This window comes from Micromonospora sp. WMMD710 (assembly GCF_029626045.1).
Lineage (GTDB): Bacteria > Actinomycetota > Actinomycetes > Mycobacteriales > Micromonosporaceae > Micromonospora.
Genome location: NZ_JARUBD010000001.1, coordinates 3,306,361 through 3,363,775 on the forward strand (window position 1 = coordinate 3,306,361; position 57,415 = coordinate 3,363,775).

Here is a 57,415-nt window from a genome sequence, read left to right on the forward strand (position 1 = left end):
AGCCCACCGCCGCCAGCCCCCGCGCCGACGCGGTACGGGTGCTCGCGCCGGCGCTGCTGCTCACCGCGGGCGCCGCCCTGGCGCTGCGGGTGGTACTGCCCGCCCTGCGCGGCGCCGACCGGCTGGCGTACCGCGCCCGCGGGCTGGCGCTCCCGCTGGCGGTCGCCGAGGCCGCCCGCCGACCCCAGGCGGTCGCCGCCGGACTGCTCGTCGGGCTGGCCTGCGCGACCGCGACCTTCGGCCTCGCCTTCGACACCACGTGGCACCAGTCGCAGCGCGACCAGGCTGCGCTCGCCGTCGGCACCGACCTGGCCCTCACCCTCAGCACGGCGCCGGTGGCCGGAGACGGCGCGCTCGTCAGCGCGGCCACCGACGGGGCGGTGAGTCCGGCCCTCGACCGTGGCACCACCGTCGGTCAGTGGCTCGGCACCGCCGGCGACGCGCCACGCCTGGTCGCCGTCGACACCACCCGCGCCGACGCGCTGCTGCGCGGACACATCGACAACGACCGCGGATGGGCGGGCGTGGCCGCCACGCTGGCGCCACGCACCCGGGTCACCGGCCTCGCCGTCCCGGCCGGCGCCCCGCTTGTCCTGAGCGGGACCGCGGCCGGCGACACCCCGCTCGCCGTGACGCCCCGGCTGCTGGTGCAGGACGCCACCGGCCTCCGCACGGCCTGCGCCGGTCCCGCCGTACCGCTCGACGGCCGGGAGGTCCGACTGCCTGCCTGCGCGACGGCTGACGGGCTGCGCCTCGTCGCGGTCGCCCTGCCGGTCACCGCCGACGCGGGCGACGAACCGGTAGCCGCCGCCGGACCTGTGGCCGTAGCCGTCACGCTCACCGTGCCGCCCGCCGGGTCGGCGGGAGGGACCACCGGCGCATCGGACTGGACCGCCACGTCCGCGCCGCCGGTCCCGAGCAAGGTGAGCGACCCGGCGGTCACGCTGTCCAGCACGCCGACGGGTACCGCGCTGCGGATGGCCGCGACCGTCGAGCTCGGCGGCGCCGACGACGCCGCCCGGACCCTCGTCGCCAGCGCCTTCCCGGACCCCGGCCCGGTGCCCGTCGCCGTCTCCGCCCGGTTTGCCAACGAGGTCGGTGCCGACAGCGGCAGCCAGCTCAGCGTCACGGTCGGCATCACGCCCGTCCCGATCGTGGTCACCGAGGTCGTGCCGACCGTGCCGTCCGCGCCCGGCGCCGTCGCCGTCCTGGCCGACGTGGACACGCTGTCCCGCGCTCGCGCCGTCACCGGCGACCTGACGTTCCCGGTCGACGCCTGGTGGGTCGGGCACCCCGCCGGTCCCGGTGCCGCCGAGCGGGCCACCGCCCTGCACCTGGGCACCGTCACGACCCGCGAGGCGGAGACCACCCGTCTCACCGGCGGCCCGCTGCGCGCCGGGCTGCCCGGCGCGCTCCGGCTCATCGTCCCGGCCGCGGCACTGCTGCTGCTCGCCGGCGTCGTCCTGCACGTCACCTGCGATCTCCAGGACCGCGCCGTGGAGGTGGCGCGGCTGCGCGGCCTGGGGATGTCCCGGCGCGGCATCCGGGGCGTGCTGCTCGGACAGCACGCCGGCGTTCTGCTGCCCCTGATCGCGGCGGGCGCGACCGTCGGCGCGCTCGCCACCCGCGTCGTCGCTCCCCTGCTCGTCCGCTCCGACACCGGTGCCGCGCCCGTCCCGGCCGCCCAGCCACACTGGCCGTGGCCGGCCGAGGCCGTCCTGCTCACCGTGCTGCTGACCGGATGCCTGCTGGCGGTCGCCGTCGTGGTCACCGTCCAGGTCCGCCGGGCCGACGCCGCGCACCTGCGGGTGGCGCCGTGAACCGGTGGCTGACCCGCCGCTGGCCGGCGCCGCACTGGCCCAGCATCCGCGGCCGTGCCCGGACCGATGCCGGAGCACTGCTGCTCACCGCCGCCGTCATCGCGGCCGTCGCGCTGCTCGCCGGGACCGTGCCGGTGCTGCTCCGCGCCGCCGCCGACAGCGCGGTGCGGGACACGGTCCGCCGTGCCGGCTCCGACTCGACCGTCCTCGTACACGCCGACTGGGAACGCGACGACGGCCCGACCGGCGGGCGGGTCCGGACCGCCCGCCTCGCCGAGGACGTCGACGACCTCCGCGCCCGGGCGACAGACGCGCTCGGACCCGACCTGGACGCCGCGCTGCTCCCACCCATCGCCGTCGTCAACGGCCCGATCCTCAGCATCACCGACGGTCGGGTGCCGCGTACCTTCCAGTTCCTCTACCTGGCCGGTGACGACGGCGGCCCGGACGTGACCTGGATCGCCGGAGGCGCACCCGGACCCGCCGTCGGAGACGAATTCGTCGAGAGCCCCTACCAGGGACCGCCCTGGCCGGTGCAGGTCGGCGTCTCCGAGGCGGATGCCGCCGCACTCCACCTCGGCCCCGGCGCCCGAATCCCGGTCAAGGACGGCCAGGGTCGCGACAGGGACGTGCGGGTCAGCGGAATCTACCGACCCACGGACAGCGCCGACCCGGCCTGGCGACTCGCCCCGGCACTCCTGCGCCCCGTGCCCGGCGCCGACGGCGTGGGCATCACCCGGTTCGCCGGACTGCTGTCGCGCGAGTCGCTGCCGGACGCCCGGCTCGCCGTCGACGAGGACCAGCTGCGGCGCACCGTCCACTTCGCCCCCGACCCCGAGGCGCTCACCTGGGACACCACCGCGACGCTCGCCAGCCAGGTGGTCACGCTCAAGGCAGCCTCCGGCTCGTCCGGCGCCCGCGACGAGTCCCTGAAGTGGGAGTCGCAGCTCGACACCACCCTGCGCGACGCCCGCACACGGATCAGCGCCGTCTTCGCACAGTCCGCCGTCCTGCTCACCGGAGTGCTGACCGCCACGGTCCTGGTCCTGCTGCTCGCCGCGGACCTGCTGGTGCGCCGCCGTACCCCGGCGCTGAGCGCCGCCCGGCAGCGTGGGGCGGCGCTGCCCGACCTCGGTGCGGAACTGGCCATCGAGTCCGCCGTGGTGTCCCTGTCGGCCGCCGCCATCGGCCTCGCGCTCGCCCGCGCGGCGGCTCCGGGCATCTCCTGGACCTGGGCCGTTCCCGTGGTCGTGGCCGGTGCCGTCGCCGGGCCGGCGTTCGGCACCCTCGCCGCCGCCCGTGCCAGCCGCGACCGGCGCCAACCCGCCAACCCGGCCGCCCGGCGCTGGATCCGGGCCACCGGCCAGCTGCGCCGCGCCGCCGTGGAGGCCGCTGTCCTGATCGCCGCGGTCGCCGCCGTCGTCACCCTGCACCAGCGCGGACTCCTGCCGGTCGCCCCGGACGGCGGCACCGGTGAGGTGACCGGCGACCTGATCCTGCCGATCAGCGCCCTCGCCCTGGGCACGCTCGTCGGCGCGCTCGTCCTGCTCCGGCTGCTGCCCCTCGGGGCACGGTTCGCGCTCCGCCAGGCTCTGCGCTCGCGCCGCCCGCTGGCCGTGTTCGGTGCCGCTCAGGCGGCCACAACGGCCGGACGCGCGCTGCCGCTGCTGGTCCTGGTGAGCACCACCGCGCTCGCGTCGTTCGCGCTCATCCTCGGCGCCACCGTCACGCGGGGCCTGGCCGACGGCGCGTGGAGCACCGTCGGCGCCGACGCCCGCCTCGACGTCGGCGCAGAGGCCGCCACGCCGGCGGTCGCCGAGCGCATCGCCGCCGCGCCCGGGGTAGGGCAGGTCGTCGTCGCGCAGGTGACCGACTCGGCACGCGTCTTCACCGAATCGACGCCGCTCACCCCACGCCTGGTCATCGTGGACGCCGCCGCGTTCCAACGCCTGCTGGCCACCACTGGGCTGCCCGACGCGCCGGCGTTGGCCCGGCTCACGGCACCCGGTCCGGGGGGCGTCCCCGCGCTGGTCCGGTCCAGCGGCGGCGATCTGCGGACCGGCGCGCGGCTGCAGCTGTCCCGCGACGGCGGCCCGGCGATCCGTCTCGCCGCGGTCGGTACGGCCCCCTCCGTCGGCGGCGCCGACGACGTCGTCATCGTGGACGCCGCGGCCCTCGCCGACGCCGGGCTGCCCGCCGTTCCGAACACCGTCTGGGTGACCGGCCCCGGCGCGGCGCGGGCCGTGTCGAACACCGGCGTCGCCGCCGACGTCGTGCTGCGCGCGGACGTCCTGCGGGCGCAGCGAGTGGCTCCGCTGACCGCGGGGCTGCTACGGCTGGCGTGGACGGCCGCCGCGGTGCTGCTGGCGCTGGGGTTGCTCGGTCTCACGCTCGCCGCCGCCGCCGGTGCGTCGCAGCGGTGGCAGACCCTGACCCGGCTGCGGACCCTCGGCCTGCGGCCACGCGACGCCCGCTGGGTCGCCGCCGGAGAGCTGCTGCCGCCGATCGTGGTCGCCGTGGTGTACGGCCCGCTGCTCGGAGCCCTGCTCGCACGCCTGACGCTCGGCCCGCTCGACCTACGGCTGCTCACCGGCCAGGCTGCCGACCCTGCGACGGTCCTGCCGTGGTGGCTGTTGGGTCTGGTGAGCGTGGCACTGCTGGCGGCGGCCGTCACGGCCGTCACGGTCGTTCCGGTCGAGTCGGCGCTGCGGCGACGCGACCGGCTGAGCGAGGTGCTCCGCGCCGGCGGGTAGCCCGCTATCGGGCGCGCCGACCCGTTACCGGAGTCCGGTAACGGGTCAGCTGATCTGCTCGTACAGATGGTGGGCGATACTGGGTTTGAACCAGTGACCTCTTCCGTGTCAAGGAAGCGCGCTCCCACTGCGCCAATCGCCCGTGGTGGGCCCCGTGGGGCACATCGCGAGCGGACGACGGGATTCGAACCCGCGACCCTCACCTTGGCAAGGTGATGCGCTACCAGCTGCGCTACGTCCGCACGTCCCCGGCAAGCGCCGGCAACGGGGGAAACTCTACCCGATGCCAAGATCGGCGGGCGCGGCACCCTGGGGGGTGTCCCTATGGGTTTCGTCAAGCTGCGATCGGTGCGGTGGGGCGGGGTTGGTAGGGGATCTTGTCGCGGAGCATGGCGAACAGGACGTCGCAGCGGCGTCGGGCGAGGCAGATGAGGGCGGCGTTGTGGCGTTTGCCTTCGGCGCGTTTGCGGTCGTAGTAGGCCCTGTTGACGGGGTCAGCGAGGGCGGCGAACGCGGCGAGGAAGAACGCGCGTTTGAGGTTCTTGTTGCCGCCGCGGGGTGGGTGTTCGCCGCGGATGCTGCTGCCGGATCGTCGGGTGACGGGGGCAAGCCCGGCGTAGGCGGCGAGGTGCCCGGGGGTGGCGAAGGCGGTTCCGTCGCCGACTTCGAGCAGGATCCGGGCTGCGGTCCTGACGCCGATGCCGGGCATCGAGGTCAGGACCGGGGCAAGAGGGTGCGCATCAAGCATCCTCTCGACCTCGACGGCGACCTGGTCGCGTTGTCGTAGGACGTCGCGGAGGCTGTCGGCAAGGCGAGGCAGGATCGTCTCCGCCGCTGCAGTGCCGGGGACGGTGACGGTTTGCTCGTCCAGGGCGGTCATGATCTGCTCGACGAGCCGCTCTCCCATGCGGGGCGCGTGCACTGCGGCGATCGAGAGCAGCCTGCGGCGGCCGGACTTGCGCAGCCCGATCGGACCGCCGCAACGCGACAGCAGCTCCAACACGGCCTTGTGCTGGACTTTCGGGCCGAGGACCCGTTCCAGGGCGGGGTGGATCTGGGTGAGCAGTCCCCGGATGCGGTTGGACACCCGAGTGGCTTCGCCGGCGAGGTCGTCGTCGAAGCCGACCAGGACTTCCAGCTCAGCCAGAGCCTCGTCGCCGACGTCGACCCGCCGCAGCGTATGCGGCAGGGTGCGCGCCGCGTCGGCGATGACGTAAGCGTCACGCGCGTCGGTCTTCGCCGAACCGGGGTGCAGATCAGCGATCCGACGCATCGCTAGGCCGGGCAGGTAGGCAACCTGATGCCCACACGCCCGCGCCACCGCGACCGGCAAGGCGCCGATCGAGGCCGGCTGGTCGACCACCACCAGAACCGCACCGTGACGGGCGAGTTTGTCGAACAGTTGCCGCAGCCGGGCCTCGGTGTTCGGCAACGGCGCATCGTGCAGCCGCTTGCCGTCCGGGGCCAACCCGACCGCGTGGTGATCACCTTTACCGACGTCCAAACCCAGGAAGACGCCGTATCCGTCGTGCACCACACCCGCCTCCACGCATCGATCCGTGGCCCCGGCCGCTGGTCAGCGTCGGACTGCCGGCAGCCACGTTACGAAGAGACCTACCCCAACACGGGTGGCCGTGTCCCTATCAGCGGTCCGCCGACGCCACCCGACCCGGCGACAACACCCCCCGGATCATCCGAACGACAGGGGCAGGAAGTCATACCGGGCCGGGCGACCGAGGGTCCCCGGCTGGGGACGATCAAAAAGGTAACGGGGGGGGTGTCCCTATGGGTTTCGTCAAGCGGGGACGGGGCTGGTGGGGCGGGGCTGGTAGGGGATCTTGTCGCGGAGCATGGCGAACAGGACGTCGCAGCGGCGTCGGGCGAGGCAGATGAGGGCCGCGTTGTGGCGTTTGCCTTCGGCTCTCTTGCGCTCGTAGTAGGCCCGGCTGACCGGGTCGGCTAGGGACGCGAACGCGGCGAGGAAGAACGCGCGTTTGAGGTTCTTGTTGCCGCCTCGGGGTGGGTGTTCGCCGCGGATGCTGCTGCCGGATCGTCGGGTGACCGGGGCGAGGCCGGCGTAGGCGGCGAGGTGCCCGGGGGTGGGGAAGGCGGTTCCGTCGCCGACTTCGAGCAGGATCCGGGCGGCGGTCCTGACGCCGATGCCGGGCATCGAGGTCAGGACCGAGGCAAGAGGGTGCGCATCAAGCATCCCCTCGACCTCGCCGGCGACCTGGTCACGTTGCCGCAGGACATCCCGGAGGCTGTCAGCCAGGCGAGGCAGGATCGTCTCCGCGGCCTGGGTGCCCGGGACGGTCACGGTCTGCTCATCGAGCGCGTTCATGATCTGCTCGACCAGGCGTTCACCCATGCGGGGTGCGTGAGGTCCGACGATCGACAGCAGTTTGCGGCGGCCGGCCTTGCGCAGCCCGACCGGCCCGCCGCAGCGCGACAGCAGCTCCAGGACCGCCTTGTGGTGAATCTTGGGGCCGAGGACCCGTTCCAGGGCCGGATGGATCTGCGTGAGCAGGCCACGGACCCGGTTGGACACGCGCGTGGCTTCGCCCGCGAGATCGTCGTCGAAGCCGACCAGCACCTCCAGCTCCGCGAGGGCTTCGTCGCCGACGTCGACGCGCCGCAGTGTGTGCTGCAGAGTGCGGGCCGCGTCAGCGATAACGTAAGCGTCCCGAGCGTCGGTCTTCGCCGTGCCCGGGTGCAGGTCAGCGATGCGGCGCATGGCCAGGCCGGGCAGATAGGCCACCTGATGACCACACGCCCGCGCCACTGCGACCGGCAGGGCGCCGATCGAGGCCGGCTGGTCAACCACCACCAAGACCGTGCCGTGACGAGCCAGCTTGTCGAACAACTGCCGCAGCCGGACCTCAGTATTCGGCAACGCCGCGTCATGCAGCCGCTTGCCGTCCGGCGTCAACCCGACCGCGTGGTGATCACCCTTGCCGACGTCCAAGCCTAGGTAGACGCCGTATCCGTCGTGCACCGCACCCGCCTCCACGCATCGCATCGTGGCCCCGGCCGCTGGTCAGCGTCGGACTGCCGGCAGCCACGTTACGAAGAGACCTACCCCAACACGGGTGGCCGTGTCCCTATCAGCGGTCCGCCGACGCCACCCGACCCGGCGACAACACCCCCCGGATCATCCGAACGACAGGGGCAGGAAGTCATACCGGGCCGGGCGACCGAGGGTCCCCGGCTGGGGACGATCAAAAAGGTAACGGGCGGCGATTGCGCTGGTCGACGCCGGGGTACTGATGACCCTCGACAGCGCACCACACCCCCTAAGGAGGCTGTCGTGGGTATCGGCACCAGCATCTTCCTGATCGCGCTCGGCGCGATCCTCACCTTCGCGCTCGACGCCAGCGTCGGCGGCATCAATCTCGACGTGGTCGGTTGGATCCTGATGGGCGCCGGCGTGCTCGGCCTGATCATGACCACGCTGATCTGGGGTCGCCGCCGCCAGGTGGTCACCACCGAGGAGCAGCCGGTCGAGTACCGACGCGTCGAGGAACGGCGGGACATCGCCCCGCCGCTGTGACGGCACCATCCTCCGACGCCGGCCGAGCCGGCGGTTCCGACCTCGGGCCGACCGCCTCGATCGAGGTTGTCGGCCCGAGGCATCGGACGGCGTCCGCTCACCGGAGCGGTTCGGCCAGCCCGACGATGATGCCCTCGGGGCCGCGGACGTAGCAGAGCCGGAAGATGTCCTCGTAGCGCTCCACGTGGCCGACGAGTTCGGCGCCGTGGGTACGCAGGCGGGCGACGACGTCGTCGATGTCGTCGACGGCGAACATGATGCGGCGGATGCCCAGCGTGTTCGCCGGCGCGTTCCTCGGCTCGGCGCTGATCGCCGCCGGCGTGTGGAACGTCGCCAGCTCGACCTTGCCGTGGCCGTCCGGGGTCCGGAGCATCGCGACGTCCTGCCGGACGTCGTCGATCCCGATGACCCGCTCCACCCACCGGCCCTCGACCGGCCCCTTGCCCTCCACCTCCATGCCGAGTTCGACGAAGAAAGCGATGACCGCGTCGAGGTCATCGACCACGATGAGAACGTTGTCCATCCGCTGGATCGCCATGCCGGGCCCCCTGGTGTCGTACGGCCACGGTGGCCGCATCCGCTCCTGGGACGGAGCCGCCGGCTCATTGTCGACCTGGACGGCACCCCACAACGGCAACGGCTCGTCACCGGAGTCCGGTAACGAGCCGTTTGACCTTTTCATCTAGCTGGTGGGCGATACTGGGTTTGAACCAGTGACCTCTTCCGTGTCAAGGAAGCGCGCTCCCACTGCGCCAATCGCCCGTGCATAATGCCGAGGTGGGGACGGGATTTGAACCCGCGTAGACGGCTTTGCAGGCCGTTGCCTCGCCTCTCGGCCACCCCACCGAGGTTGCCCCCGTCATGCGTGGCGGCAGCTCCGAGCGGACGACGGGATTCGAACCCGCGACCCTCACCTTGGCAAGGTGATGCGCTACCAGCTGCGCTACGTCCGCACGCCCCCGGTGTTCCCGGGTGACGGATGAGAACTTTAGCCGAGCCCGGGAACGACTGCCAACTCGGGGGGCGTCTCGGCGCGTCCCGGGGCATCGTCACCGAGATCGGGACCAACACCCGTGAGCTTCCTAGGGAGCTGGTCTGGTGGCGCGAACGACTCCCGACCGTCACACTCCGACACGGTTCGACCGGCCGCGCCGCGGACCGGCCGGCGGACGGTCCGGCTCTCCGGCGGCGAGCGCCAGACCTCGACGAACACTCTGGAGAGAACGACCGACCGCACCTCCGGGAAGTGTCCGGCTTCCGACTGTCGCATCGCGGATCAAGCGGTGGCGGTAACTGTTCGTGTTCGTTCGGATGGGCTACGGTAACGGTCGTGACGAGACGTGCGGCCGAGATCCGCCTGGATGCCCTGCTGCGCACCGCCTGCGACGTGATCGTGGAGCGTGGTCTGGCCAACACCCGGACGGCCGACGTGGCACAGGCCGCCGGTGTCAGTCAGGCCCTGGTCTTCTACCACTTCGCCACCAAGGAGCGGCTGCTCGCGCAGGCGTTCGCGTACGCCGTCGAGCAGGACCTGGCCCGACTGGACGCGGTTACCCGGTCCCCGGCTCCGCCGCTGACCAAGCTCCGCCGGATCCTCAAGCTCTACACCCCGGCCGGCCGGGCCACCTCCTGGTCGATGTGGATCGACGGCTGGTCCGAGTCGTTGCGTACGCCCGAGTTGGAGAAGGTCTCCCGCCGGCTCGACCTGCGGTGGCGGCAGGACCTGGCCGCGGTGATCTCCGCCGGGGTGGCCGAGGGCACCTTCCAGTGCGCCGACCCGGACGGGGCGGCGTGGCGGATCAGCGCGGTGATGGACGGGCTGGCCGTGCAGCTCGCCGTGCACGACCGGGTGATCTCCCGCCGGCAGTTCGGCGAGTGGGTCCGGCTGGTCACCGCCCGGGAGTTGGGCCTCGACCCGGCCGAGCTGGACTGAGTCGGGGCGGGCGGCACCGACCGTCCCGCGCAAAACGGCTCCGCCCCACCCGCCGGCCGGAACAATCGACGGTATGGACCTGCTGGAGGCGTACCGCCGGAGCCTGGCCGAATTCGTCGACCGGGTGGACCAGGTCTCGCCCGGCCAGTGGGCCGACCCGACACCATGCCCGGACTGGGACGTCCGCGCGCTGATCAACCACGTGGTCGGTGAGGACCGGTGGAGCGTCCCGCTGCTCGCCGGCCGGACCATCGACGAGGTCGGCGGCCGGTTCGACGGCGACCTGCTCGGCACCGACCCCGCGACCACGGCGCGGGAGGCCGCCGCGCAGGCCGAGATCGCCGCCACCCATCCCGGCACGATCGACCGCACCGTGCACCTCTCCGCCGGCGAGACCCCCGCCGCCGAGTACCTCCAGCAGCTCCTCGCCGAACACCTGGTGCACGGCTGGGACGTCGCGGTGGCGATCGGGGCCGACCCGCGGATGGACCCGGAGGCGGTACGCGCGTGCGCCCGGTGGTTCGCCACCCGCGTCGACGACTACCGCGTCGACAACCTGGTCCGGACCGGGGTGCGGGTGCCCGACGACGCCGACGAGCAGGATCACCTGCTGGCCGCGTTCGGCCGTGACCCCGACTGGGCGCCGGGCGACTGATCGCGGCGCGTTATCAGCGCCGGGCCTGGACGTTGGCCCGCGTACGGTCGCCGCCATAGTGGGCCAGCACCCGGTGGTCCATCAGACGCCGCCACAGCGGCGGGACCAGTGCGACCACCACCATGGTGGCGTAGCCCGCCGGCAACTGCGGTGACGTGTCGAAACTGCGCAACGTCTGGTAGCGGCGCAACGGGTTGGCGTGGTGGTCGCTGTGCCGCTGGAGCTGGAAGAGGAAGACGTTGGTGACCGCGCGGTCGCTGTTCCAGCTGTGCCGCGCGTCGATCTTCTCGTAGCGGCCGGCGGCGGTGCGCTGCCGGGCCAGCCCGTAGTGCTCCAGGTAGTTGACCACCTCCAGCAGGGAGAAGCCGACCACGGCCTGGAGCAGCAGGAACGGCAGCACCGCCGGGCCGAAGGTCAGGGTCAGCGCCGCGTACCCGACCAGGGTCAGCGCCCAGGCGTTGAGCACGTCGTTGCGGTGCGTCCAGGGTGACCGGCCGCGGACGCGGGAGCGGTTGGTCTCCAACCGCCACGCCGAGCGCAGGCTACCGAGGACGGTACGCGGCCAGAACGCCCAGAAGCTCTCCCCCAGCCGGGAACTGGCCGGATCCTCCCGGGTGGCGACCCGGACGTGGTGGCCCCGGTTGTGCTCGACGTAGAAGTGCCCGTAGCCGGTGGGTGCCAGGGCCACCTTGGACAGCCAGCGTTCCACGCGCTCCCGCTTGTGACCCAGCTCGTGGGCGGTGTTGATGGCGATGCCGTTGACCACCCCGACGGTGGCGACCAGGCCGGCGGCACCGGCCACGGAGAGCGGGCCGCGGGTCCACACCGCGCAGCAGAGCACCAGGGCCGCGTACTGGGCCGGCAGGTACAGGTAGGTGAGCCAGCGGTAGTAGCCGTCGGCGGCGAGCCGGGGCACCGCCTCCTCCGGCGGGTTCTGCCGGTCGTCGCCGAGCAGCAGGTCGATCACCGGGATCAGGCCGAAGACGACGGCCGGGGTGAGCCACCAGGCCCAGGCGCCGCCGCCGGCCCGCCACACCGCGAAGCCGACGAAGGGCAGCGCCGGCACCAGCAGCGCCAGCGGCCAGAGCGGCTTGCGCCGGTCCCGCCAGTCGGCGGGCCCAACGGTTAGATCGGCATCGACGGCCATGGCCAACCTCCCGGTCTCGCGTCCTGCGTCGACAGTGACAGTCGTCACGCCAATTTACAAGAGGCCGCTTTTTGTAAAGTCGACCTATCTCGATCTTTTGGCGCATCGAGGGCTCCGGGCCTTGCCGCGACCCCGGTCGGCTGATATCCACAGATGCGCATGTGTCACCGCGCTGCGTCGGCCGGCGACCGCCGGCCATCCCGCTCCCACGAGGAGGTCCCGTGCCACAACCGGAGTGGTCACCCCCGATGAGCCGGCGTCGACGCCGGCTCATCGCCATCCTGGCGACGACGGCGACCGCCGCCGCGCTGCTTCCCACCGGCGTGAGCACCGCGGCCCCCAGCGCACAACCGGCGTCCGCCGAACGCCGGTCCGGACCGTTCGCCGAGGGGCACCAGCCCGCCGACGTCGACAACCGCAGAGGTACGGCGGCACCCGACGCCCGCCAGCGCGGCCTGGCCCGCGCCGCCGACCCCGACGTGCGGTGGAACCGGTTGGGCACCCCGCACGCGCTCGGCCCCGGCCGCACGCCGCTCGCCACCGGGCTGCCCACCGACCCGGAGGCCGCCGCCCGCGCCTACCTCACCGCCAACCGTGACCTGTTCGCCATGGACGCCGCCACCGTCGCCGCCATGGAACGGGTGCTGGTGCGCCCCATCGGCAGCGGCGCCGTGGTCACCCTCCGGCAACGCTTCGGCGACCTGCCGGCCGGACCGGACGGCCTCGTCACCGTCGCGGTCGCCGGCGGCACGGTGCTCTCGGTCAGCTCCTCGCTGGCCCGCGACACCGGCGCACCCGCGCCGGCCACCCGCAGCGCCGAGCAGGGGTACGCCGCCGCGCTCGCCGACGCCGGGCTGGACGCCGGCGCGGTGAGCAGCCACACCGTGCGGACCGTGGCGGTGCCCACCCCGCTGGACGGCCCCCGCGCCGCGTACGAGGTGACCCTCATCAGCGCGGACAGCGACCACCCGGCCGCGTTCACCAGCTACGTGGACGGCATCACCGGCCAGGTGCTGGTCCGCGAGGACCTCGTGGACTTCGACTCCGACAACCCGAGCTGGGCGGTCTTCCCGGCCACCCCGCCCCGCGACCTCGGCCCGGGGCAGGACCCCCGGGTGCGCTGGTGCGGCGACCCCGCGCCCGGCTGCCAGGCCGCCTTCCGCGACCCGGCCACCGGCCAACCGTGGGACGTCGACGCGGCCACCGGCACGCCCACCTTCACCTCGCGCGGCAACTCGGCCAACACGGTGCTCTCCTGGGGCGCCGGCACCGGCACGCCGACCTACACCAGCCCGGAACGCCGCTACGAGTACCCGTTCGCCGACCAGTGGCACCAGGCGAAGTGCAACCCGGAGGTGTTCACCTCCGCGCAGCGCAACGACGCGGACGCCTCGATCGCCAACCTCTTCGCCATGCACAACCGGATGCACGACTGGTCGTACCAGCTGGGCTTCACCGAGTCGGCGTGGAACCTCCAGGCGGTCAACCTCACCCCGGCCGGGCTGGGCGGCGACGCCGAGCAGGGCCGAGCCCAGCAGGGCGCGCTGACCGGCAACCGGAACAACGCCAACCAGGGCACCGGTCGCGACGGGCTGCCGCCGACCACGAACATGTACCTGTGGCAGCCGCAGGCCGGTGGGCCGTACCCGCCGTGCGTGGACGGCGACTACGACATGACGGTGATCGGCCACGAGTACACGCACGCCATCACCAACCGGATGATCGCCGGCCCGGACAGCGGGATCGGCGGCCACCAGGGCGGGGCGATGGGTGAGTCGTGGGGCGACCTGCTGGCCGCCGAGTACCTGTACCAGAACGGGCTACGCGCGCCCGGTGAGACGCCCTTCGTCACCGGCGGCTACGTCACCGGCAACCTGGTCAGCGGCATCCGCAACTACGACCTCAGCCGCAGCCCGCTGAACTACTCCGACATCGGCTACAACACCGCCGGCCCCGCCGTGCACGCCGACGGGGAGATCTGGGGCGCCACCAACTTCCGGGTCCGCTCGGCGCTGGTCAAGCGGTACGGTCTCGGCACCCCGCAGCGGCAGCTCGACTGCGCGCAGGGCAAGGTCGCGGCGGACCAGTGCCCCGGCAACCGGCGCTGGTCGCAGCTGGTCTTCGACTCGTTCCTGCTCCAGGCGGCCAGCCAGGTCAGCATGCTCGACATGCGGGACAACATGCTCACCGCCGACCTGCTGCGCTTCGGCGGCGCGAACCAGGACCTGATCTGGGCCGAGTTCGCCCGCTCCGGCATGGGCCGTGACGCCGCCACCTTCGGTGCCGGCGACACCGACCCGACGCCGAGCTTCGCCTCGCCGCGCGGCGGCAACGCGACGCTCACCCTGCGCCCGCGCGGCGACAGCGTGGACGCGCCGATCCGGGTGTACGTCGGGGCGTACGAGGCTCGGGCGACGCCGATCGCGGACACCGACCCGGCGACGCCGATCCCGGACACGCTGGAGCTGATGGCCGGCACGTACGACCTCCTCGCGGTGGCGCCCGGCTTCGGGCACCAGCGGCTCAGCGTGGTCGCCGAGGCCGGCCGGAGCGGATACGTGGACCTGCGGATGAGCCGCAACCTCGCGTCCACGACGTCCGGGGCGACGATCACCGGCGACGGGGTCAACCTGGACCGGATCGCCGACGACACCGAGGCCACGAACTGGGCCTCGCTGGACGGGGTGGCCGGCCGGCAGGTCACCGTGGCGCTGCCGGGAGACGCGCCGCAGACGGTGAAGCGGCTCAACGTCAGCGCGATGCTGCGTCCCGCGATCACCGGGGACGCCGACACCGGCAGTCAGAACGCGCTCAGCGCGTTGCGCTCGTTCGCGGTGTCGGCCTGCAACGCGACGACCACCGACTGCGCGGATCCGTCGCGCTGGCAGCGGATCTACACCAGCGCGACCGACGCGTTCCCCGGCGGGGCGTACCGGGCGTACAGCCGCGACATCAACCTGCGGTCGTTCGCGGTACCCACCACCGTCGCCACCCACCTGCGGCTGGAGGTGCTCGCCAGCCAGTGCACCGGCGGCCCGCAGTACGCGGGTGAGCAGGACGCCGACCCGGCCACGACGACGGACTGCGCGACCGCCAGCCCGGCCCGGAACCAGGTCAGGATCGCCGAGTTCCAGGCGTTCTCCCGGTGACACCGTGGGGCCGGCGGACCCCCGCCGGCCCCACGGCCCCCGATGTCGGCGGCGCGCCGGCCGCCAGCTCGGCGACGGGCGGGCCGCCGGTCACCGTCGCGCCGGCCGCCAGCGGCCGGGCGGCGCCGGCCTCTCCCAGCGCCGGTCCACCGGCGGGTCCTCGGCCTCGTTCGTCGCGGCCCGGGTCAGGTGGCGCAGCCGCAGCAGCAACCCCACCCCGAGCGAGAGCAGCAGCCCGCCGAGCAGGAATGCGGCCTGCACCACGCCGAACCCGCCGGTCTGCGCGACCGGACGCCCGTCCGCCGGCGGCGCGGCGTCGACCGGCTGGTCGGCCACCGGCTCCTCGGACGGTGTGTCCTCGGCCTCGGCCGGCTCACTCGCCGGGTCGCTGGGCGGTGCCGGCGTCGCGCTCGGTTGCGCCGCGCCGGTCGGTGTGGCACCCGCACCCACCACCGAGCGGGTGGCGGTCTGTCGGGCCAGCAGACGCAGGTTCGCGTCGTACGCCTCGGCGGCGAGGGTGACCCGCCCCTGGGTGACGTCCTCGTCGAACGCCACCCGGTAGCGGGCCGTGACGGTACGGCCCGGGCAGAGGGTGCCCGGGTCGAGCTGCCGGTCGGTCAGCCGGGCCACATCGCCCTCGGTCCGGACCTCGAGGGGGAAGTCGCCGGACTCCTCCACCCGGTCCATCTTCACCTGGTCGAGGCGGATGCCCTGCACGCTGAGCACCATCGACCAGCGCACCTTCGCGCATCCGCCGCGCCGATCCGTCTGCGACACCACCGCCGAGATCGTCCGCACCTGACCGCCGGCGGTGAACCGGGCCGGCAGGCCACTCATCTCGGTGGCGAAGGCCGCCTGTGCCGGTGCGGCCAGGATCGGCACCACCCCGGTCAGGCCGGCCAGCACCACCCCGACCCGCAGCGCATTCCGCCACACCGTCGCCACCGCCGCCTCCGTTCGGTCGTCCCCACCTCGCAACGCTAGGAGCGGCGCACCGCCGCGACCAGACGGGTGTGTTCGCACCGGGCGGCAAGCGGGGGCCGGGTTTTCACCGACGGTGGTGAACCGGTCACCGGTCCCCCGCGACACGCCGGGCGGCCGGTCGCTGGAACAATCGGGCAGGTGTCCGAGCTCTCCAGCACGTTCGTCCGGCTGCACGCCCGACTGGCCCCGGTCCCGTTCGTTCCCGAGGTGCGCCTGCACCAGGCGGACGAGCCGATCGGGCTCTGGGAGCTGACCGAGGGCGAGTTCTCCTCCGATCGGCCGCCGCCGTTCTGGGCGTTCGCCTGGGCCGGCGGTCAGGCCCTCGCCCGTTACGTGACCGACCACCCGCAGGTGGTCGCCGGGCGCCGGGTGCTCGACCTCGCCTCCGGCTCCGGCCTGGTGGCCATCGCCGCCGCCCGGGCCGGCGCGGCGTCCGTGCGGGCCGTCGAGGTGGACGAGCTGGCGGTCGCGGCGGTCGCGCTCAACGCCGAGGCCAACGGGGTACGCGTCGACGCCCAGTTCGGCGACATCCTCGACGGCGACGCCGGGGACGCCGAGGTGGTGCTCGCCGGAGACGTGTTCTACAGCGACGCGATGGCCCGTCGGGTGCTGCGGTTCCTGCTGCGCGCCGCCCGGGCCGGGGCGCCGGCGCTGGTCGGTGACCCCGGCCGGGCGTTCCTGCCCCGGGACCGCTTCGACGAACTGGCCAACTACGACGTGCCGGTGCCGGAGGCGCTGGAGAGCGTCCGGGTGAAGCGCACCACCGTCTGGCGGTTGCGCACCGAGCTGCCCGGAGCCGCCCGCTAGCGTGTCGCCGTGCTGTTCTCCAGCTGGGAGTCCGCGGTCGAGGCACCCTGGCCGGACGTCGCCGAGGTGACCGACCACGTGGGCGTACGTCACCTGCTCGTCACCCGGCACGCGCTGGTCCGGCAGGTCCTCGCCGACCCGGTCGGCTACCGGCCGGACAACGCGCTCGACGCGGTGACCCCGATGCCGGTGACGGCGCTGCGGATGCTGGCCGGGCACCGGTTCCGGCTGCCGCCGACCCTGGCGAACAACTCCGGCGCCAGCCACCCGTCGATCCGGGCGATCGTCGCGGACGCGCTGCACCCCACCCGGGTCGCCGCGCAACGCCCCTGGCTCACGGCGCTGGTCCGGGACCGGGTCGCCCGACTGGACGCCACGCTCGACGCCGGTCGGCCCGTCGACCTGTACGCGGACCTCGCCGCCGACCTGCCGTTGCTGGTCCTGGCCCGCCTCGTCGAGCTGCCGGACGCGCCGGTCGGCGCCGTGAAGGAGTTCGCGCGGGCCGCGCTGGAGCTGTTCTGGGCGCCGCTGGACGGCGACCGGCAGGTGGCGCTGGCCACCGAGGTGGGCCGGTTCCACCGCGTGCTGCGCGACTTCGCGGCCACCGGCGGCGGGTTGGCCGCCGACCTGCGTACGGCCGGGCACCCGCCGGACGTGGTGGTCGGCGCGCTCTTCTTCCTGCTGGTCGCCGGGCAGGAGACCACCTCGCAGTTCCTCACCCTGCTGCTGCACCGGTTGGCCGGCGAGCCCGCGGTGCGGGCCGGGCTGCGCACCGGCGAGATCGCCGTCGGCGACGTGGTGGAGGAGGGGCTGCGGCTGGAACCGCCGATCGTCACGTGGCGGCGGGTCGCCGCGGCGGACACCACGCTGGGCGGGACGGCCATGCCGGCGGGCACCAGCATCGTGCTGTGGCTGGCCCGCGCCGGACGGGATCCGGCGGTCGTCGAGTCGCCCGACGAGTTCCGACCGGGCCAGCGCGGATCGCGCCGGCACCTGGCGTTCGGGGCGGGCGCGCACCGCTGCGTCGGTGACGTGCTGGCCCGGATGGAGGCGGCCGTGGTGGTGGCCGAGGCCGCGCACCTGCTGGACGGCGTACGGGTGGTCCGCCCGCCCTGGTGCCCGGACAATCTCACCTTCCGGATGCCGGACGCCTTCGTCATCCGGCGCTCCGGTGGCACCGAGCTGACCGGATCCTGACATCCGCTCGGTATGTTTCCGGGCGTGTCAGCCATCCCTGCCCGTCGGATCCGTGTCGTCGCAACACTTCTGGCGCTCCTGGCGCTGAGTGCCTGCACAGCCGGCCCCGCCTTGCACGCCCGACGGATCACCGTCGCCGCGCCGAGCCCGTCCAGCCCGGTCCCCGTCCCCTCGGCGTCGCCGTCCCCGACGGCGAAGCCCGCACCGGGGAGTCTGGCCTGGTACGTGTCCCAGGTGCCGACCTTCCCGCTGGTGCCGCCACCGCAACCGGTGCCGCTGCCGACGACCGGTCCGGTCCCGTTCTGGCACCGCCTGCCGACCGAGCAGAAGGTCGCCTTCATCACCATCGACGACGGCGGGCTGGCCCGACCACCCGCGGTGATCGACTTCATCCGGGAGGCACACATCCCGGTCACGATGTTCCTCAACTCACCGGCGGCCGCGGAGCACACCGACTACTTCCGGCAGATCGAGGCGGCCGGCGGGGTCGTGGAGAACCACACCATCACGCACACCTCGCTGTCCGGCCGGTCGTACGCCTACCAGAAGCAGGAGATCTGCGGGGCGGCCGACCGGTTGGAAACCCTGTTCGGCAAGCGCCCCACGTTGTTCCGTCCGCCGTTCGGCAACCGCGACGCCAGCACCCTGAGCGCCGCGCACGACTGCGGCATGAAGGCGGTCTTCCACTGGTCGGAGACCGTCCACGAGGGCAAGGTGCGCTACCAGACCCCGGAGAAGGTCGTCCGCCCCGGCGACGTGCTGCTCATGCACTTCCGGCCGGCACTCATGGACGACCTGCTGGCGGCGCTGAAGGCGATCCACCGGGCCGGGCTCACGCCGGCACTGCTGGAGGACTACGTGCGGTGACCGGTCCGCCCACGCCGGCGAACCCGGCCACGAGCGGCCCGAAATCCTCACGGCGGCCAGGCTACCCACGCCCGACCTGCGCGGACACCGACGGAAGTCAGGTGTTCAGCCGCTCTCCTCGGCCCACGTCCGCCAGTCGTCGAGCACTCCGTGCAGGTCCGGAGTGAGCCACCCCGGCGCCGAGCGCCGGAACACACCCGGATCCATCGCACCGGCGCCGTCCGGCACCGCGCCGAGCAGGTTCGGCACCAGATCGGTGAGGTTCGTCCAGTGCACCAGCTCCGGCGTGGCCGGCCACGCACCGATCACCACACCTGCCGGCACCGCCCGACGGTCCAGCGCCTCCAGGGTCAACGCGGTGTGGTTGAGCGTGCCCAGGCCGGCGCGGGCGACCACCACCGCGGGCGCGCCGAGCGACACCGCCAGGTCGGCCATCGTCCACGGCTCCCCCGACGGACGCAGCCCCATCGGCACCAACAGCCCACCGGCACCCTCCACCAGCACCAGGTCATGCTTGTCGGTCTCGTCGCGGACCGCGTCCACCGCCGTGTACAACTCCAACGGCGGCAGGTCGGCCACCCGGGCGGCGGCCAACGGCGCCAGCGGATCCGGGTAGCTCGCCAACGTACGACCGGTCAACGGCGCGGCCAGCCGGTTCACCGCGTCCACGTCACCCGGCTCACCACCGGCCGTACCGGTCTGACCCGGTTTGACCACCGCCACCCGCAGCCCGGCGGCCTGGGCGGCGGCCGCGATCGCCGCCGTCACCACGGTCTTGCCAACCTCGGTGTCGGTCCCGGTGACCAGCACCACACCCTGCCACGCGCTCACGGTGCCACCTCTGTTCGCGACTGCGGGGCTCGCAAACCCGGCTCACTCCTCGCGCTCACGTGACCACCTCGGTTTCCCTCGCCGGCACGGGCGCACACTCCACGATGACGTCCACGGCCCGCTCGAAGTCCGCCCGGGGGACCCCGGCACTGACGGTGAGTCGCAGTCGGGAACGGCTGTCCGGGGTGGACGGCGGCCGGAAACAGCCCACCGCGACGCCCCGGTCCCGGCAGGCGGCGGCCCAGGCGGTCGCCGCCTGCGGCCCGGGAGCGGTCACCGAGATCACCGCCGCGTCCGGCGCGGACACGACCAACCCGGCCGCGCGCAGCCGGCCGACCGCCAACGCCACCCGCTCGGCCAGGTCGGCGCGCAGGTCGTCACCGGCCCGGGTGAGCCGCAGCGCGGCATGCACCCCGGCGGCGACCGCCGGTGGCAGCGCGGTGTCGAAGATGAACGTCCGGCCGGTCTCGACCAGGTGCCGGACGAACTCGGCCGGGCCGGCGACCACTCCCCCCGCGCCGCCCAGCGCCTTCGACAGGGTGGCGGTGACCACCACGTCCGGTTCGCCGGCCAGCCCGGCCGCGGCGACCGCGCCGGCGCCGGCCGGACCGGTCACGCCGAGCGCGTGCGCGTCGTCGACCAGCAGCAGCGCGCCGTGGCGGCGAGCCACCGCGTGCAGCCGGGCCAACGGGGCGAGGTCACCGTCGACCGAGAAGACCGACTCGGTCACCACCACCGCCGGACGGCCCGGGGCCGCCGCCAGCGCGGCCGCGACCGCCGTCACGTCGGCGTGCGCGGTGACCACGGTCTCCGCGCCGGAGATCCGAGCGCCGTCGATCAGGGACGCGTGGTTGTGCGCGTCGGAGACGAGCAGCGTACGGGGCTGGACGAGGGCCCGCAGCGCGCCCAGGTTGGCCAGGTAGCCGGAGGAGAAGACAAGCGATGAATCGGTGCCCAGCCAGCGCGCCAGCTCGTCCTCCAACGCCTGGTGCGCGTCGGTCGAGCCGCGCACCAGCCGCGACCCGGTGGCCCCCAGCCCGTACGCCGACAGTGCCGCCGCGGCGGCGGCGGTGACCTCCGGGTGGGTGGCCAGGCCGAGGTAGTCGTTGCCGGCCAGGTCGGTCATACCGTCGCCGGCGGGACGCGGGTGCAGCCGCCGGGTCAGCCCGGCCTTCGCCCGCAGCTCCGCACGGCGGTCGAGCGCCGCCAGCCAGTCCGCCACCGTCACCCCTTCGCCGCCGTCCGCGCCGGTCACGCCGACACCCGCCGGGCGAAATTACCACCCGCCACCACCGGCCCGACGAATCCCACTCGGTGCGAGGGGCCGACGACCTGCCAGGTCATTCCGGCTGATCGGGGGGCCTTGTAGGGTACGAGCCATGCCAGAGATCCTCGACCAGGCCCGGACCCAGGTCCTGGGTGACGGTGTCGGCCTCGACCAGGCCGGCATCCTCGCTGTGCTCAACCTGCCCGACGAGCACCTGCCCGCCGCCCTGCAACTCGCCCACGACGTGCGGATGCGGTGGTGCGGCCCGGAGGTCGAGGTCGAGGGGATCGTGTCGCTGAAGACCGGCGGCTGCCCGGAGGACTGCCACTTCTGCTCCCAGTCCGGCCTGTTCACCTCGCCGGTGCGCTCGGTCTGGCTGGACATCCCGTCGCTGGTCGAGGCGGCGAAGCAGACCGCGAAGACCGGGGCGACCGAGTTCTGCATCGTGGCCGCGGTGCGCGGCCCGGACGCGCGGCTGATGAAGCAGATGCGCGAGGGCGTCGCCGCCATCAAGGCCGAGGTCGACATCCAGGTCGCCGCGTCGCTGGGCATGCTCTCCCAGGAGCAGGTCGACGACCTGGTCGACATGGGCGTACACCGCTACAACCACAACCTGGAGACCTGCCGGTCGTACTTCCCCAACGTGGTCACCACGCACTCCTGGGAGGAGCGCTGGGAGACGCTGCGGATGGTCCGCGACTCCGGCATGGAGGTGTGCTGCGGCGGCATCCTCGGCCTCGGTGAGACCGTCGAGCAGCGGGCCGAGTTCGCCGCGCAGCTCGCCGAACTGAACCCGCACGAGGTGCCGCTCAACTTCCTCAACCCCCGGCCGGGCACCCCGCTCGGTGACCGCCCGGTGGTCGAGGGCAAGGACGCGCTGCGGGCCATCGCCGCGTTCCGGCTGGCCATGCCGCGGACCATCCTACGGTACGCGGGTGGTCGGGAGATCACCCTCGGTGACCTGGGCACCCGCGACGGTCTGCTCGGTGGCATCAACGCGGTGATCGTCGGCAACTACCTGACCACGCTGGGTCGGCCGGCGACCGCCGACCTCGACCTGCTCGACGAATTGAAGATGCCGGTCAAGGCGCTCTCTGCCACGCTGTGACCACCATGACGACGACCGAGCTGTGGTGCGACCGGTGCGGCGAGCCGGTGACGGCGGGCACCGCCCATCCGGGTTGCGTGTCCGCCCGCCAGTTGGAGCCGCCCCGGTTCTGCCAGCGGTGCCGCCGCCGGATGAAGGTGCAGGTGCTGCCGGTCGGCTGGTCGGCGGTCTGCGTCGAACACGGCGAGATCCGGGGCTGAGCCGATGCTGCGAGGGCGGGCGGTGACACTGCGGCCGGCGACGGTCGCCGACGTGCCGGCCCTCGCGGCGATCCGGGCCGACCCGGAGGTACGCCGGTGGTGGCGCGGCGGCACCGACCTCGCCGACTCCGTCCGCGCCGACCTGGACGACGACGACCTGACGTTGTACGCCATCGAGCACGACGGCCGGGTGATCGGCGCGATCCAGTGGTACGCCGAGTCCGACCCGGACTACCGCCACGCGAGCCTGGACATCTTCCTCGACCCGGCGGCGCGCGGTGCCGGGCTCGGCGTGGACGCCATCCGTACGCTGGCCCGGCACCTGATCGACGAGTACGGCCACCACCGTTTCACCATCGACCCGGCGGCGGCGAACAGCGCCGCCATCCGCGCGTACGCCAAGGTGGGTTTCCGTCCGGTGGGGGTGCTGCGCCGCTACGAGCGCGGCGAGGACGGCCGCTGGCACGACGGCCTGTTGATGGACCTGCTCGCCGACGACCTGACCGACTGACGAGATCTTGGACGGTTTCCGTTCGGCGCGAACGCTAACTGTCCAAGATCTGGTGGCGGGAACGCCGGACGGTGACGAGACTCCCGGGAATGTTGCCCGCCGACGACGCCGACGAACTCGACTGGCTCGCCTCCGAGCAGTCGGGTGTCCTGACGACCGCGCAGGTGTCCCGTCTGCTCAGCGAAGGCACGGTGCGGGGTCGGATCCGCTCCGGACGGTGGCGATCGATCTGTCGAGGAATCGTGTTGACCGGCACCGGTTGCCCGCTCCGGACCTGCAGGAGCATCGGTCCGACGCGGCGGGTCGGAACCGCTGGCTGGACGCGTACTGGCGCCAGTGACGGGTGCAGGTGGAGATCGACGGCGCGCACAAGATGGACGCCCGGCAGTGGGCGGACGACATGCGCCGGCAGAGCGACGTTTGGGCCGACGCCCGGCCCAAAAATGAATCTTGGACAGTTTCCGTCCGCGCGGAACGGAAACTGTCCAAGATCTCGAACGCGGGTGCGGGTCAGGCCACCGTGCAGGCGGCGTTGTTGACGGTGAAGGCCGTCGGTTTCGGGTTGCTGCCGCTGTGGTTGCCGTTGAAGCCGAAGCTCACCGACGCCCCCGGCGCGATCGTGCCGTTGTAGGACAGGCTGGTGGCGGTGACCGCCGCGCCGGTCTGGCTGACAGTCGCCGACCAGCCCTGGCTGACGGTCTGCCCGCCGGGGAAGCTGAATCGCAGCGTCCACCCGTTGATCGCGCTGGTGCCGGTGTTGGTGATCGTCACCGTGGCGGTGAAGCCGGTGCTCCAGTCGTTCGTGGCGTACCCCACCGAGCAGGTGCCGCCGACCGGCGGGGGCGCGGTGGTCACCGCGACCGGCGCGGACGCCGCGGAGGTGTTGCCGGTCGCGTCCACGGCCACCACGTAGAACTGGTACGCCGTCGAGGCGGTCAAGCCGGTCACCGCCTGGGTGGTGCCGGTCGGCGAGGCCACCAGCACGTCGGTCGCACCGGCCTCGCGGTAGACCCGGTAACCGGTGACGCCGACGTTGTCGGTCGACGGGGTCCAGGCCAGGGTGAGCCCGGTGGCGGTGACGGCCGAGGCGACCGGGGTGCCGGGGGTGCTCGGCGGGGTGGTGTCGGCGGTGCCGGCCGGTGGCGTGGTCACGGTGAGCTTCGGCGAGGCCGCCGACTCGTTGCCCGCGCCGTCGCGCGCCACGATGGTGTACTCGAACGTCCGCTCCGGCAGCAGCGTGGTGATGGTGATCGAGTTCTCGGTGACCCGCCGGGTCGCCACCACGTCGTTACCGACCATGAACTCGCGGACGTCGTAGCCGGCGAGGCCGCTGCCGCCGCTGTCCGTCGACGGCGCCCAGGTCAGGGTGACCGTGCGAGGGCCGAGGTTGGACGCCACCGGGGTACCGGGGACGGTCGGCTTGGTGGTGTCCGGTACGACCGGGCCCGGCTCCTCGCCCCAGACGCGGGTGCTGCCGGCGTAGAGCGGCACCTTGCGGTTGGGCCCGGCGGTGGCCTGGTACGACGGGTCGTTGGTCGGATCCCAGGTGCCGCCCTCCGGCACACCGATCTTGAACTGGACCTCCATCCGGTGCTGCGACTGGCCCGCCGGGGCGATGGTGTACCCGGTGCAGTCCACCTCGACGTACCAGATGTCACCGCTGAACTGCTTGGCGGTGGTCGGGGACGGGCAGCCCTGGGTGTAGCCGGCGGTGACCTGCACCGCGCCGGTGCCGTCGGGCCGGAAGTAGTACCGGAACGTGCCGTTGGTCAGGGCGCGGGCCGGGAACGCCGACTTGTTGTAGACCATCACCTTGAGCCCGGTGGCCCGCGGCTCGGCCTGCGTCACCGTGGTCTCCACGGTCAGCTCGTCGATGTCCGGCGTCTCGGCGACCGGGAAGTTCGCCAGCGGGGTGCCGCCGTACTCGGAGGTCAGCCGGACCAGCGCGGACGTGAAGCCGGCGTTGTAGTCGGTGGCCACCTCGTTCATCACGTAGTCCGACCGGCTGTCGCTGTACGCGTCGTTGGCCGCGGACGGGCCGCCGACCAGCGCGCCGTAGAGGGTGTGCCGGGTCTCGACGGGCACGGTCTGGCTGTCCCACCAGGAGCCGTGCGCGGTGCGGTGGTGCGGGTTGCGCGGCGAGTTGGCGCCGAACCCGATGACGTAGCTGGAGTTGCGCGGGTTGTCGCCGAGCGCGTAGTTGATCTGCCGGACGGCGAAGTCGTGGTAGCGCGCCTTGCGGGTCGGGTCGGTGGTCTTGTCGCTGTAGACCAGGGCGGCGAACGAGGTGTTGGCCGCGTAGCGCAACGCGCCCCACGAGTCGAGCACCGCCATCCCGCCGGGCGAGTACGGCACCCGTTGCCCGTTAACTCCCACGGTCCAGTAGTCGAGCCACCGGTTGGCGTCGTCGACGTACTTCTGCTTGCCGGTCAGGTTGGCCAGCAGCACGTACGCGCCGAACTGCTTGTTGTCCCAGGCGATGGTCCACTTGTAGGAGCGGGTGGTGGACTGGTTCTCGGTGCCGAGCTTGTCGTACTCGCTCTCGGCCTTGGTCAGGTAGCTGGCCTCGCCGGTGGCCCGGTGCAGCCAGATCGCGGCCCAGACCAGTTCGTCCTGCCAGCCGCTCCACGAGCGGTAAAAGCTCGTCGCGTCGGTGATGCACTCGTGGTAGGACTTCCGCACGGTGTCGGCGAACGTGTAGAGCTGCCGGGCGTGGCCCAGCAGCTTGTCGGCGTAGGTCGCGTCGGTGGGCCGGAACACCATCGAGGAGGCGGCCATCGCGGCCGCCGTCTCCCCCGCCAGGTCCGCGCCGCCACAGCTCGCATCGATCTTGTACGCGGGCCGCGCCATCGGCATCACCTCGGCCGGACCCCACCACTTGTGGTCGTCGTCGCCCTTGCCGACCTGTCCGTAGAGGACGTTGGCCGACGGGTGCGCCTTGATGAAGTAGTCGTTGACGAAGCGCAGGTTGTTGAGCAGGTGCGGCAGTTGCCCGGAGGCGGTGTAGCCGCCGCGGTACTCCACCGCGCCCCAGGCGAGCATGGTGGCGCTGAACGCCATCGGGAAGCCGAACTTCACGTGGTCGCCGGCGTCGTACCAGCCGCCGGTGAGGTCCAGCCCCGCGTCGGCGCCGTCGGTGAGCGCGCTGTCGCCGCGCCAGGAGACCCGGTTCCAATCGGGCAGTCGACCGGACTGCTGCGCCTCGTAGAAGAGCAGCGACTTCTGCAACGCCTCGGCGTAGTTGACGCTCGCCGGAGCGGCGGACGCGGTTGCGGCCAGCGGGGCGGCGACCGCGAGGGACAGCCCGGTGAGCAGGGCGATGCCGGCGGCCAGCAGTTGCCGCGGCCAGGGCTGGTCGACGACCGGCGACCGGCCGCCGTGGCCGGGAACCGGCCGGGTCAGATGGCGCATGGCAGGCTCCTGTTCCAGGCGCCGCCGGTGGTCGCACCGACGCGGGACGGCGTTGGGGCGGCGCGGCCACCGGCGACAGCGGGGTGGCGGTGTGACCAGGGGCAGCCGTGGAAGCGCTCCCATGGATAATCGACAATGTAATGGGCGCACCGTCACTTGGGAAGCCCGCCAATGCCGCCAGCGGCCCGCCCGTAGTTTCCAGACCAAAAACAACGCTAAGCAGTTGATCTAGGCCGGCACCTGGGAGGGCTGCCCCAAAGTGGCGGGTCGCGCGGGAAGCACTTTGCCCTTTTTTCGTGATCCCGATACGTGGGGCGCGAGATCAGCGCCGGTGCCGCCGGTGGTGATCGTCGTTCTCGGCGGTGATGCGGGCGGAGGTTTCCTCGCCGAGCCGGACGTAGATGCCGAGGGTGGCCAGGTGCCGGTGGCGCGACTTGGCCTGTAGCTCGGCGGCGCTGCGGCCCTTGGCGGCGAGGTGGGTCAGGCCGCTGTGGCGGAGCTGGTGAAGGGTGTATCCGGTGCCGCGCGGGTCGTGGATCTTGGAGGCCTGCTTGAACAGGTACTCGGCGCGCGGGTAGGACAGTCGGCCGCGGCCGGTGTCGGGGCAGATGTCGACCAGGGCTGGCGCGCGGCGCCCGGCGGCGGGTGCGCGCCGGTCGGCGAGGAACACCGGCCCGGCGGTGCGCCCGGCCAGCAGCCGGGGCAGGAGCCGGGCGGTCGGGGTTTCCCAGTGCACGTAGGCGCGGTCGCCGCCTTTCTCGACGACCAGGGCGCGGCGAAACTCCATGTCGAGGTCGGGCACGTCGAGGCTGAGGATCTCCTCGGCGCGGGCGCAGGTCTCGTAAAGCATCCGCCACAACACCCGCTGGCGCAGCGGGTTGCGGTCGTCGATGAACAGCCGCTCCAGGCGGGCACGCGGGATGGCCTTGTCCCGGGTCCGGGTGACCTTGCGGCGCTCCAGCCGCCGGCCGGGGTCGATGGTCAGCCAGTCCTGACGGCGGCAGTAGGCGGTGAACGAGGTCAGCGCGGACAGGTGCTTGTTCCAGGTGTTCGCGGCCCGCTCGTCCCAACGGGCCATCGTCTGCTCGTAGATGTCGGGGGTGAGCGCCGCGACCGGCACCTGATCCCCGGCAGTCTCGCGCAGCCGCCGCAGGGTCTCGGTGTAGGTGGCGCGGGTCCCGGGGTCATCGCGGAACCGGTCGAGGAACGCGTCGACGGCGACCACGAGCGCCACCGGGCGGCGGGCGGTCGGAAGCGGGATCACGGACACTTCGGCGGCCCCTTGCGGTGATGTGACACAGAATGTGGCCGAGTCGCCCCGGCTACGGTGACGGCGTCCCGCAGGTGGCGGCGGGCGGGTCATCGACTCTGTGACACAGAATAGGGGATTCTGTGTCACAGACAGCTAACGGCGGCTGCACCTTCCGGCGGGCGTCACTCACCCAGTTCGCCACATATGTGATCTTCGAGGACAGCACTCAGCATCGGAACGGCCCGAGAGCATGGTGCCGCTCTCGGGCCGTTCCGATGCTGAGTGCTGGGCGACCTGCGCTTTACTGATCTGGTCCTGTGACGACGCAGTACACATTCGCCTGGTGGTACTCGGTGCCTGACGAATCAACCTGGCCGTCGACGTCCACGTCGACCTGATTGCGCCAGGAGATCGACTGGCCTGTCGAGTCGCAGGTTCGGCGCGCCGTCGATCGGTTGTTGCTCTCCGACTTGGGCTTGAGCTGCGTCGAATCCGAACATGCCTTACGGCGGTAGGTGCCGTCGGTGTAGTACTCGTAGAGGCAGTTGTAAACATGAGCGGTGTTTCCCGTGCAATCGCCCTTGTTCCACTGCCCGTGCCCAGAAACATCCGGAGATGACCAGTGAGGGTCGTCAGGCAGGGTGACGGGCGTGCACCCGATCGCCGATGGCGTGTTCCCGCCGTCTCGTTTCCCGTTCGCCGCCGGATCGATCTCTCGGCCGTGCTCGTCGACATAGCGCGCCTGGTCTCCGAGTCCAGGCGGCTCGAGGCCAGGGACGGCATCGGCGTAGGAGACAACACCGTCGACCCGGGCTTGCGCGGCTGCCGGTACGGTGAGACTGACACCCCCGACCGCCACAACCGCCGCGACCGCGACCCGCACGGTCCTCTTTGCGTACCGTTTCACTGTGCCTCCCCTAACTTGATCTTTAACCCTCTGAGGTCCTGCGGGGACCCCGAACGATCACGGAAACAGCCCTTGGTTGATGATCTTCTTGTCTAGGGAAGAACATCAATAACCAAGGGCTGTTCTGGTGATCAGTGTGCATGACCGTGGTTCGGCTGATGCCGTCGGGGACCTGGACCGGTTCCGGCGGGAGTTCTACGACTGCTTGACCGCTCGGGCTGACGCGTTGTTCGACCTGACCGACGCGGTGTTGTGCGCCGACGGGCCGGTCCGGTCGCTGGTGGAGTTGTCGCTGGTGGGTGAGCACCGCCGGGGTCACGGGGCGTTGTATGACGCCCTCGCCTGCGGGAAGTTGGACATTGACCGGTTGCGCACCGCTCTCGCCGGGGTGCCGCTGCCCCGGGCAGCCGACGGCCGTCTCGTCCTGGCGGTGGACATCACCTGCTGGCTGCGGCCGGACGCGCACACCTCACCACAGCGGATCCTGTGTCACACCTACGGACGCGGCAAGGATCAGACCATCATGATCCCGGGCTGGCCGTATTCGATGGTCGTGGCCCTGGAGTCGGGCCGTAGTTCGTGGACCGCACCGTTGGACGCGGTGCGGCTGGCGCCTGGCGACGACGCGGCCACGGTCACCGCTGGGCAGCTGCGAGACATCGTGGGGCGTCTGATCGCGGCCGGGCAGTGGCAGGCTGGGGACGCGGAGATCCTGGTCGTGGCCGACGCCGGCTACGACGCGCCCCGACTGGCGTTCCTCCTGCGTGACCTGCCCGTGCAGGTCCTCGCGCGAATGCGATCGGATCGGGTGCTGCGTCGGGCAGTGCCGCCTCGGCGGCCGGGAACGGTCGGCCGTCCGCCCCGCCACGGCGGCGAGTTCGTCTTCGGTGATCTCGCCACCTGGGGTGAGCCGGACGCGGCCACTGTCGCCGACACCCGTCTCTACGGCACGGCGTGGGCCCGCGCCTGGGACCGGTTGCACCCTCGGTTGACCCACCGATCCGCCTGGACCGCCGCGGCTAAAGTACTGCCGGTCATCGAGGGGACCGTCATCCGCCTGGAAGTCGACCACCTACCCAGCGGCGCTACACCGAAGCCGGTGTGGCTGTGGTGGTCCGGCGTCGACGCCACCTCGGATGACGTGAACCTGCTCTGGCAGACGTTCCTACGCCGCTTCGACATCGAACACACGTTCCGCCTGTTCAAACAGACCCTCGGCTGGACCTGCCCGAAGATCCGCACCCCGCAAGCCGCCGACCTATGGACCTGGCTGATCCTCGCCGCCTACACCCAGCTCCGTCTGGCCCGCGCCCTCGCCGCCGACCTGCGCCGCCCCTGGGAGCAACCCGCACCACCGCAGCGTCTGTCACCCGCCCGCGTCCGCCGAGGGTTTCGGCACCTCCGCGCGAAGGCGACCTGCCCGGCCGGTGCACCCAAACCCGCCCGGCCAGGCCCGGGGCGACCACCCGGCCGCCGCAACACCCACCCCACCCCGCGATACGACGTCCACATCGCGACCACCACGAACGCCAAAACATCGGCCACAAAGAAGACGAAGACTGTCAATCCCCGGCCACGCCGCACAGGTTAAAGATCAAGTTAGTGCGGAACTGCACTAGGACCGCTTCCCGTTCCTTGGCTGGAGGAGTTAGACGACGAGGCAAATTGAGCCCTCGGGACCACTTGGTACGGATTCTGGTTTGAGGATGTCTGTCGCCGCAGCGGCGTCACCGAATTCAGGACTGCGGCCTGCTGCATTTGTTGTGGAATCTGCGCTGTCAGGGGATGAGTGATCGCTGGACGATGCCTGAAGTGAGCTTCGCGGGCTGCCGCAAATACTTCGAACTGCGTCGCATGGCCGGTCCGCATGTTATGGATATAGTCGATTAGCATCGCCACGTTTGTGTGCCCCTGCCACTCCGTGCAGTCCTTTTCGCGTACCTCGGCCGCTTCAGGTAAGCTGGCGAACCTTGGGTCAGCCGCTTTCTCTCGCATAACGCTTACCCAATCAATCAGCCCTTGGTCGTTCGCTGCGAGAAGATGCCCCGCCTTGTGTCTAACGATAGCCTCAAGCTGAGCGATGTTAATATGCGTGTGGGGGTGCGGCGAGCCGTTATGCGTGGCCGGCCGAGCAGAAATCCCCCCAGGTTGATTAATAAAGTGACGATCCATTTTAATCTCCAAGCAGTGGCAACATGTCCAATTTAGTGCACCTACAACAAGAAGAACGGATGGCGGCTGTCGCTGGTTCACTGGGCGACAGCATGAATCCCAGCCAACCCGGACAGAAGGCCGCTGCCGGCAGCCCGAAGTACCTGCTCGACATCGAGTTCCACCCAGCCTGAATGGGCGAGACCGTCGCGGCCGCCGGCATCGTGGACCTGATGAACCTGCTCGCTACCTGGACGCCCATGGTGCAGACGGCGGTGATCTGCGATGACGCCGCCGAGCAGTGGAAGAAGGACAACCTCTGACGGCCCGCCACCGCGCTCACTGGTGCGCCCCGCCCCGAACGGCCCCGCCCACGCCAGCTCACAGCGACTCTCAGCGATTCACATGGCAGGTCAACCCGCATCTCTCAGCCCGAACCGGTGATCTGTCAGCGCTGGGCCGCCAGTGACGGCACCTTCTGACTTCGACGGCGTTGCCCCCTTCCGTAAAGCGGTTCCATGGGGGCTTCGTTGACCGGTCGTCGGCGAGCAGCCACCGGCGAGCCAACGTGGCCGCTCACAGCGCAGAACACTGTCTCGTGAGCGCGAGTGACGACCTTGACAGCCTCGGACTGCTGGCTGTCGCCAGCCACCGGCCGCAGTTGGTGCCGATCGGCCCGAACCATGTCGGTCAGCGTGTGGGCATCGGCAGTATCACTCTTGCCGCCGGACGCCGAGCGTCGTTCCCGATAGCGCGCCACCTGCAGCGGGTTGATCGCGTAGACCAGATAGCCGGCCGCGATCAGCGCCTGGACCCACGGGCCACGATCGGTCTCGATCCCCATCACCACCTGAGTCACGTCGTCGTCCCCGCCCAGGTGTTCGCCGATCATGGCGTGCAGCCGCAAGACGCCAGCGGTGCCCTCGGGCAACTTCGCCTTGGCCAGCCGACGGCCGATCTCGTCCTGCAGCTCGACATCGTGGTGTTCCTCGGCCCAGTCATCGCCAACAAACAGCACCTTCAGTCCCCTTCCTCCCGACAGCGGGCGTCGTCCGTAGCGCCTGGGAGACCTCCAGCAACCCAATGATCAAGTGCTCACGCTCAACAGCAGCGGGCACGACATCCCATCAGCGGTTCTGTCTCCCGACCACCAGCGGGGCACGATCTGCGCTCAGAACTCACGACGGCTCTGGTCAAACGCCGAGTTCTCACCCACCAGCGGCTACCGGACCGAGTCTGTCTGACAGGTTCTGTAAGCGCTCGGTTGATCTCATTAGGTCAGTGACCAGGGCCACCACCGCCGTACGGCAGGGCGGTGCGGCGCCGGCACCCTTGGTCGGCGTGGCCCTGATGGCGGTCGCCATACCGGGCGCGTACGGCGGACGCGGGCTTGCATTGGCCAGTAGGTACGTCGGCCTGCAACTGGTCCGGGGAGTCACGCTGATCATCGCGCTGCGTCCACGCCGGGCGCACGCGCGGGAGGAGCGTTTCCTCTTCTGGTTCGTCGTGTCCGGAGTTCTGTGGATCATCGGCGGGTTCGCCGCGCCGGCCTGGCGTACCGGTCTCTGGCTCGCCGCGCTCGTGATCAACTATTTGGCGGCCGCGTTGCGCTACCCGACGCCGGTACGCGGCCGGATACCGCTGGAGCAGTACAGCCAGTTGAGCGTTCATTTCGGCGAGCGCTACCAGCAGATAGCCATCCTGGCGCTGGGCGAGCTGACACTGACGTTCGGCGGCCTGCCGTACACCCCGGCCCGGGCGGTCGGGTTCGCCGCCGCGCTCCTCACGGCGCTGCTGTTCTGGCAGATCTACGTGTTGCAGAGCAACAAGCTCGTCGACCGTTCCGTGCACCGACGCCCACGCCAGTCGGTGTACCTGGCGCCGTACATCTACGCGGTGGTGGTGACCGGCGTCATCGCCACGTCGGCCGGGGTGGACCTCGTACTCCACGAGCCCTTGGGGGTCACGACCCCGGCGAGCTGGGTGGTCCTCATCGTCGGTGGACCTGTCCTGTTCGTGGTCGGACGGATGAACTCGGAGTACGTCCTCCTGGGCTAGCTCCGGGCTAGCCCCAACGCCGTTCAGTTAGGCGGTTGGCCTGGTCGTCAAGGGTCGGGGTTGATGATGTCGATGCTGGTGGTGGCTTTGTAGCTGTGCCGGTCGATGTTGGGGCCGCGGGCCTGGTACTTGCTGTTGGAGCGTTTTATCATGCGGGTCTTGACGCGGGTCCTGCGTTCCGGCAGCAGGTTCGCCAGGACGTGGGTGCCGATGACACCGATCAGGTCGATGACGGTGTCGGCGATTACGCCGGCGGCTTGGATGATCTGGTCGCGGGCGGTGTTCAGGGCGGTGGTGAAGCTGGCCCGGTCGGGGTCGAGGTCGGGCTGGCTGTCGGTGGCGTCGAGCATCGCGGTGCGTAGGAGTTGGTAGGTGATGAGTAGGGCGTAGATCTCCTGCTGGATGCCGTCGGGGGTGCGGGCGCGTAGGACGCGTCCGCCGAGGATGGAGGATTTGAGTTCGAGGTAGGCGGTCTCGATTTCCCAGCGTTCGTGGTAGAGCCGGATGAGTTCGGCGGCGGGGTGGGTGTCGGGGTTGAGCAGGGTGGTGATCAGCCGGTAGTGCCCGGTGTGGCTGCCGGTGCTGGTGGTGATGCTGATCTGGGCGTCGATGACCCGGACCGGTACCCGGCCGATGATGGAGGACCAGGAGCCGTCCCGGTGGTGCCGCCGGACGTGGGATGGCAGGCAACCCTGGCTGCTGCGGACTGCATCATCGGAGATCATTCATCGGTGAGCCTGCTCGCGGCGGGCGCGGGTGTTCCGCTGCTGCTGGCGCCGTTGGCCCCGGAGGTGGTGGCGGGCACACCGATGACGACGCTGAGCCACCTCGCACAGCAGCTGGATGTTCGGCAGCCTCTGGCCGACCAGGTAGAGACGGCCATCTCGTCGTATCAGCCCGGACGTTACGACACTGTCGTGAGGAAAACGTTCGCCGAGGCACCGCAAGCGCGTCCGCTGCGCAGCGTCTTGTACGAGTTGATCGGATTGTCGGAGCCGGACGAACCGCCTCCGCTGCGGGCATGGCCACCGCCGATCCCGGATCGTGTGGCGGTGCATTCGTTCGTCGTGCACAGTCGGCTGCGCCCCGGTGTTGTCGAGGTACGGAAATTTCCAGCTGCGGTGCGCCGTCACGTGGCCGCACCGACAGATGCTTGGATCGGCCATCTGTCCGCCGCGGACCAGGAGTGGGACCTGCGCACATTGCAGGGCGCCGAGGTGGGACCAGGCCGACGACGACCGCGCAACCAGCGGCGTGGAGCTGGACGAGGGCTAGCCTCGACCAATTCCCCGGCAGCGTCCTTGCCTGCGCAGGCACCACCGGCGGGTGTGTAGCCACGTTCCGCGACGGCCGTCGGGCCATGGTGACTAGGCAAACTGGTGCCGGTGATGTCACGGCGCTGGCCGCCTGCCTCTACACGCTGGCCCGCGAACGGCACCTCACCGACGGCGATTGGCAGGTCCGGACCGTGCAGGGTGTCACCACCGTCGTCGTGCGGCTACTGCCCCTCCCCTGACATTCGTCGAATGTCCGCCGCCCGCTGGGAATGCTCAGCGGCTGCGGCCCGGTCGCCCAGGGCGGTCGCGGCGAGGGCCAGATTGTCGCGTACCTCGGCCTCGTAGTGCCACAACTGGGCTGTCGCTAGGTAGGCGGCGGCTGCGGACAGTTCGTCAAACGCCTGCCGGTAGTGCCCGAGGTGCAGATGAGCGGCACCAATGGCCGCGTCAGCGCGCGCCGCGCTCCGATCATCATCGACGTCGTTGAAGCCCTCACGGGCCAGCTCCAGATACGGCAACGCGGCAGCGGGACGGCCAGTCGCGTCGAGGAAGGTCCCGAGGAAAAGCCGGCCGAGCGCCGCGCCGCGCCTCTCACCGTTCTGGATATAAACGTCGATCGCCGTACGAAACGCGGCCTCGGCACGGACGCGAGCGGCCGGCTGGTCGGCGACTGGAGCCGCGCGCGCCGCGAGGTCGAGATATCGGCCGTAGAACTCCCACACTGTGCCGTGCAGGATGGGATCATCTACCTGCGGCAACAACGCTAGCGCCCCCTCGACCTCAATCTCGGCCTTGTCCAGATCGCCGTCGTCGGCGTAGGCGCGCGACAGGGTGCAACGGACCTGGGCCTCGACGTCGAAGCGCCCGAGCCGCCGAGCTGCGGCGACAGACAGCCGGGACATCTCGACCCAGTCGGCCAGGTGCCGGTGATTGAAGTACAACGCCGTCGTCACAGCCTCCGCCAGCCACACCACCTGACGATCAGCGCCGCTCGCCGAGGCCACCCGAGCGACCCGCAGAAGATCCTCTCGCCACTCCTCCAACGCCTGCAGCGCGGCAGCCCGCCCCCCAGCAGCCGGGAACGGGCTCACCCCCGTCACCGGCTCGGTCGCCACCCAGCGCCGCGAACCCATGATGGCCTGATTCGCGAAATGGGCGAACTCGCAGACGTACGCGATGGAATCAGTCACCACCCGCTCGGCGTGACTCGGTGTCAGGTCTTGAGCAAGGCGCGCGGCGTGTGAGCGGATCAGCGGGTGCTGCGTGTACCGGAGTCGGCCGATTCGCTCCAGCAGCCCCATACCGAGCAGCTGTTCGACCGCGGCTCGCCGCACCGTGCGGTCCCGCCAGCCGACCCGCGCCAACAGATCGTCGGGCACCTTGACCACCGCCGTCGCGCCGATGTCACGGTAGAGGCGCTGCGCGTCGGCGCTCAGACTCCGATAGGCGTTGTTGAAGAGGTGGGCGACGGCATCGCCGCCGCCCGGGAGCGTCATCGCGTCGAGGAGGTGCGGCTCCTCCGCCACTTCGTCAGCGAGCGCGGCCACAGTCATCGTCGGATCGAGGTGAAGTCGGCCCGCGATGACGCGAACCGCGAGGGGCAGTCGCCCGCATAGCTCGACCAGCCGCTTGGCCGCAACCTGATCCTCCGCGACCCGCCCGTCGCCGCAGACCGTGGTCAGCAGCCTCAGCGCGGCGTCCTCGTCCAGCGGTTCGACGTCCACCATGTGCGCGCCGTCCAATGCCAGGCCCCTCACATCATGCTGGGTGCTTACCAGCACCACGCTGCCGGGAGCAGTCGGGACCAACGGGCTGATCTGCGCCGGCAGGCTCGCCCCATGAAGCACGACCAAGACCGGCTTGTCCGCACTGAGCGTCCTGAACAGCGACCGACGACCCGCGGAACTCTTCGGCACCAGGTCGTCACGTACCCCCATCGCTAAAAGGAACGACAGCAGAGCATCGTCAGTTGACGCCGAACCACCGAGCGCCTCATCCGGCCACTCCTGGAAAGTTGCGTAGAACTGGCCGCCATCAAACCAATCCTGCCGCGTGTGTCCCCACCGCACCGCAAGGGCGTTCTTGCCGACTCCCGGAGGACCCCGCAGAACGACCACCGGCGTTGCACCGGCCACACCACCGCCACCGAATGTGTCTAACTTGATCTTTAACCCTCTGAGAGGGTGGTTCGAAAGATTAGGTCCGTTTCGGGGCGAGAGTGAACATTCCGGGTTCGTCTTCGGTCAGGACCTGGTGGTTGACCATGCGTTTCAGCTTCGCGCGGGTGGCTTCGACGTGTTTCGGTGAGGGTTCGACGCCGAGTGCGAGGCAGATGCCCTTTGCCCGCATGCCGGTGGGCGCGGTGGTGAGGACGTGCAGGATCTGCTGGTAGGGGGCGCTGGCTATCGTCGGGTCCTCGGCTGTGAACTCGGTGGCGGCGAGGGTGCGCAGGGTGGTGCGGGTGGTTGCCAGGTCGGCCAGGTCGCTGTCGATGCGGGCGAGTTCTGCGGTGAGGGTGGTGATCTTCTCGCGGAGCTGGTCGGCGGCCTGGCGCGCGGTGGTTTCGCGTTCGGCGATCAGGTCGAGGATCGCGGGCAGGTTCACCGGTGCCGCCAGGTGGGTGTGCTGGTCCCGGTCAGCCGACGCATGATGTTCGCCGTGGATGCCCACAACGTTCGGGACACGGCCGATTCCGGTCGGCTCTCGTACTCGCGCACGAGACGGCGGTGGAGCATGAGCGTGCCGTGGGTCTGCTCCACGATCCACCGTTTGCGGATCGGCACGAAGCCGGGCCTGGTGTCGGCGCGTTTGACGACCTCGACATCGACACCCAGGACGGCGCCGTGCAGCGCGAAGTCCTGTTTGAACCCGGCGTCGACCCAGGCGCGGGTGACCGTCGGTGTGTGTTCGACGACCTTGTCGAGCAGATGGATGCCGATGGCGTTGTCGGTGGCCGACGCGGCGGTCACCACGACCGCGATGATCAGGCCCAACGTGTCCACGGCCAGGCCCCGCTTGCGGCCGGGTACCTTCTTCGCGGCGTCTTTGCCGGTCGTGGCGGCCGGGACGTGGTTCGCGGCCCGGATCGACTGGGTGTCCAGTACGACCGCGGTCGGGTCCTCGGCCCGGCCGGCCTTCTCCCGTGCCTGGCAGCGCAGGAGGTCGTGGATCGTCTGGTCGGTGCCGTCGTCACGCCACAGGGCGAAGTAGTAGTAGGTCGCCGACTTCGGGGGCAGGTCGTGCGGCAGGTACGCCCACTGACAGCCGGTCCGGTTCTGGTAGAGGATCGCGTTCACGATCTCCCGCAGGTCGTAGTCGCCCTGATGACCCGAGACCGAGACACGCCTGGCCTTCCACGCCCGCAGGAACGGCCCGATCAACGCCCACTGCTCGTCACTGACGTCACTGGGATACGGCTTTCGATCACCCATGACGGGCCTAACGCCGCGACCGCTCGACGGTCACGACCAGGATTCACCTTTCACAACATCGAGCGATCGCCATACGACGAAACCCGCTGAAAGATCGCCAACTGGACGCAAGCCATAGATCAAGTCGAACATCCTCAGACCGCCCTCTGAGGTCCTGCGGGGACCCCGAACGATCACGGAAGCAGCCCTTGGTTGATGATCTTCTTGTCTAGGGAAGAACATCAATAACCAAGGGCTGTTCTGGTGATCAGTGTGCATGACCGTGGTTCGGCTGATGCCGTCGGGGACCTGGACCGGTTCCGGCGGGAGTTCTACGACTGCTTGACCGCTCGGGCTGACGCGTTGTTCGACCTGACCGACGCGGTGTTGTGCGCCGACGGGCCGGTCCGGTCGCTGGTGGAGTTGTCGCTGGTGGGTGAGCACCGCCGGGGTCACGGGGCGTTGTATGACGCCCTCGCCTGCGGGAAGTTGGACATTGACCGGTTGCGCACCGCTCTCGCTGGGGTGCCGCTGCCCCGGGCAGCTGACGGCCGTCTCGTCCTGGCGGTGGACATCACCTGCTGGCTGCGGCCGGACGCGCACACCTCACCACAGCGGATCCTGTGTCACACCTACGGACGCGGCAAGGATCAGACCATCATGATCCCGGGCTGGCCGTATTCGATGGTCGTGGCCCTGGAGTCGGGCCGTAGTTCGTGGACCGCACCGTTGGACGCGGTGCGGCTGGCGCCTGGCGACGACGCGGCCACGGTCACCGCTGGGCAGCTGCGAGACATCGTGGGGCGTCTGATCGCGGCCGGGCAGTGGCAGGCTGGGGACGCGGAGATCCTGGTCGTGGCCGACGCCGGCTACGACGCGCCCCGACTGGCGTTCCTCCTGCGTGACCTGCCCGTGCAGGTCCTCGCGCGAATGCGATCGGATCGGGTGCTGCGTCGGGCAGTGCCGCCTCGGCGGCCGGGAACGGTCGGCCGTCCGCCCCGCCACGGCGGCGAGTTCGTCTTCGGTGATCTCGCCACCTGGGGTGAGCCGGACGCGGCCACTGTCGCCGACACCCGTCTCTACGGCACGGCGTGGGCCCGCGCCTGGGACCGGTTGCACCCTCGGTTGACCCACCGATCCGCCTGGACCGCCGCGGCTAAAGTACTGCCGGTCATCGAGGGGACCGTCATCCGCCTGGAAGTCGACCACCTACCCAGCGGCGCTACACCGAAGCCGGTGTGGCTGTGGTGGTCCGGCGTCGACGCCACCTCGGATGACGTGAACCTGCTCTGGCAGACGTTCCTACGCCGCTTCGACATCGAACACACGTTCCGCCTGTTCAAACAGACCCTCGGCTGGACCTGCCCGAAGATCCGCACCCCGCAAGCCGCCGACCTATGGACCTGGCTGATCCTCGCCGCCTACACCCAGCTCCGTCTGGCCCGCGCCCTCGCCGCCGACCTGCGCCGCCCCTGGGAGCAACCCGCACCACCGCAGCGTCTGTCACCCGCCCGCGTCCGCCGAGGGTTTCGGCACCTCCGCGCGAAGGCGACCTGCCCGGCCGGTGCACCCAAACCCGCCCGGCCAGGCCCGGGGCGACCACCCGGCCGCCGCAACACCCACCCCACCCCGCGATACGACGTCCACATCGCGACCACCACGAACGCCAAAACATCGGCCACAAAGAAGACGAAGACTGTCAATCCCCGGCCACGCCGCACAGGTTAAAGATCAAGTTAAGGTGGGTGATTTACCGATAGGCAGGGAAACGCTCGGTGGGCATCGCCTGGACCACGTCGAGGCCGACCGTGGCCAGCAGCCTGTCGACGGCAGCCTGGTCAGCACCTATCCCTGCCCAGTGGGGGTCGACGTCACTGGTGAAACACCACCGGCGATCGGCCGGCCAGACAAAGGCGGGGACCGGAGCGGAATCCCCGTCGAACGGTTCGGCGCGGCCTTCGAGGTAGTCCGCGAGCCGGCCGGTGAACAGGACGTACCGACGGTGTGGAACGGTCACCAGCGGGCCCTGCCGCTCGGCCGCCGACAGGGCGCTTCCGGCTACGCCCTCCCAGACGCAGAAGAAGCACTGGTCAGGCGTTGCCGTGAATGGTGCGAGGACGTGCAGCGCGCGTCGCGCCTGCGGCGTCCATAGCTCGCGGTCGGCCGGAACATCGGCGTCGGTCTCGCGCTGATCGGGCGAGGTCGGATCGGGGATGTACCGCAAGCGGGCATACGCCTCGTAGTCAGCAGGCCCGAACGTGATCAGCTGCTCCGCCGGAATCCGCGAACTCGCGAGCCAAGCCGCAGCGGCCGTGTCTGCCGTATATCTCAGCACCATGTCTCTTGCGGCCCCCGTCGTCGTTGACGTGTTCGTGCTGCCGCCGCTCTCACGTTTCCGGAGCTGACGGTACCGTCCGTGCATGCCTGCCCACAATAGGTAATGGTGTCGCCCTCAGTCCGCAATCCGGGCTTGATTCAACGCAGCGAGATCCCGGCCGTGCCAGCGGCGGGGATACACCCACACTCGTCGGGCAGCCCGCGGTTCTCGAACGAGACGCCGCGGGTCCTGGCCGGCGTCGGCCAGGACCCGCCAGCCGGCGAGGTCCGCCGACCCGTCGGCCGGCCGCCGTTGTGAACTGTGGGCGGGTGCCTGAGGGGACGACCGTCAGGCGCAGCCCGTGCTCAGCGGTTTGCCGCCGTGGCCTCGGCCAGCCGCAGCGGCCGGTAGCCGTCGGTGTCGAGCTGAGCGAGTTCGCCGTCGATTGCATCCGCGACGAATCCCAACGAGCGCTTCCCCATCCTGGACATCATCACCAGCCACCCGGACACTCACGGAACTTGATCAGAGGCCCTGCGAAGAGCCCCTCGCCCGCAACGATTGCTACCTGCCGCGTTGCTGCTGGTGCCGCTCTACGTGCTGTCGCGGTGCCGGCGGAGGTGCGGCATTCGAACTGGACGAGGGAGATGCTTGAGGACTGGGAGCGGGCGGCCTGACGCTCGACGTCATGCCCGCTGCACGTCGGGCCTCGTCACTGGCTGCCCAGAGGCCCCGAACAACCTGAGCTCCAACTTTCGGCAGGAGTCTATCGACAAGTTCATCCCGTTCCGCTTCTCGTTTCTTCATTTGGGCGTCCCAGTGCTTATCCGAAGCAACTAATTCTCTATAATTCCTTGATTCCAGGCGATCGACCTCCAATCCGGTCGTGTTCCATTCAGCCCTCTGCTCTGCGGCGAGCATTGGGCCTAGGCCCGGAGCTTCCCGCAACCGAGCCACGCGACGATCGCTAGATTCATTCAATCGGCGATCACGTTCTTTCATCGCCTGCTGGACTTCATTTAACCCATGCGCATTCAGTGAGTTCCATTCGTCGTTTTTTGTTTTTTGTAGATCTTCGGTCGGTGGACGTTTAACTTGGCTAATTATCTGTTGGCCCAAGGTGGCGGGTTTGGGATTCGGTTGTGACATTTTACATTCCTTTCAACCGTTCGGCTCCACAGCAAGAGTTGACTTGTGTCGGGAGGCTGGGGCGATCGTGCCTCCAAGCGGGCGCGGCCGCAGTTGTGTCCAACAGTTCAACGGATCAACCCGGGACACAGGTTCAAGGGCCGAGCGGCAAAATACGCAGCGAGGCCAGTGCTACCTGGCCACGGCGCTCGACCACGACGAGCGCATCGTCGCGGTCGGCGTCGGCCCCACCATGGGCGAGGCGCTGCTGCGCCTGGCCCCGCCGGCCCCCGTCGAGGTGGTCGACGAACCGCCGTTCTAACTTGATCTTTAACCTGTGCGGCGTGGGTGGCGCGGCGCGGTGGTCGCTACGGCGCGACCAGGGTCCAGGCGCTGACCGCACCCAGCATGAGCAGGGCGGGCACGACCAGGAGCAACTCGGCCGCCGAACCGGTCCGAAAGCGCAGCGGCGCCCACATGCCCCACGGCGCCCAGCGGCAGCCCCGGATCCGGATCGGCCACAGCAGCGGCACCCGAGTGAAGGTCAACGCGTCACCGAGGGAATGCACCAGACATCCCAGACCCAGCGGCAGGCCCACCCACCACCAACCGGCGACCGGACCGGGCAACGCCGCGGCCATCACCCCGACGAACAGCCCGGCCGCCGCCGCCCCGTACGCCCCCCCGGGTGCGCTTGCGCACCGCCCCGCGCACCGCCAGCGCGGCGGCCAGCCCAGCGATGACCGCCGCCGCGACGTCACCGCCGATCCAGCACAGCAGCGACACCAACAGTCCCGCGGTGACGGCGAACACCAGGGTGTGCGTGACCGCCCGGTGCCCACCCCGACCTACGCAACAACGGCACGTGCCCGCCCGCAACGCCGCCGCCCCCGACGCCGCGCCCCGAGCGACGAGCCGGGTCGCCGGGCCCAACGACCGGGCAACGACCGAATTGGGGTGATCGACATCCGGCAGCAACGCCCCGCCAGCGGTGACCGCCGCGCCGACCACCACCGTGCCCACCACCACCCGCGCCCCCAACCCCGCCGCCACCGCGCAGCCACCCAGCCACACCACCGCCCCAGACAGCGCGTGAGAACGCCCCATCACCGCCGAGTCACCACCCCTCCACACGCAAACACGAAACGTGAAATCAGCATCGCAGAGAGCGCCGACATGGGGTATCCCGTGCCGAGCACGTAGTCCAATGTCCGGCGAAGTCGCGGGACGCCCATAGCCACAACGCAACTCGACGCACCGTCTGACACACCGCCCCGAGACCAGGTGCCAGCTGCGCAAACCCAGTCGCGGACAACCGTTGCCAGCGCTGTCACCGACCGCGACGAACGGGCAGAGAGATGCCGGCGCTCTTGCGCAGTTGTTCACCGCGCTTGCGTTTGCGGTAGGCCCTGCCCCGGCAGCGCTCACTGCAGTACACCGCGTCTCTCCTGAGCAGGCGTGGTCCGGCCTTGCCCTTCACCGCGGCGGGCAGGCTCTTCGAGCAGTAGTCGCAGTTGTGGTCAGTCCACCTGCTGATCTCGTAGAGCGCGAAGGCGACCAGCCGCAGGCGGTATGCACGCTGGCGGCATCCTGAGCTGCAGTACCGGGCGTTGGCGCGGCTGCTGACCAGCCGCTTCGGGCACCCCGCGTTCTCGCAGACGCGGCGCGTGGTGGAGGGCATTCCCAGACTGTAGCGAGGGCGCCCCGCAAACGACTAGCCGTTACGCGATGGCACTGTCCATCGCAGTCGGTGGTGCACACTCATGCTGGTCAGACGCCTGCTGCTTATCTGGGAATGGGAATCTAACTGGCCGTTCGCGTCACGGGCGACTCGGCTCTGTCGTACGCCGCTGGATACGCTTCTCTTGCAGCTGATCAGGTCGCCCTCCACAGAGGCTCGCCTCGATGAGCGGCAGGGGTTCATCCCCGGTTCCAAGCGCCTCAGTAGGAGTACGCCAACCCGCCGCGACCGGCCGGAGTGGCGGCTTGCTGCTCCGCGCGGCGCAAGCCGTGACAGATGGCGAAGGGAACCGGCGAGGTGCCTCCGCAACACCACAACGGACTGGAGGACCAGGCGGCGACGCCCGGCGATCCTGTCCCACAGAAGCCACCCTGGCTGATCCGGGTGTGGCCCTATGCGCGAACAGGACTGCAGCTCGTGGGTCTGTTCCTGCATGACGAGGGCCTGCACCTCACGGTGCAGGCCCTCGTGGCGGCAACCGATCTAGCGGTCAAGACGTGGCGGATCCGCTAGGTCTGCTCGGCGGCGGAGTCGGTGTTCGCGCACCGGCTCCGCTGGTTGTATCCGGGTACGGCAGTACCGGATGCTTGTGTTGATGCTTTCGCGCCCCGCCAGTGTCACCGGACTACTAGAAATCGTCAACCTCAGTTATACGGCTTCTATCGGTCCAGCTATCGCGTTTCGCCTGTACACGCGGGGACTATCGCCACCGGAAGAGGTTCCCAGTTGGTGGTGTCAGAGGTCATACCCAAAGCTCCATCCACCCCCAACGCCGGCCGGCTGTCGACCGACGTACGGGCCCGGCTGTTGTCACTGGTCGCGGTCGTCGATCTCGACGCAGACCATGATCGGAGCGTCGTACCGTACCCACCTGCGCATGGTCTGTCCTTCGTGTCTGCCGGGTGTTGGGATCGCCGTTCAGGGTATCGACGACGGTCCCGGGAGGAGCGGCTCGTGCGGCTACTTGAGGGGCCAAGCCGGCAATGGCGGCGAACTACCTGCGGCGTCTCCCACGCATGTTGGACTTCGAGTCGGTGAGGCGAATCCAACGAGCGATCCGCCAGCAGCAGACAGCAGGCTCGATGGCCGACGAGTCGTCATCGGCCCGCGTCGCGTTGGCTAGGGGCTGATCGGTCAATGGCAGGGCCCGGCCTGGGAACCTTTGGAGCATCGGTCCTGCCTTGAATCGCTTGCCGGGTACTGCCGTGGATAGCCAGGGCAGCCCGTCGGGCGCGGGCGCTGGCGGGCGTTGTCAGCAGCGGCGCGGCTGCCGTGTCGATCGCGTCGAGGATTGGATGCCAGCGGGGATCGATGGCGCTATGTAGCCGGTGAGAGTTGTCGAGGTACCAGGCCCGTTCGGTGGGCGTCCAGGGGCGTTGGCGCTCGGCGCTGATGGCGGCCGTGAGCGCAGGAGGGCGTTGCCAAGCGCCGGTGGTACTGGTGTTGGCGTAGACGACCTCGCCGTTGCGCCGAAACGCGAAGGCGACGTGTGCCAAGTCTTGGGTGTCGACGGCGTGTGCACCGCGGATGACGCCGTGGTAGCACTCGTCGTGAATGGTGGTGTCGATCAGTCGGCCGCGGCCGACTTCCTGAACCTCGCTCCAGTACCGGTGCAGGATCCCCAGACGGCTGAGGGCCTCGGGGACCGCGACGATGGCGACCTCGACGCGGTAGCCGGCGTCGTGGAACCGGCGGGCGATGTCCTCGAACTCGCTCTCGTAGCGCATGGCCGACTCGAGGACGACGTGGCAGCGGTTGTCGATGGCGTACTGCTGGGCCTTGCCCCACCAGCGTTCACCGTCCGGTCGCACCTTCGCGCTGGCCGTGGTTTCGTCCTCGGCCTGCCAGCGGTGGAAGCTGGGGTGCATCGGGTTGTAGAAGTCCATGTTGATGTTGATGAAGCCACTGCCCGAGCCCAGCGCTTGCTTCACCATCGCGGTGACCGCCGTCTTGCCCGCGCCGGTCTGTCCTCCCACGATGACCACCACCGGCCGCTGCTGGGATGGGGCGCCGGTGAGGAACATCGGGACGATCTGGTCGCGGAAGATCCGCTCGTTGGCGTCCTCGGAGAGCACGCCGTCAGGGAATTCGGTCAACCGCGTGCCTGACGCAGCACGGCGACGCTTTCCTCACGGTGCCGGGCGACTTCGTCGATGTCGGCGGGGTCGAGATCCCGCAGGGCCTGCGCGAGACGGCTCTGAGACGCGATGACCTGCTCCAGGGAGCCCGGGTCACCGCCGGTCTGCTCTAGCTCGTAGCGGCGAGCGGACTGGGCCGCGAGGGCCTGGGCGATCAGGTCTCGGGTGACCTGGTGATCGTGGAACTGCTCCGGTGTCAACGGCGACGGGGTGAGGCTCCCCAGCACCGACTCGTCATTTCCCGACGAAGGCATGCTCGTCCCTTCCTGGCTCAAGGTGCGGGGTTGCGGCGAACTCCACCAGCTTGAGATCGCCGGCGGTGCCGTCGTACCGGGTGATCGACGTGTTCGCGACCGGAGTCGTCGCGACGATGGCAGCGATCTCGTCGAACCCGAGGCCTTCGATGAGATGGCGCATCACCACGACCACGGCGTCGTGGGCCACGAGCAGGACGCGCCGGCCCGCGTGCTGGGTGTTCAGGTCTGCCAGCACGGCCGCCAGGCGTCGAGCGATGTCGGCGAACGACTCACCGCCAGGAGGTTGGTAGGAGAACTCGCCTTCGGCCGCGAGCCGGGCTGCCTCTGCGGGGAACCGTTGAGCGATCATGGCGGGGGTCAGTAGCTCCAGGTCGCCCATGAGCCGATCGCACAGACGGTGATCGACGACGGCGGTGGGGTAATCGCCACCCGACTGCGCCGCGGTTTCCGCCGTTCGTGACCAGGTCTGCCGAGCGCGGAGGTAGGGGGAGCAGATGACCTGTTGGGGCCGGCGGTGAATGGGTATAGCGGCGAGCCAGTGACCGAGTCGGGTGGCCTGCTCCCATCCCAGCGACGACAGCTCGATGTCGGCATCTCGCCCGGTCAGACCATGGTCGGTCAGGCCCCGTGCGTGTGCGTCGGCGAAGGCGACGTTAGCCAGGCTCTGCCCGTGTCGGATGAGGGTCAGCTCAGCGACGGTGTCCATGTCTCCATTATCCGTGGTGGAGCTAGAGGGGTTCGAGCTCCTCGTGGCGGTGCCAGGGGAATCAGGTGCTGTCGGTGTCGGGAAGCTGGGCGAGGACTTCCGGTGGTGCCAGCTCAGTGGGCAGGGGACGGGGCTCGGTGTGCTTGGTCGGGTTGCACCGGTTGAATGGTCCGTACTCGGCGGTCAGGGCAGCGAGGTGCGGGTCGAGGTGGTCTCGCCACCAGATGCTCATGCCGGTTTGGGGGTCGCTGACCCGCAGGATTTCCCAGGCCCGCCACAGCGCGTAAAGGCGGGAGATCGCCTCGGGATGCGCCCACCACCGCGGGCACCAGTTGATGCCGCTGGTGGGCCCGGAGGCGAGGCGCCGCTCGACGACGTGGGCGAGGTAGTCGCCGACGAACGCCTCCACGTTGCGGTACACCGGTTCCGCGCCGGCCGGTTCCGCCGCCGGTGCCTCGTCGACGGGCGGGGTTGCGCCGGGGTCGCCGGCGAGCTGGCCGAGTAGCGCGCTGAGGTCGGCGACGGCGTCGGCGGCCGGCCCGGCGGTCGGCGTGGTCATGAGATCGGCTCCGGTGGGACGTCAGGGGAGAGGGTCCAGTCGGTGCGGCCGGTGGGGTCCCAGTGCGCAATCGACGCGCGGATCGCGGCCGCGTAGGGCCCGTCTTGCCAGGGGGCGGTGCGGGCGAGCGCGGGCGGGGCGCCGGAGGCGTAGACGACCATCCGGCCGCGGGGCAGGGCGTGCAGGTCGGAGACGTCGAGGATGCGTTGGCGGCGGGTGGCGTGCGAGACCGACCGCTGGCCCCACCCGGATCCGCTGCTGCTGGTCGACCGGGTGGTGACGTCGTGCTCGCCGATCAGCTTCGACAGCTCTTCGAGCCAGTCCGGGTCGGCGACGCCGCCGCCGTAGGTGCGGACGTTCGCCGCCGACCAGAGCTTGCGCATGCCCTCGCGTCCCCACACGTCGACGCCCTGGGGGTAGGACTGCAGGATGGTGATGATCGGCAGGCCGTGGGAGCCGTAGTAGGAGTAGAGGTTGGGCAGTTGCCGCAGGCGGCAGATGTTCGCGGCCTCGTCGAGGATGCTCAGCAACGGCGGGTCCAGCCGTCGGCCGGCTGAGGCGCGGGCACGCAGCTCACCGGCGCGCAGGACGGCGTCGGTCAGGGCGGCGACCAACGGGGCGGGGGAGCCGGGCCCGCCCTGGGAGAGCAGGTACAGCACGTCGGTGCTGACCACGAACGCGGCCGGGTCGAACTCGAGGACCCCGCCACGGGTCGGTGGGGTCACCCAGGCGGTGACGGCGGGCTCGGTGAGGCACATGAGCATCTTCTGGGCGCCGGCGTAGATGCCGCCGCGGGTCTTGTCGGGCATGTTGACCACGCCGGAGACCGCGTCGGCGGGCAGCGCGAAGCCGTGCTCGCGCAGCAGCATCGCCGGTTCGTCGTCGCGGGGGCTGACCGCCCACCGGTACGCGGCCAGGATGTCCCGGCCGGAGCAGGCGGCGGCCAGCAGCAGGTTCGCCACCAGTTCCTCGCTGGAGGGGTCGAAGAACGCATCGCGGGAGACGCCGGGCTCGCGTTCGGCCGCGGCGAAGTGCTCGCCGAGGCGTCGGGCGTCGGTGATGGTGGCCACCGAGCGTGCGGGTTGAACCACATCCCCTGGTCGGCGCCGAGGATGTGCTGCGGGTCGAACGCCCACACCGTGCCGCGTTCGGCGCGCAGGTCGCGGGTGGCGTCGACGATGTCGCCCTTGACGCTGGTGACCAGCGTGGGCCCGGGAGCGGCGGCGATCGCGGGAATGGCGCGGCTGGTCGTTTTGCCGGTGCGGGGGCCCCAGATGTCGACGGCCATGTCCTCCCAGGACTGGCGCAGTGGCATTCCGGGGCAGCCTGAGAGCATCACCGGCCCCGACGGCAGCCCTCGCTACGTCGCCGCCTGGTGCGGTGCCAGCGGTCGCGGCGACGACGTCCGCGCCGGCGAGGCGACCACCGACCCCATCGACTGCCGCACCTGCCTGCGCACCCAGCCCCGCCCCATCGAGCTAATCAACGCCAGCCTGACCGGCGAGCCCACCACCCTGCCCCACACCGGCCTCGTCGTCCCCCACACCAAGCTGCGGGTCACCGACGTCCGCCACGTCCCCGGGACCGGTGGGACCCGTGCCCGGCTCATGCTCGGCGAGCACTTCATCGGCTACATCAGCAGCAGCGTGCACTTCCAGCCCATCGGCCGCACCTGGATCGACACCACTGACCTCGCCGGCTACGCGGCGGACTGCCGCACCCTCGCCGGGAAGACGCTCAATGTCCGCGACGTGCTCGGCACCCTGGTCCGCGAGTACGAGGCCGCAGACCAGCGGCACACCATCCCCGCCGCGGAGTTCGACCACAACGAGTGCGTCGGCTGCGGCACCGCCGGCCACGACGAGCCGTGCGTTTCGACCTGCCCCTTCCCTACCGGTACGTTCGGCCCGGCCGTCACGCTGCGCGCCGCCGCCAGCCGCCTGACGCAGCACCCCGGCAAAGCCGGCTACCTGGTTCGTAGCGCGATCCGAGCCGCTGCCCGGCACCTCACCGGCAGCCCTCGCTGCTACGACCTCGCCGAGGCGACCATCAGCGTGCTCGCGGACCACCTCGCCGAGCAGGCCGACCCGGCATTCGAGCAGCTCCACCGCGAGGGCTTGATCACGTGGCTCGGTCGCTACGCCCCCCTGCAGACCGACCGGCTCGGCCCTGACGACCGCGCCCGGTACGAGGACCTGCAGCGTCGGATCGCCGCCGCGGCCAGGGCCTCCAGGCACGCCCGGACTGACTCGCCCGCCAACTCGATGCGGTCGAGGTCACGCACGGCGGAGATGACATGCGTGGAGTCGGTGCGCTGCTGCCACCCGCCTTGATCAGCCCCCGTTCGACCAGGCGGTCCAGCAGCACGTCGAGGACCAGCCCGGTCAGGTCGTGCTCAACGAGCCGGGCCCGGAACTCCGACAGCACACTGAAGTCGAACCCCGGATCATCCAACTCCAGCCCGAGGCAGTACTTCCAGTCGATCCGGGCCCGTACCGCCTCGCCGGCCTGCCGATCGGTCAGGTCGCAGGCGAACTGCAACGCCCTCACCAGTGCCAACTGCCCCGGAGACAACCCCGGCCTTCCGCGAGTCGCGAACGCCGCCGCGAACCGCTCGTCACTGAACAACTCGCCCAACTCGTCACGGACCCGCATGGCCAGTGTCGGCCGAGAGAACGCCGTATTGGCCACTTTCGCCGCCAACGCCGGAACCTCGGGCAACCTACGCAAGCCTCATCGACACCATGAACTCCGTCTCGCCCGAATCAGGACGGTAACTGTACGAAACGGTCACCCTCCTACATCACGGACGATCAACACCCACAGGCATTGAATTGACCAACAGGTTCGGGACATCTACCCAAGCGCGGGGCCCTCCACGCTTCCAGGGGATTGACAGAGCCGACCACCTGCACCTGACGGTTGCCCGCGAGTTCCCGTAGGTCAGCTGACACTCAAGCGACTACGCAATAGCCCTGTCCACGCTGGAGGCCCAGCCACGCCCGGTCGTGGTCGTCACGCAGCTCGCCTCGCATCGCGAAATCGAGGCTGGCGTTTGAACCAAACTTCCGTCGTTCTACGTTGTATCAACGAAAGGAAGTACCACCCTCGACTGTTAAAGGACAGTTCAGATGCCCGAAGGCAACAGGCCGGTTCCCCCTCAGCCGGGTGTCACTACAGATCTTGAAAGGTCAGGTTTGTCCACTGTGGGTCGGCGTGTCGGCGTGATCTTCGCGGGTCGGGGGCGTAGGCCGGAGGGATGAGGTATCCCGACGGAGGTGGGCTGTCCGAGCGAGGGCGGGTGAAGCGTGAGGTGGTGCGGCGGCAGGCGGCCGGGTGGTTCGCGCAGGACGTGCCGGTTGCGGAGGTCGCCCGGCGGTTGCGGGTGTCGCAGACAGCGGTGTACGGCTGGCGGAAGCGGTGGCGTGCCGAAGGTGAGGCCGGGTTGGCGTCGAAAGGGCCGAGTGGTTCCCGCTGCCGCCTGGACGCCGGCCGGCTGCGGCGCCTGGCCGATGCCCTGGATGAGGGGCCAGCCGCGCACGGGTTCGGCGAGGACCAGCGGTGGACCCTGGCGCGGGTGTCGGATCTGATCGCTCGGATGTTCCGCACCCGGTACACGCTGCGCGGCACCTCGTATTTGCTGCATCGCATCGGCTGGTCGGTGCAGGTTCCGTCGCACCGGCCCGTCGAGCGTGACGAGGAGGCGGTCGCGACGTGGCGGCGGGAGGTGTGGCCGGCGGGAAAACGGTAGCGGCGCAGCGCGACGCGTGGATCTGCTTCGAGGACGAGGCCGGTCAGACGCTGCGCCCACCGAAGGCCCGCACCTGGGGCCGACGCGGCGAAACTCCGGTGATTCCGGTGTCAGGTAAGGGTTCTGGCCGGGTCTCGATCGCGGGGCTGGTCTGCGTGAAACCGGGCCGACGCAGCCGGTTGATCTACCGAACGATCACCCACCGCGGCCGCAAGAACGAACGACGCAGCTTCACCGAAACCGATTACATCGCCCTGCTCGACGCAGCCCACCAGCAGCTCGGCGGTCCGATCGTGCTCGTCTGGGACAACCTCAATACCCACATCAGCGCCGCGATGCGGCAGATGATCAACGGCCGGGACTGGCTACACGTGATTCGTCTGCCGGCCTACGCCCCCGACCTCAACCCCACCGAGCAGGTGTGGTCACACCTCAAACACAGCATCGGCAACCTCGCCGTCCGCGGCGTCGATCATCTCCAGGCGATCGTCAAGAACCGACTCAAACGCATCCAGTACCGGGCCGACCTGCTCGACAGCTTCCTCGCCCACACCGGCCTGACCCTCGAACCCGACTCAACCTAACCATTCAAGATCTGTAGCCAGCAGGTAGCCAAGCTCGCATTCAGTGCGTCAATGGCACTTAATGCGACGGTGAACACTGATCCGACTAGCAGGGCGCGTAGCGCCGCAGGCCTTGCGGTTAATGAGATCGTGCCAGCCGATGCGGTCCAGGAATACAGGAAGTGGGGAGGTGCAACCGTGACCCTTATGGACGCCGCCGCGTCACTTCAATCAAACGGTGCGGGCCCTGCGGTAGTAGTTGCCGTCACCGCCGCGGCAGCTGCTACTGCATATAAAGCCTACACGACAGCTCCCGCTCGTAACCCTGGCCTAGGTCGATAGCGGGGGTCGGGGGAGGATCCAGGACCCCGGAGCAGTCCGCGAATGTCCTTTTTGGTGTGATCTTGTTTTGGGGGTCTGTGCCCGGACGAGGAGCGAGCACGACACCTGTGGATCGACCTCACTGATGCCGCTCGCTGATCCAGAACTCGACGTGGACCGGCATCCGCCGCCATCGCCCAGGATGCTCACTGGTGCCACCTGATCTGCGCCCCGACGCTCCCGTCACCATCGGCGGCGTCCGATCGATATCACGGCAAGGGGTCGCGCTGTCGACGGTCACGTGCCACCTCTGCCGCACCTGACCCGTCGACGACGCGCAGCACGGACCGGCATCCAGGGGGTGGATGCTGGCCCGTGCGGTGTTCCCGCTGGCTACTGGTGTTTGCTGGCGAAGGCGAAGAAGAACAGCATCAGGATCAGCCCGAACCAGAAGTTCCAGCGACTTCACCAGACCCCGCCCGGTCGAGTTCTTCGGCCCCCGCCGCCACGAGTCCAACCGCGAGCGGCGCTCGCCCTCCGGCACCAGCAGGCTCTCCTCCAACGCGCCGGCCTGCTCTGCGGTCACCGCCTGCGACAGCACCCGCCACATCCGACACTCCGCCGCTTTGCGGACGCTGGCGACGTCGTCGTGCAACGTCGTGACACCCGGCCCGCGTCGCGCGCGTCGCGCGGCTCAGAGTCTCGTCATCTTCGGGCCGCTACCCTCTCCTGGGCCGCAAGGCTTACAGCAGCGACGCTCAGGACGCAACCCGCGCAGCACGCAGAGAACCCCGCCGCCGACTGACCGCCACTGACCGTCCTCATCAATGCCGCTCTCCACCGTGGCGCGCTCGGTGGCTTTCCGGTCTACGGCGACATGCACGGCCTGGGGGTCGACTCGTACTCGTTTGATGGCTGGTACGCCGGCCGAGCGCTACCGATCCGGTTGACGATCCCGCAGGGCTGGCCTCTCTGGCCGATCGAGCGGGACGCGGTGCTCCTGCTGCACACCCAGCCGATCGAGTGGCCAGAGGCGGACGCCGACTCGTAACCCCTTCCGGCCGGTGCCCGGGTACCGGCCCCCTGGGCACCGGGCCCCCTGGAAATTCACCGACCTACCTCATGCCTCCATAACTGATCTTATCGAGGCGCTCCCGCGCCGTCCCTGCGGCCGCGTCGACCGGGAGTAGACTGTGACGTAACAGGCGTGACGAAATGGGGTGTGGTCCATGCCGAAAAAGCGGGGCCAGGCCGCGTGGCTGTCCCAGATCCTCTCCGAGTGGGCACGCGTGCCCGTGACAGTCGCCTGGGAGGCGAAGGGAGTCGGGCGGGGCGACTGGTGGGTGCGGTGGTCCGACGGCCCGACGGTCGAGGCGATGCGCGCGCATGCCCGCGCGCACGGGGTGTACCTGCGTCCGCTGGACGTGACCGCGCTGCGCTTCGCCCGCGACTACTCGCCGCGGGCGTGGGCGCTGGCGCTGCTCAGCCTCGCCGAGACCCAGCCGGAGATCACCGACTGGCACGAACTGCTCGGCGTCGCCGAGTCGTGGCTCGACGACGCCGACCAACCCGACGACGCGGGCGCCGACGACGAGCACGTCGCGCACCTGGTGGCCGTAGCGGACGGCCGGGAGGCCGCGATGGCTCGCGCGGTCTTCTCAGCCCGGCCGCAACGGTTGGCCGTGACGCAAGTTCGTGACGAAACTGGGTGTCCGGTCTGCGGTGCCCCGGTACCGGGCGCGGGCGCCGGCCGGCCGGCCCGCTACTGCTCGCCCGCGTGCCGTACCCGCGCCTGGCGCCGCCGCTCGGCCCGCGCCACCGGCGAGACGAAAACCCGTGACGAAACCAGGTGCCCGGTCTGCGGAGCCTCGGTGCCGCGCGCGGGCGTCGGCCGGCCGGCCCGCTACTGCTCACCGGCCTGCCGCACCCGCGCCTGGCGACAACGCCCGCGCCACCGCGACGACAGTGACACCACCCGCCCCGACGCCGGGGCGTCCTGACCCTCCACTCAAGCCAGGAGCCGCGATGAGCATCACCGCGTTCCCGCGCACGCCGAGCGCCCCCACGGCCAGGGCTCACCTCGCTCACATCCTGGCCGACATCGCCACGCTCGACCCGTCCCGCCACGGCCACACCGGCCCGGACACCCCGCAGATCACCGCCGCCTACGCGCAGCGAAACGCCCTGATCTGGACCGCCCTCACGCTCGCCCACGAGGCCGGCGTCCCGGCCGGCGTCGGCCACGACCCGAGCGACCCCCACCCGGTCGTGGTCTACCTGGAGCTGCCCACCGGCCAGGTCTCCTGGCACCTGCCCTCCCACCCGACCGGCTGGGACGGGCACACCACCCGCGCCAAATACGCGCGGGTGGCCGCGTTCGTCGACCTGGTCGACGAGGACACCGACCGGTGACCGAAGTGCTCACTGGCGAGCTGCTCCCCGCCCACCAGCCCCTGCCCGCCGCTGCGGCCCCCCACGACGGGGTCCCCACCGTGGGGGGTGCCGCCGACAACGAACTCGAGGAGCTGCTGCGGGAGTGGCTGATCGGGTACGCCTCACCGCACACCCGGAAGGCGTACCGGCGCGACCTGCAGCACTGGCTGGCGTTCCTGGCCACCTCCGGCGTCGACCCGCTCACCGAGGCCCGCCGCGTGCACACCCACGCCTGGCTACGCGCCCAGGAGGCCTCCGGCGCCGCGGCCGCCGCCACCCGCGCCCGCCGCCTCGCCGCGGTGTCCGCGTTCTACGGCTGGCTGATCGCCGAGGACCGCACCGACCGGGCCAACCCCGCCGCCATCGACTCCCGCAAGAAGCCGAAGGTCGACCAGCGCAGCACCAAGACATCAGGGCTGTCCCGAGGGCAGGCCGAGGCGCTGCTCCTCGCGGCCGACGCCGACACCGGCCCCCAGGCGCTGCGCACCGCGGCGATCGTCGCGCTGCTGCTCTACACCGGCATCCGCGTCGGCGAACTCGTCGACGCCGACGTCGAGCAGCTCGGCCACCACCGCGGCCACCGCACCCTGCGCTTCACCGCCAAGGGGGCCCGCGAGCACCTGGTGGCGCTGCCCGCCCCGGTCACCCGACGCCTGGACGCCTACCTCGCCACCCGCGCCGACCTCACAGGCCCGCTGCCCGTGGTAGCTGGGCAGGCCGGCGTCCGGGCCCACCGGCCCCTGGTCGCCACCGCCAGTGGCGCCCGGCTCGACCGCGGCGCTGTCACCCGACTCGTGATCCGCCTCGCCGAGGTGGCGCGGATCCCGGTGAAGATGTCCCCACACGTGCTGCGCCACGCCTGCGCCACCCTCGCCCGCGACGCCGGCGCGAGCCTCGAAGACGTGCAGGACCAGCTCGGCCACGCCGACGCCCGCACCACCCGCCGCTACGACCACGGCGGCGCCCGACTCGACCGCGCCCCCGCCTACACCCTCGCCGCGTACCTCAACGCCGGCGACGGGCATTCCACGGAATCGACCACCGAGGACACCCAGGATCCCGGTGCGCGGCCGTGACCGGCCGCCGGGGGCGGTGTGCTGTCGGTGGGCTGCGCTACGATTCCCGCACGGCTGACGCGCCAGCCGATCCGGGAGCCCGCACCCGCCACGCCGGGGACGGGCGGCGAACGGAGAAGACGTCTCAGACTCAGCGCCCCCTCCACCTTTCTGCTGGTTGGCATGATCACGTGTCGGTGGGGTCGGGCGTGGGCGTACCCCGCCGAGGAATGAGCTGACATGCCGCAGGACAAGCGCAAGCTGACCCGCACGAATCCGCGACCGCAGCGACAGCACCGGGGAGCCCTACACCCAAGCCCGCGAGGGCGTGCTGGCCACGCTGACGCTGCCGGAGAAAGAGCGCCAGGCCCACGCGTTCGCCGCCGCCGTCGCGCTGCGCATGGCCCACGCCGGCGAGGACGAGGCGACCGCCAGGACGTCCGTGACGGAGATCCGGGAGATCGCCGACGGGTACGGGTACACCTTCGCCGAAGCGCAGGCCGGGTACGACGACCCCCGCAACAAGGTCATGTGCACCACGTGTGGCTGGACGAACGGGATGGTCTGCCCCGAGTGCCCCGGCTGCGGCTGCTACAACGGCCAGTGCTCCGGCTTGGCGGCACAGCGAGTTCATGGACGACGACGAACGCCGCGCCCGCAACGAGTGCCCCGACTGCGGCGGCGACATGCAGAACCACTACGACTGCCGCTGCCACGATGACGGCTGACCCGAGCGCGGCGCTGGCGGCCGGCCTGGCGGTGTTCGCACTCCCGGCCGGCGCCAAGCGCGCCGCACCGGGCTGGTCGAGCCAGGCACGATGGTCAGGATCTCGTCCAGCAGCGCCTGCCGGTTCTCGCCGCCCTTGGCCCGCTCGGCCAGGGCGTCGGCGACCTTCTGCTTCGCCGCGGCTTCCCGGCCGCTGATCGCCTGGTCGAACAGCAACAGCGTCTCATCCAGCACGTCAACGGCCGACTGCGACAGCAGAGTGAGCAGGATCGGGTACCGGCGCTCCGGCTCGCGCCGCTGCAACGCCTGCCCGGTCAGCCGCCGGCCCACCCCGGCCAGGAACCGGTGCCGTTCGGCCGACAGCATCGACAGATCGAGGGTGTGTGCGTCGAGGCGGCGCAGGTAGGCCAGCTTCTCCAGCTCGGCTTTCACCGCGGCCGGGCTTGACGAGGTCGGCCCCACGCCCAACCACGCCAGCGGTGTGCGGCCGAGGTAGGCGTCCGGGACCAGCAGCAGGTCCAGCTCGGCGCATCGACGATCGGTGAGCAGGTGCTTCACCCTCGTCCAGGTCTCCGTCCGGGCGCGGGCCCGGGCCGCGGCCACCCGGCGCAGCAGCAGGATGATCCCGGGCCTGATCACCCGCGACGAGAGCAGGTACTCGCAGGCCAGCCGGAACAGCAGCTTCGGCGAGTCGTGCTCCATCGCCCGGGCGAACAGGAACTCGTCGAGGTCCTTCCACTCCGCGGTGTCCATCGGCCGCCAGCCGGCGTAGCCGGCCACCTCCCGCAGATGCCCCGTCCGGGTCTGCTCCCGCTCGCCGTACCCGCGCAGCTCACCCATCGCGATCCCGAGCCGCTGCGACAACCGGCCCACCACGGCCGCCGGTGCCGCCGCGACGTCGTCGGGCACGAACCCGAGCCACGGCAGCGTGCACAACTGCACCGCCACACCCAACACGTTGCGACCCGTACGGAACTGGCGCACGAACGCCTCGTCCGCACCGGTCAACGTGAAGTACCGGATCAACTCGGCCCGGTTGATCTCCGGGAAGCCCCGAAGCCGCACCAAGTCCTCCGCCGAAAACACGTCCTGAGTAGCCACGAACCCACCCGCCTGAGCATCGACCGTCACCGAACGGGACGGGACGCTACGGCCGGGCAGAGAGCTTGATCAACCCCCAGTTCTTAGCGTTGTTTTTGGTCTGGAAACTACTTCCGCCGTGTATTCGATTCGATGCGAATAGACGACAGTTTGCGTGCGAGCGTGGTCCGGCCTTGGCGCTGGTGGTCGCGAAGGTAGCAGCACCGCGCGTCGTAGAAGCCGCGAGTATGCCGCCCCGCCCTTGAAGCTGCTTCTCGGCACCTACGTTGACCTGCTTGTTTGACAAGCGGATCGCATCAGATGCGAAGATCTCGCATCTGATGCGAGGAGTGGGAGGTCACTGTCGGTGGACGTGGAACGCGCCGCGCCGGGGTCGGCGGCCCTGCATTTCGCCGACGGGGTGCGGCTGCTGCGGCCGGACGAACAGGTGTTCACGGCGATGCTCGATGGCTGGCGTAACCAGCAGCTCGCGCGGAACCTGTCGTTCGGCACTGTGGAGAACAGGCAGCGGTCGGTGCGGGCGTTCGCCGAGCACGCGCAGGCGTTGCCATGGCGGTGGACTCCGCAGCTGGTCGACGAGTGGTGCACCGACCTGCGGGCCGTGCGCCGGGTACGCCGCTCGACGCTGCGCGGCTACCAGGAGGCGGTCCGGCTGTTCTGCGCGTACCTGACTGACCCGGCCTACGGCTGGGTCGGTGAGTGCGAGAAGCGGTTCGGTACGCACCCGGTGCAGGTGGTCCACGAGTGGAACGCCGCTGTTCACGTCGCCGCGGCTGAGGGTGACCCGGCCAAGCGGGCGTTCACGCTCGACGAGATGCAGGCGCTGCTGGACTACGCCGACGAGCAGGTCACCCGGATCCGGGCGGCGGGGCGTAAGGGCTGGCTGCCGGCGTTTCGCGACGCCGCGCTGTTCAAGGTCGCCTACGGGTACGGACTGCGGCGCAACGAGACCCGGATGCTCGACGTCGCCGACTTCGGCCGCAACCCGCACGCCGCCGAGTTCGGCGAGTACGGCGTGCTCTACGTGCGTCACGGCAAGGCGATGAAGGGCTCGCCGCCGAAGCGGCGCAGCGTGCTGACCGTCTGGAGTTGGGTGCCAGAGATCCTTGCCGAGTGGGTCGAGGAGATCCGACCGCTGCTGGCCGTCGCGGGCAACCCGGCGCTGTGGCCGTCGGAACGGGCTTCGAGGGTCGGGCTGGCGCAGCTCAACGCGCGGCTGTCGGCCTACCGCGACGCCCTCGGCCTGGACGCCGGGCTGGACTTCCACTCTTTGCGCCGCTCATATGTCACCCATCTGATCGAGGCTGGCTGGGATCCGCTGTTCGTGCAGCAGCAGGTCGGCCACGAACACGCTTCCACCACGGCGATCTACA

At 70.5% G+C, this 57,415-nt stretch carries 52 protein-coding genes, 5 tRNA genes and 3 pseudogenes (2 of these 60 running past the window's edge); 29 read left to right on the forward strand and 31 right to left on the reverse strand.

All coding sequences use genetic code 11. The features are described from left to right. Positions 1-1,820: the 3' portion of an FtsX-like permease family protein gene (locus tag O7620_RS15135; protein ID WP_278123529.1), read on the forward strand. The gene continues 1,366 nt to the left of window position 1, outside the view; 1,820 of the gene's 3,186 nt are visible here — the last part of the coding sequence; its start codon lies off the left edge, out of view; it ends in the stop codon at positions 1,818-1,820. After that, positions 1,817-4,573: an FtsX-like permease family protein gene (locus O7620_RS15140; RefSeq protein WP_278123530.1), complete on the forward strand. Its 2,757-nt coding sequence runs from the start codon at positions 1,817-1,819 to the stop codon at positions 4,571-4,573. Before O7620_RS15135 ends, O7620_RS15140 begins: the two co-directional genes overlap by 4 nt. A 67-nt stretch (positions 4,574-4,640) precedes the next feature. Here the strand turns inward: O7620_RS15140 and O7620_RS15145 are convergent. The 4 genes from O7620_RS15145 to O7620_RS15160 all read right to left on the reverse strand — a co-directional run bounded on the left by O7620_RS15145 (position 4,641) and on the right by O7620_RS15160 (position 7,592). Further along, positions 4,641-4,715: transfer RNA gene (locus O7620_RS15145), tRNA-Val, on the reverse strand. Positions 4,716-4,742: 27 nt separating this feature from the next. Then, a tRNA-Gly gene (locus tag O7620_RS15150) sits at positions 4,743-4,815 on the reverse strand. A 92-nt stretch (positions 4,816-4,907) separates the two neighbouring features. Further along, the gene (locus tag O7620_RS15155) at positions 4,908-6,107 is read right to left on the reverse strand and encodes an IS110 family transposase (RefSeq protein ID WP_278126835.1); all 1,200 of its coding nucleotides are present in this window, start codon (positions 6,105-6,107) and stop codon (positions 4,908-4,910) included. A gap of 261 nt (positions 6,108-6,368) precedes the next feature. Further along, positions 6,369-7,592 (reverse strand): IS110 family transposase, encoded by a 1,224-nt coding sequence (locus tag O7620_RS15160; protein ID WP_278123531.1) that lies wholly within the window; start codon positions 7,590-7,592, stop codon positions 6,369-6,371. 288 nt (positions 7,593-7,880) lie between these two features. Between O7620_RS15160 and O7620_RS15165 the strand changes: the two genes are divergently transcribed. After that, entirely contained in the window at positions 7,881-8,123 is a 243-nt protein-coding gene (locus tag O7620_RS15165) for a DUF6458 family protein (RefSeq protein ID WP_278123532.1), read from the forward strand. A gap of 97 nt (positions 8,124-8,220) precedes the next feature. Here O7620_RS15165 and O7620_RS15170 read toward each other — a convergent pair whose 3' ends face one another. The 4 genes from O7620_RS15170 to O7620_RS15185 form a co-directional block, all read right to left on the reverse strand. Then, positions 8,221-8,661 (reverse strand): VOC family protein, encoded by a 441-nt coding sequence (locus O7620_RS15170; RefSeq protein WP_278123533.1) that lies wholly within the window; start codon positions 8,659-8,661, stop codon positions 8,221-8,223. 149 nt (positions 8,662-8,810) lie between these two features. Then, positions 8,811-8,885, reverse strand: a tRNA-Val gene (locus O7620_RS15175). Between the two features lie 13 nt (positions 8,886-8,898). Beyond that, positions 8,899-8,969 (reverse strand) — tRNA-Cys (locus O7620_RS15180). A 34-nt stretch (positions 8,970-9,003) separates the two neighbouring features. After that, positions 9,004-9,076 (reverse strand) — tRNA-Gly (locus O7620_RS15185). A gap of 377 nt (positions 9,077-9,453) precedes the next feature. On the opposite strand from O7620_RS15185, the gene O7620_RS15190 reads away from it, so the two are divergent. After that, positions 9,454-10,056: a TetR/AcrR family transcriptional regulator gene (locus O7620_RS15190; protein ID WP_151488864.1), complete on the forward strand. Its 603-nt coding sequence runs from the start codon at positions 9,454-9,456 to the stop codon at positions 10,054-10,056. Positions 10,057-10,129: 73 nt separating this feature from the next. Further along, on the forward strand, positions 10,130-10,711 hold the full coding sequence (locus tag O7620_RS15195) for a TIGR03086 family metal-binding protein (RefSeq protein ID WP_278123534.1): 582 nt from the start codon (positions 10,130-10,132) through the stop codon (positions 10,709-10,711). 13 nt (positions 10,712-10,724) lie between these two features. Here O7620_RS15195 and O7620_RS15200 read toward each other — a convergent pair whose 3' ends face one another. Next, complete coding sequence (locus O7620_RS15200) at positions 10,725-11,858, reverse strand: alkane 1-monooxygenase (RefSeq protein ID WP_278123535.1); 1,134 nt, start codon at positions 11,856-11,858, stop codon at positions 10,725-10,727. A 221-nt stretch (positions 11,859-12,079) separates the two neighbouring features. On the opposite strand from O7620_RS15200, the gene O7620_RS15205 reads away from it, so the two are divergent. After that, on the forward strand, positions 12,080-15,007 hold the full coding sequence (locus tag O7620_RS15205) for a M36 family metallopeptidase (RefSeq protein WP_278123536.1): 2,928 nt from the start codon (positions 12,080-12,082) through the stop codon (positions 15,005-15,007). Positions 15,008-15,097: 90 nt separating this feature from the next. On the opposite strand, the gene O7620_RS15210 is transcribed toward O7620_RS15205, so the two are convergent. Beyond that, a complete protein-coding gene (locus tag O7620_RS15210) occupies positions 15,098-15,952 on the reverse strand; it encodes a hypothetical protein (protein WP_151488866.1) in 855 nt (284 codons plus the stop codon). Between the two features lie 177 nt (positions 15,953-16,129). Between O7620_RS15210 and O7620_RS15215 the strand changes: the two genes are divergently transcribed. The 3 genes from O7620_RS15215 (at position 16,130) to O7620_RS15225 (ending at position 18,862) form a co-directional block, all read left to right on the forward strand. After that, positions 16,130-16,798 carry a 50S ribosomal protein L11 methyltransferase gene (locus O7620_RS15215; protein ID WP_278123537.1) on the forward strand — a complete coding sequence of 223 codons (669 nt, stop codon included), beginning with the start codon at positions 16,130-16,132 and terminating at the stop codon, positions 16,796-16,798. Between the two features lie 66 nt (positions 16,799-16,864). After that, a complete protein-coding gene (locus O7620_RS15220; RefSeq protein WP_278127015.1) occupies positions 16,865-17,995 on the forward strand; it encodes a cytochrome P450 in 1,131 nt (376 codons plus the stop codon). Positions 17,996-18,019: 24 nt separating this feature from the next. Further along, positions 18,020-18,862, forward strand: coding sequence for a polysaccharide deacetylase family protein (locus O7620_RS15225; RefSeq protein ID WP_278123538.1), 843 nt, complete (start codon positions 18,020-18,022; stop codon positions 18,860-18,862). Positions 18,863-18,967: 105 nt separating this feature from the next. Here the strand turns inward: O7620_RS15225 and bioD are convergent, their stop codons facing one another. Together bioD and O7620_RS15235 are read right to left on the reverse strand one after the other, a co-directional pair. Further along, on the reverse strand, positions 18,968-19,672 hold the full coding sequence (gene bioD / locus O7620_RS15230; protein ID WP_151488883.1) for a dethiobiotin synthase: 705 nt from the start codon (positions 19,670-19,672) through the stop codon (positions 18,968-18,970). A 76-nt stretch (positions 19,673-19,748) separates the two neighbouring features. After that, positions 19,749-20,915 carry an 8-amino-7-oxononanoate synthase gene (locus O7620_RS15235; protein ID WP_278127017.1) on the reverse strand — a complete coding sequence of 389 codons (1,167 nt, stop codon included), beginning with the start codon at positions 20,913-20,915 and terminating at the stop codon, positions 19,749-19,751. 157 nt (positions 20,916-21,072) lie between these two features. Here O7620_RS15235 and bioB point away from each other — a divergent pair, with 157 nt between their 5' ends. Genes bioB through O7620_RS15250 form a run of 3 tightly spaced genes read left to right on the forward strand, consistent with a single transcriptional unit; the run spans position 21,073 to position 22,779 of the window. Then, on the forward strand, positions 21,073-22,068 hold the full coding sequence (gene bioB / locus O7620_RS15240) for a biotin synthase BioB (RefSeq protein WP_278123539.1): 996 nt from the start codon (positions 21,073-21,075) through the stop codon (positions 22,066-22,068). A 5-nt stretch (positions 22,069-22,073) separates the two neighbouring features. Next, positions 22,074-22,268 carry a hypothetical protein gene (locus tag O7620_RS15245; protein ID WP_278123540.1) on the forward strand — a complete coding sequence of 65 codons (195 nt, stop codon included), beginning with the start codon at positions 22,074-22,076 and terminating at the stop codon, positions 22,266-22,268. A gap of 4 nt (positions 22,269-22,272) precedes the next feature. Further along, on the forward strand, positions 22,273-22,779 hold the full coding sequence (locus O7620_RS15250; RefSeq protein ID WP_151488872.1) for a GNAT family protein: 507 nt from the start codon (positions 22,273-22,275) through the stop codon (positions 22,777-22,779). 510 nt (positions 22,780-23,289) lie between these two features. Here the strand turns inward: O7620_RS15250 and O7620_RS15255 are convergent. The 3 genes from O7620_RS15255 to O7620_RS15265 form a co-directional block, all read right to left on the reverse strand. Next, entirely contained in the window at positions 23,290-26,190 is a 2,901-nt protein-coding gene (locus O7620_RS15255; protein WP_278123541.1) for a glycoside hydrolase family 9 protein, read from the reverse strand. 322 nt (positions 26,191-26,512) lie between these two features. Beyond that, entirely contained in the window at positions 26,513-27,460 is a 948-nt protein-coding gene (locus O7620_RS15260) for a site-specific integrase (protein WP_278123542.1), read from the reverse strand. A gap of 283 nt (positions 27,461-27,743) precedes the next feature. Continuing rightward, positions 27,744-28,349, reverse strand: a complete 606-nt coding sequence (locus O7620_RS15265) for a hypothetical protein (protein WP_278123543.1) — start codon at positions 28,347-28,349, stop codon at positions 27,744-27,746. A 127-nt stretch (positions 28,350-28,476) separates the two neighbouring features. On the opposite strand from O7620_RS15265, the gene O7620_RS15270 reads away from it, so the two are divergent. Beyond that, positions 28,477-29,940 carry an NF041680 family putative transposase gene (locus O7620_RS15270; protein WP_278123544.1) on the forward strand — a complete coding sequence of 488 codons (1,464 nt, stop codon included), beginning with the start codon at positions 28,477-28,479 and terminating at the stop codon, positions 29,938-29,940. 754 nt (positions 29,941-30,694) lie between these two features. Then, entirely contained in the window at positions 30,695-30,823 is a 129-nt protein-coding gene (locus O7620_RS15275; protein ID WP_278123545.1) for a hypothetical protein, read from the forward strand. Between the two features lie 125 nt (positions 30,824-30,948). On the opposite strand, the gene O7620_RS15280 is transcribed toward O7620_RS15275, so the two are convergent. Further along, positions 30,949-31,518, reverse strand: a complete 570-nt coding sequence (locus tag O7620_RS15280) for an IS110 family transposase (protein ID WP_278123546.1) — start codon at positions 31,516-31,518, stop codon at positions 30,949-30,951. A gap of 263 nt (positions 31,519-31,781) precedes the next feature. Here O7620_RS15280 and O7620_RS15285 point away from each other — a divergent pair, with 263 nt between their 5' ends. Further along, complete coding sequence (locus tag O7620_RS15285) at positions 31,782-32,558, forward strand: low temperature requirement protein A (RefSeq protein WP_278123547.1); 777 nt, start codon at positions 31,782-31,784, stop codon at positions 32,556-32,558. A 47-nt stretch (positions 32,559-32,605) separates the two neighbouring features. On the opposite strand, the gene O7620_RS15290 is transcribed toward O7620_RS15285, so the two are convergent. Beyond that, a complete protein-coding gene (locus tag O7620_RS15290) occupies positions 32,606-33,283 on the reverse strand; it encodes a transposase (RefSeq protein ID WP_278123548.1) in 678 nt (225 codons plus the stop codon). Positions 33,284-33,289: 6 nt separating this feature from the next. Here O7620_RS15290 and O7620_RS15295 point away from each other — a divergent pair, with 6 nt between their 5' ends. Together O7620_RS15295 and O7620_RS15300 are read left to right on the forward strand one after the other, a co-directional pair. After that, positions 33,290-33,892 (forward strand): hypothetical protein, encoded by a 603-nt coding sequence (locus O7620_RS15295; RefSeq protein WP_278123549.1) that lies wholly within the window; start codon positions 33,290-33,292, stop codon positions 33,890-33,892. 26 nt (positions 33,893-33,918) lie between these two features. Beyond that, positions 33,919-34,074 carry a hypothetical protein gene (locus O7620_RS15300; RefSeq protein WP_278123550.1) on the forward strand — a complete coding sequence of 52 codons (156 nt, stop codon included), beginning with the start codon at positions 33,919-33,921 and terminating at the stop codon, positions 34,072-34,074. Here the strand turns inward: O7620_RS15300 and O7620_RS15305 are convergent. The 3 genes from O7620_RS15305 to O7620_RS15315 form a co-directional block, all read right to left on the reverse strand. Then, positions 34,057-35,952 carry a hypothetical protein gene (locus tag O7620_RS15305; RefSeq protein WP_278123551.1) on the reverse strand — a complete coding sequence of 632 codons (1,896 nt, stop codon included), beginning with the start codon at positions 35,950-35,952 and terminating at the stop codon, positions 34,057-34,059. The two genes, O7620_RS15300 and O7620_RS15305, sit on opposite strands and share 18 nt — an antisense overlap. 79 nt (positions 35,953-36,031) lie before the next feature. Beyond that, positions 36,032-36,439, reverse strand: a complete 408-nt coding sequence (locus tag O7620_RS15310) for a hypothetical protein (protein ID WP_278122040.1) — start codon at positions 36,437-36,439, stop codon at positions 36,032-36,034. Continuing rightward, positions 36,436-37,266 carry an IS5 family transposase gene (locus tag O7620_RS15315; RefSeq protein WP_278122041.1) on the reverse strand — a complete coding sequence of 277 codons (831 nt, stop codon included), beginning with the start codon at positions 37,264-37,266 and terminating at the stop codon, positions 36,436-36,438. The genes O7620_RS15310 and O7620_RS15315 overlap by 4 nt, the downstream gene beginning before the upstream one ends. A gap of 243 nt (positions 37,267-37,509) precedes the next feature. Between O7620_RS15315 and O7620_RS15320 the strand changes: the two genes are divergently transcribed. Then, positions 37,510-38,973 (forward strand): NF041680 family putative transposase, encoded by a 1,464-nt coding sequence (locus O7620_RS15320; RefSeq protein ID WP_278123544.1) that lies wholly within the window; start codon positions 37,510-37,512, stop codon positions 38,971-38,973. 22 nt (positions 38,974-38,995) lie between these two features. Here O7620_RS15320 and O7620_RS15325 read toward each other — a convergent pair whose 3' ends face one another. Next, positions 38,996-39,667 (reverse strand): hypothetical protein, encoded by a 672-nt coding sequence (locus O7620_RS15325; protein ID WP_278123552.1) that lies wholly within the window; start codon positions 39,665-39,667, stop codon positions 38,996-38,998. Between the two features lie 1,111 nt (positions 39,668-40,778). Here O7620_RS15325 and O7620_RS15330 point away from each other — a divergent pair. Next, positions 40,779-41,012: a hypothetical protein gene (locus tag O7620_RS15330; RefSeq protein WP_278123553.1), complete on the forward strand. Its 234-nt coding sequence runs from the start codon at positions 40,779-40,781 to the stop codon at positions 41,010-41,012. Between the two features lie 46 nt (positions 41,013-41,058). Here O7620_RS15330 and O7620_RS32085 read toward each other — a convergent pair. Both O7620_RS32085 and O7620_RS15345 read right to left on the reverse strand, forming a co-directional pair. Continuing rightward, positions 41,059-41,797: pseudogene (locus O7620_RS32085) on the reverse strand (metal-dependent hydrolase). A 223-nt stretch (positions 41,798-42,020) separates the two neighbouring features. Continuing rightward, positions 42,021-42,371 (reverse strand): hypothetical protein, encoded by a 351-nt coding sequence (locus tag O7620_RS15345; protein WP_278123555.1) that lies wholly within the window; start codon positions 42,369-42,371, stop codon positions 42,021-42,023. Between the two features lie 336 nt (positions 42,372-42,707). On the opposite strand from O7620_RS15345, the gene O7620_RS15350 reads away from it, so the two are divergent. After that, entirely contained in the window at positions 42,708-42,944 is a 237-nt protein-coding gene (locus tag O7620_RS15350; protein ID WP_278123556.1) for a hypothetical protein, read from the forward strand. Positions 42,945-43,528: 584 nt separating this feature from the next. Here the strand turns inward: O7620_RS15350 and O7620_RS15355 are convergent. The 5 genes from O7620_RS15355 to O7620_RS15375 all read right to left on the reverse strand — a co-directional run bounded on the left by O7620_RS15355 (position 43,529) and on the right by O7620_RS15375 (position 47,161). Next, the gene (locus O7620_RS15355; RefSeq protein ID WP_278123557.1) at positions 43,529-44,506 is read right to left on the reverse strand and encodes a zeta toxin family protein; all 978 of its coding nucleotides are present in this window, start codon (positions 44,504-44,506) and stop codon (positions 43,529-43,531) included. 17 nt (positions 44,507-44,523) lie between these two features. Beyond that, entirely contained in the window at positions 44,524-44,823 is a 300-nt protein-coding gene (locus O7620_RS15360) for a hypothetical protein (RefSeq protein ID WP_278123558.1), read from the reverse strand. Further along, complete coding sequence (locus O7620_RS15365; protein ID WP_278123559.1) at positions 44,804-45,532, reverse strand: histidine phosphatase family protein; 729 nt, start codon at positions 45,530-45,532, stop codon at positions 44,804-44,806. Before O7620_RS15365 ends, O7620_RS15360 begins: the two co-directional genes overlap by 20 nt. A 61-nt stretch (positions 45,533-45,593) precedes the next feature. Beyond that, entirely contained in the window at positions 45,594-46,091 is a 498-nt protein-coding gene (locus O7620_RS15370; RefSeq protein ID WP_278123560.1) for a DUF4913 domain-containing protein, read from the reverse strand. Then, complete coding sequence (locus O7620_RS15375; protein ID WP_278123561.1) at positions 46,088-47,161, reverse strand: type IV secretory system conjugative DNA transfer family protein; 1,074 nt, start codon at positions 47,159-47,161, stop codon at positions 46,088-46,090. Before O7620_RS15375 ends, O7620_RS15370 begins: the two co-directional genes overlap by 4 nt. Before the next feature lie 117 nt (positions 47,162-47,278). Between O7620_RS15375 and O7620_RS15380 the strand changes: the two genes are divergently transcribed. Next, the gene (locus O7620_RS15380; RefSeq protein WP_278123562.1) at positions 47,279-48,424 is read left to right on the forward strand and encodes a hypothetical protein; all 1,146 of its coding nucleotides are present in this window, start codon (positions 47,279-47,281) and stop codon (positions 48,422-48,424) included. A gap of 97 nt (positions 48,425-48,521) precedes the next feature. On the opposite strand, the pseudogene O7620_RS15385 reads toward O7620_RS15380, so the two are convergent. Further along, positions 48,522-48,746 (reverse strand): annotated as a pseudogene (locus O7620_RS15385) (transposase); the annotation flags it as partial. A 604-nt stretch (positions 48,747-49,350) separates the two neighbouring features. Between O7620_RS15385 and O7620_RS15390 the strand changes: the two are divergent. Then, on the forward strand, positions 49,351-49,842 hold the full coding sequence (locus O7620_RS15390; RefSeq protein WP_278123563.1) for a winged helix-turn-helix domain-containing protein: 492 nt from the start codon (positions 49,351-49,353) through the stop codon (positions 49,840-49,842). Then, positions 49,806-50,426 (forward strand): IS630 family transposase, encoded by a 621-nt coding sequence (locus O7620_RS15395; RefSeq protein WP_278122881.1) that lies wholly within the window; start codon positions 49,806-49,808, stop codon positions 50,424-50,426. Before O7620_RS15390 ends, O7620_RS15395 begins: the two co-directional genes overlap by 37 nt. A gap of 439 nt (positions 50,427-50,865) precedes the next feature. Here O7620_RS15395 and O7620_RS15400 read toward each other — a convergent pair whose 3' ends face one another. Further along, entirely contained in the window at positions 50,866-51,336 is a 471-nt protein-coding gene (locus tag O7620_RS15400) for a hypothetical protein (RefSeq protein WP_278123564.1), read from the reverse strand. Between the two features lie 267 nt (positions 51,337-51,603). Here O7620_RS15400 and O7620_RS15405 point away from each other — a divergent pair, with 267 nt between their 5' ends. From O7620_RS15405 to O7620_RS15425, 5 genes are all read left to right on the forward strand, one after another. Then, positions 51,604-51,777, forward strand: a complete 174-nt coding sequence (locus O7620_RS15405; protein ID WP_278123565.1) for a hypothetical protein — start codon at positions 51,604-51,606, stop codon at positions 51,775-51,777. 178 nt (positions 51,778-51,955) lie between these two features. Further along, positions 51,956-52,726, forward strand: coding sequence for a hypothetical protein (locus tag O7620_RS15410; RefSeq protein WP_278121963.1), 771 nt, complete (start codon positions 51,956-51,958; stop codon positions 52,724-52,726). Between the two features lie 25 nt (positions 52,727-52,751). Then, complete coding sequence (locus tag O7620_RS15415; RefSeq protein ID WP_278123566.1) at positions 52,752-53,138, forward strand: hypothetical protein; 387 nt, start codon at positions 52,752-52,754, stop codon at positions 53,136-53,138. After that, complete coding sequence (locus O7620_RS15420) at positions 53,135-54,235, forward strand: tyrosine-type recombinase/integrase (RefSeq protein WP_278123567.1); 1,101 nt, start codon at positions 53,135-53,137, stop codon at positions 54,233-54,235. The genes O7620_RS15415 and O7620_RS15420 overlap by 4 nt, the downstream gene beginning before the upstream one ends. A gap of 307 nt (positions 54,236-54,542) precedes the next feature. Continuing rightward, on the forward strand, positions 54,543-54,935 hold the full coding sequence (locus tag O7620_RS15425) for a hypothetical protein (protein ID WP_278123568.1): 393 nt from the start codon (positions 54,543-54,545) through the stop codon (positions 54,933-54,935). Positions 54,936-55,028: 93 nt separating this feature from the next. Here the strand turns inward: O7620_RS15425 and O7620_RS15430 are convergent. Beyond that, positions 55,029-56,042: pseudogene (locus tag O7620_RS15430) on the reverse strand (DUF4158 domain-containing protein); the annotation flags it as partial. A 427-nt stretch (positions 56,043-56,469) separates the two neighbouring features. Here O7620_RS15430 and O7620_RS15435 point away from each other — a divergent pair. Beyond that, positions 56,470-57,415 carry the 5' portion of a site-specific integrase gene (locus O7620_RS15435; RefSeq protein ID WP_278127021.1) on the forward strand. It continues 95 nt past the right edge of the window, so the window shows 946 of its 1,041 coding nt (coding positions 1-946); it begins with the start codon at positions 56,470-56,472; the stop codon falls past the right edge of the window.

Coding starts and splice junctions, on each gene's coding strand:
- O7620_RS15400 (WP_278123564.1), bottom strand. CDS start 51,336: ATGTGGCGGGTGCTGTCGCAGGCGGTGACCGCAGAGCAGGCCGGCGCG.
- O7620_RS15410 (WP_278121963.1), top strand. CDS start 51,956: ATGCCGAAAAAGCGGGGCCAGGCCGCGTGGCTGTCCCAGATCCTCTCC.
- O7620_RS15345 (WP_278123555.1), bottom strand. CDS start 42,371: ATGCCCTCCACCACGCGCCGCGTCTGCGAGAACGCGGGGTGCCCGAAG.
- O7620_RS15315 (WP_278122041.1), bottom strand. CDS start 37,266: ATGGGTGATCGAAAGCCGTATCCCAGTGACGTCAGTGACGAGCAGTGG.
- O7620_RS15415 (WP_278123566.1), top strand. CDS start 52,752: ATGAGCATCACCGCGTTCCCGCGCACGCCGAGCGCCCCCACGGCCAGG.
- O7620_RS15160 (WP_278123531.1), bottom strand. CDS start 7,592: ATGCGATGCGTGGAGGCGGGTGCGGTGCACGACGGATACGGCGTCTAC.
- bioB (WP_278123539.1), top strand. CDS start 21,073: ATGCCAGAGATCCTCGACCAGGCCCGGACCCAGGTCCTGGGTGACGGT.
- O7620_RS15200 (WP_278123535.1), bottom strand. CDS start 11,858: ATGGCCGTCGATGCCGATCTAACCGTTGGGCCCGCCGACTGGCGGGAC.
- O7620_RS15405 (WP_278123565.1), top strand. CDS start 51,604: ATGCACGGCCTGGGGGTCGACTCGTACTCGTTTGATGGCTGGTACGCC.
- O7620_RS15350 (WP_278123556.1), top strand. CDS start 42,708: ATGGCGAAGGGAACCGGCGAGGTGCCTCCGCAACACCACAACGGACTG.
- O7620_RS15290 (WP_278123548.1), bottom strand. CDS start 33,283: ATGATCTCCGATGATGCAGTCCGCAGCAGCCAGGGTTGCCTGCCATCC.
- O7620_RS15325 (WP_278123552.1), bottom strand. CDS start 39,667: ATGCACGGACGGTACCGTCAGCTCCGGAAACGTGAGAGCGGCGGCAGC.
- O7620_RS15365 (WP_278123559.1), bottom strand. CDS start 45,532: ATGGACACCGTCGCTGAGCTGACCCTCATCCGACACGGGCAGAGCCTG.
- O7620_RS15275 (WP_278123545.1), top strand. CDS start 30,695: ATGGGCGAGACCGTCGCGGCCGCCGGCATCGTGGACCTGATGAACCTG.
- O7620_RS15360 (WP_278123558.1), bottom strand. CDS start 44,823: ATGCCTTCGTCGGGAAATGACGAGTCGGTGCTGGGGAGCCTCACCCCG.
- O7620_RS15370 (WP_278123560.1), bottom strand. CDS start 46,091: ATGACCACGCCGACCGCCGGGCCGGCCGCCGACGCCGTCGCCGACCTC.
- O7620_RS15255 (WP_278123541.1), bottom strand. CDS start 26,190: ATGCGCCATCTGACCCGGCCGGTTCCCGGCCACGGCGGCCGGTCGCCG.
- O7620_RS15390 (WP_278123563.1), top strand. CDS start 49,351: ATGAGGTATCCCGACGGAGGTGGGCTGTCCGAGCGAGGGCGGGTGAAG.
- O7620_RS15250 (WP_151488872.1), top strand. CDS start 22,273: ATGCTGCGAGGGCGGGCGGTGACACTGCGGCCGGCGACGGTCGCCGAC.
- O7620_RS15245 (WP_278123540.1), top strand. CDS start 22,074: ATGACGACGACCGAGCTGTGGTGCGACCGGTGCGGCGAGCCGGTGACG.
- O7620_RS15195 (WP_278123534.1), top strand. CDS start 10,130: ATGGACCTGCTGGAGGCGTACCGCCGGAGCCTGGCCGAATTCGTCGAC.
- O7620_RS15300 (WP_278123550.1), top strand. CDS start 33,919: ATGGTGACTAGGCAAACTGGTGCCGGTGATGTCACGGCGCTGGCCGCC.
- O7620_RS15170 (WP_278123533.1), bottom strand. CDS start 8,661: ATGGCGATCCAGCGGATGGACAACGTTCTCATCGTGGTCGATGACCTC.